This is a genomic window from Mycobacterium sp. 1274761.0 (assembly GCF_001668615.1).
Lineage (GTDB): Bacteria > Actinomycetota > Actinomycetes > Mycobacteriales > Mycobacteriaceae > Mycobacterium.
Window position 1 is genome coordinate 1 of sequence record NZ_LZMC01000101.1, and the last position, 48141, is coordinate 48141.

A 48141-nucleotide genomic window follows, 5' to 3' on the forward strand; every position below is an offset into this window, starting at 1 on the left:
ATGTCGCGGCGCACCGTGACGGTTTCGTCGGCCGGGCCGTTGTCCATCGAGGCGTGGAAGCGGCCGATGTAGCGGTAGCTCAGCAGCCCGCCCCACCGCCTGCGCAGCTCGGCCGCATACGCCTCCGGGTCACCGGTCAGTTCCCGGATGTCTCGCAGCATTCAGCCAGCACACCGTTCAAAACGAGATCGGTCAACACCCCGGCCGAATCGTCGTACGGTGTTTCGCGGGGAAAGAGGAGGCCGAGATGACCGCGCAGATAACCGAGCCGGTGGCGGCGACGGGCGAGGACGGCAGGCACCTCTACACCTGTCCGCTGTGTGAAGCCATGTGCGGCTTGGAGATTCACGTCGAAGACGGGCGGGTGGCCAGCATTCGCGGCAATCGCGACGACACCTGGAGCCGCGGACACATCTGCCCCAAGGGCGCGACACTTTCCGAGCTCCACGACGATCCCGACCGGATCCGGCAGCCGATGATAAAGATCGACGGGCAGTGGCGGGAGGTCAGCTGGGACGCCGCGTTCCGGCGCTGCACCGAACTGCTGGCGCCGGTCATCGAGCGCGACGGCATCGGCGCGGTGACCTGCTACACCGGCAACCCGCTGGCCCACTCGTTCTCCCTCGGCCGATACACCGGTGTGCTGCTGGGCATGTCGGGCATCCCGATCAGCTACTCGCCCGGCACCGTCGACCAGTGGCCCAAGAACCTGTCGTCGCATCTGATGTACGGCGGCTGGTGGACGTTCCCCGTGCCCGACATCGAGCGCACCGACCTGCTAGTCGTGATGGGCGCCAACCCCGCCGCGTCGCAGGGATCGCTGCTCGCCGCTCCCGATGTGATGGGCATCATCGGCCGAATCCGTAAGCGCGGCAAGGTCATTGTCATCGATCCGGTCCGTACAGCGACCGCCGCCCGGGCCGACGAATGGCTGCCGATCACCCCCGGCACCGACGCCGCGGTGCTGCTGGCCGTCGCCCACACGCTGTTCGCGGAGAACCTCATCGACGTGGGCCGGCTGGCGCCACATCTCGACGGGCTGGACCGGATGGCCGAGGTCGCTTCCGAGTGGCCGCCGGAACGGGTGGCATCCGTGGTGGGAATCGACGCCGACCGCATCCGCGAGCTGGCGCGCGAGCTCGCCGGCGCACCGCGCGCCGTGGTGTACGGCCGAATCGGCACATGCAACCAGGAATTCGGCAGCCTGGCCAGCTGGCTCGTCGATGTCGTCAACATCCTGTCCGGCCACTTCGATGTCGAGGGCGGCGCCATGTTCCCCCGCGCGGCGGCGTGGTCGGTTACCGTGCAGCCGATTCCCGGCCTCGAGGACGGCGCGCCGGAGTTCGGCCGGTTCCGCACCCGGGTGCGCGGCGCTAAGGAGGTGCTGGGGCAGGTGCCGGTGTCGTGTCTGGCCGAGGAGATCGCCACCCCGGGCGATGGGCAGATCAGGGCGCTGATCACCGTCGCGGGCAACCCGGTGCTGTCTACGCCTGCGGGCCACAAACTCGACGAGGTGCTGCCGAGTTTGGACGCGATGATCGCCGTCGACCTGTGGCTCAACGAGACCACGCGGCACGCCGACGTGATATTGCCCGGCTCGTCGCCGCTGGAGCAACCGCACCACGACGACCTGATCCTCAACTTCGCGGTCAACAGCATCGCCAACTACTCCGCGCCGGTGTTCGCCCGGCGCGACCCCGAGGCGCCGGAGGAGTGGGAGATCCTGATCCGACTGACCGGCCTGTGCACCGGCACGCCGGCCGAGGACGTCGATGTGGCCGCGATCGATGACGGCTTCTTCGACTACATGGCGTTTACAAAGGGGCTGGACGGCGCCGAGGTCCGGCAGCACTACACCCACGGCGGCCCGGAGCGAATTCTCGACTTCACCTTGCGCACGGGGCCGTTTGGTGACGGGTACGGCACCCATCCCGACGGTCTGACGCTGGACAAGCTGAAGGCGCAGCCGAATGGCATCAACTTCGGGCCGATGGTGCCGCAGGTGCCCGACGTGCTCGGCACCTCCGACCGCAAGATCCGGCTGGCGCCGCTGTACCTGCTCGACGACTTGCCGCGGCTGGCCGCGCGCCTGGATCGGCCCGCCGACGAGCTGGTGCTGGTCAGCAGGCGCCATCTGCGGTCGAACAACTCGTGGCTGCACAATGTCGCGCCGCTGATGAAGGGCAAGGATCGCTGCACCTTGCTGATGCACCACGACGATGCGAAAACCCGCGAGGTGCACACCGGCGATCTGGTGACGGTGACGTCGGCGGGCGGCAGCATCGAGGTGCCCGTCGAGGTGACCGACGCGATCCGGCCAGGCGTGGTGTCGATGCCGCACGGGTGGGGCCACGGCAAGGACGGCACCCGGCTGGCGATCGCCAACGGCTCGCCCGGCGTCAACACAAACGTGCTCTCACCGCCGACGTTCATCGACGAACCGTCGGGAAACGGCGCACTCAACGGCATCCCGGTGAGCGTGACCCCGGTGCGGACCTGAAAGTATCGACGCCGTGGGCAAAAACGAGCGGGCGAAGATCGTCATGTCCGACGAGGAGATCGCCGAATTCATCGAGCGCAGCCGCACGGCCACCATGGCCACTCTGCTGCCGGACGGGCGGCCTCACCTGGTCGCGATGTGGTACGCCGTCGTCGAGGGCGACATCTGGTTCGAGACCAAGGCCAAGTCGCAGAAGGCGGTGAACCTTCGTCGCAATCCGACCATCACCGTGATGGTCGAGGACGGGCAGAGCTACGACACCCTGCGCGGAGTATCGATCGACGGTCACGCCGAAATCGTCGACGACCCGGAAACGACTCTGCGCGTTGGGAAAAGCGTGTGGGAGCGCTACACCGGCCCCTACACCGACGAGATGCGGCCGTTCGTCGACGCGATGATGCGCAACCGGATCTGCGTTCGCGTGGTGCCCAGTCGGATGCGTAGTTGGGATCACCGCAAGCTCGGCATGGATCCGATGCCGATCGGCGGCAGCACCGCCCAGTACATAGGTTCATGACATGGACGCCAACAAGAAGCCCAAACAACTGAACGCGCCGTTCGTGAAGACCGCGATGAGGTACTCGAGTCGGGCAGCCGCATGGGTGTACCGGAAGTCGGGCGGCCGGATCGGTGGCAACTGGCGGGTCGGTGCGGCGTTCAAGAAGCCCGTCCCGACGCTGTTGCTCGAACACCGCGGCCGCAAGTCCGGCAAGTTGTTCGCCTCTCCGCTGGTCTACATGTCCGAGGGCGACAACGTGATCATCGTGGCGTCTATGGGCGGGCGCGACGAGAACCCGCAGTGGTACTACAACCTGATCGCAGACCCCGACGTGCACATCGAGATCGGCCGCGAGCGGCGGCCGGTGCGCGCGGTGCTGGCCAGCCCGGAAGAAAAGCAGCGGCTGTGGCCGAAGCTGGTCGACACCTACGCCGACTTCGACACGTACCAGGCCTGGACCGACCGGGAGATCCCGGTGTTCATTCTGCAGCCGCGCTAAATGCGTTTCGGCGGCCGAAAGCCGGGGTTCGCCAGCCCCGTCGCGATGCCGGTACCGATCGGCCCGAGGCGGTCGAACAACGCCGCGGTACCGGTGGCGACGCCGGCGTGGCTGTAGTGCGTCAGCGCGGCCAGCCCGATGTATTCACCCTCGGGTAGCCGGCTGAGCGTCAACGTGTAGTCGGCGTTGATGAAGTTCAAACCGCTTGCGCTGGAATGGGTTAGCGAGCTGGTGACATCGCCGGCCATCGCGGCTCGGACAAATGGCGTGACGGCTTCGCCCTCGACGAGCGGCTTGACGTCACGCACCCACGCGTACTTCTGGCCGCCGTGGCGCCACTCGCTCAGATCGTTGCTCGGCGCGGTCAGCTCGGAGTCCGCGCTGTAGGCCCACAGCTCCATCGTGAAGTCACCCGTCACGTCGGCCGGGGTCGTCGGCGCGGGCGGCATTTCGATGGGCAACGTCCACGCCGGGTCGGGCGGCTGTTCGGCGCGACGCAGATACAGCGTGCTGGCGCGGGCGACGACGGTGTCGTTCTGCTGCATGACCGCGTCGACCAAGGTGATCCGTCTGCCTTCGCGCTGGACGTCGGCGTCGACACGCACCGGGTCGGCGAGCGCCACCGGGCGCAGGAGGTCGACGGTCAGCCGTGCGGGCTGTAGCTCGGGGTCGATGCCGCCGCGCTCGATGGCCCGGGCCAGCACGCCGCCGACGTAGGTGCCGCTGATCGTGGACCCCCACGGCCCGCGCGCGATCGGATTGGGTACCAGCGCGTCCCGGTCAGCGATGAAGAACGCCTGGTCATGAATCGTCATCGAGTCAGACGATAGCCGCCCTAACTTTCGACGGCGTCCTTGAACTCGTCGTGCTTGGAGATGTAGTTGGCCACCATCGGACATTTGGCGACGATGGGGATGCCCGCATCGCGGGTCTGCTCCAGAGCCTCGCGGATGAGAATTGTCCCCAGCCCGCGGCCTTCATAGTCGTTGTCGACCTCGGTGTGGGTGAACACCCGTCGACCGTCACGGGTGAGGAACTCGGCCTTGCCGACCTCCTTGCCATCGACCGAGATCGTGAAGCGGCCGTCCTTCGCGGCGACCGTGGTCGGTGCACCGGTCTTGTCGGTCTGGCTCATGGGGTTCCTTTCGGGTTGGGCCGCGGTCGCAGCGTGGCGTTGGGCAGTGGCGGTGCCGGCAGGCGCGGCACGGCGCCCCGGTAGCCGTCGACGGCGCCGAAGCGTTCGTCGTGGTCCTGCCAGGCGCGACGGTAACCGACGATGTCGTCGTGGCTTCGGCCGACGAAGTTCCACCACATGACGAGCTCTTCGCCGAACGGCGGACCGCCGAGCAGCACCGCTCGGGCCGGCTGGTCGCCGGTGTTGTGCAGCGCCAGGACGTCGTGGCCGTCGCCTTGGTATGCCAGGTCGGCGACGTCTAGCGCGGTGCCTGCCGTTTCGAGGCTCCCCTGGTCCAGCAGGACGCCGTGCTCGAACGACGGATCGACGGCCAGCTGCACACGCGCGCCCGGCTCGAGGTCGACCTGCGCCCCCAACAGCGGCGTGAAGGTGTGCACGGGGGATCGGCTACCCGCAAGCTCACCGAGGAACACCCGAAGCACGGCACCGGCAACGGCGACCGGCTCGGGCGCGTAGTGCGCGAAGTCACGGCCGGTGTCGCGATCGACGTCGGGCAGCGCCACCCACAGCTGTATCCCGTGCAACACCGTGGTCGCCGAGGTGGACACCTCCGAATGGCAGATGCCCGCGCCTGCCGTCATCAGGTTCAGCTCGCCGGGCCGCACCATGGCGTGCACGCCGGCACTGTCTCGGTGCTCGACTTCGCCCTCGAACAGCCAGCTGACGGTCTGCAATCCGGTGTGGGGGTGGGGCGGAACGTCCATGCCGACGCCGTCGCGCACGTCGTGCGGCCCGTAGTGATCGGCGAAGCACCACGCACCGATCAGCGACCGCACCCGTTGGGGCAATGTGCGGCGCACGCGGATGGCCCGTGGGCCGCCAAGGGGTACGTCTCGTGGATGCAGCACGCCGATGAATGCCGATGCCGCACAAGCCACTTCGACCGGGGCGGCGTCGGTGTTGCTCACCTGGCCACAGTAGCCCCCGTCATCGCCGAGCGGATCACGTCGAGGTCATGATCCTCGATCCGGAAGAGCCCGAACCGGAACTTGTAACCCCAGTGCTTCTTGTCCTCGATGAAATTGAGCTGCTCAATCAGCGGTCGGATCGGCGTTTCGATACAGGACAGGAAGTCGACGTTGCGCCGCCACATCTCGACGTCCCCAGGCGTCGCGGGCTGGTACGGCTCGTCGTCGGCGACCCGCCCGATCGCGGTGAACGCCTGCAGCGGCTCGCCGTCGGGATGCTCGGTGCGCGGTGAATAAAACACGACCCAGTCACCTCGGGCCATCTTGCGCAGCAGGTTCGGCTTACCGTGATTCGCCTGTGTGAATCGGCCGCGGACGCCCCGTTCGACGTGGTCGCGGCTGGCGGTGTTTATCCAGTTCGTCATGGCCGCACGCTATGACCCTGCGCCGACATATTCGGCCGGCCGAGCACCTGCGGCGTGGATGACTAGGACCAGGCCGCCCTGGAAAGAAGGGCCAGCAGCGCGTCATTCACGTCATCAGGTCGCTCCTGCTGGATCCAGTGGCCCGCCCCGTCGATGAACACCTGCCGGTAAGGACCGGCGACCATGTCGGCGTGCCGATCCGTCGGGGCGAACAACAAGACGGGATCCTCGGTGCCCGCGATGAACAACGACGGCACCGTGATTGTGGTCGCCGGCGGGTCGGCCATCAGCTCCCAGTTGCGGTCGAAATTTCGGTACCAGTTCAGCGCCCCCGTGAATCCGGTCCGGGCGAACTCCGCAATGTAATGATCGAGTTCGTGTCGGCTGAGCCAGGTCGGTAACCCGTCCGGCTCGGGCAGCCGAGCGACGTAGCCTTCCGGGCCCGGCTGCAGCATGCGGCGCGCCTCGTCGTCGGTGGTCGGCATCCGTCCGGCCAGGGTGCGGTGCAGCGTGGTCGCGGGGTCGCGCGCCAGGTCGGCGTCGGCGACGCCGGGCTCTTGGAAGTAGAGGATGTAGAAGAAGTTGTCGCCGAATCTGCTCCGCCAGCCGGCGGTCGGTGGCCGACGCGGCCGGGGGACAGGAGGGCCTGAAAGTCCGGCCACCGCGGATACCCGATCGGGATGCAGCAACGGCATGGCCCACGCGATGATCGCGCCCCAGTCGTGACCGATGATCGCCGCCTTAGCAGCACCTGCATCGTCGAGCAGGCCCACCAGATCGGAGGTCAGCTCGACGATGCTGTATTCGTCGACGGCCTCCGGACGTGACGACCGCCCGTAGCCGCGCTGATCGGGCGCCAGCACGTGGTAGCCGGCCGCCGCCAATGCCGGGATCTGGTATCGCCACGAGTAGCCGAGCTCAGGGAAGCCGTGGGCGAGCACCACCAGCGGGTTACCGGGATCGCCTGCCTCGAGCGTATACAGCTGCACACCGTTGGTCTCGATCGTCCGCTCGGCGATGTGCATCGCTAGAACGGGCTGCTGTTGGACTGCCAGCGCGCCTCCTCGGGGCGCGGGCCGTACTTGGCGATGTACGCGTCGTGGATGTGCGCGTTCTTCTTGCGGTTGATTTCGTCGACAAGGTTCGGGTCGAGACCGTGCTGAGCCAGGCGGTGGCGGCGCCACACCTTGTTCAATGCCAGCGCCATCAACAGTGCCCAGACGTAGATGGGTGCCGTCATCTCGAGGTGCACGTACAACGATGCGGGCAGCAGCCAGAACGGCGCCAGCACCAGCAGCGGCGGGATGGCGTATCTGATCATGTGCCTGCGGACGGCACCGGGGCCGGCGAGGTCGTGGCGCACCCAGTCGCGGGAGTCGGCGGGCAGGATACGGCCGAAGACGTACCCCAGATAGGCGAAGGGCTTCGGACGGCTCATCAGCGTTCTCCTTCGAGTGCACCGCCGGCCAGCGCGGCGCGGTTGATCCGGGTCAGCACAGTGTGCAGGTGTTCGAGCTCGTCGAGCCCGACCCCCAGCCGCTCGACCACGGCGGGCGGGATCTTGAGGGCCTTGCGCCGTAGCTGGATACCCGATTTGGTGAGTTCGACGTCGGTGGCCCGTTCGTCGGAGGCCGAGCGCTTCCGGGTGATCAACCCCAGCGCCTCAAGTCGTTTGAGCATCGGCGACAGCGTGGCCGAATCCAGTTGCAGTGCAAGAGCGATCGCCTTGACCGACAACGGCGGCGCGTGCTTGTCGGCGCGGTAGTGGTCCCACAAGGCAAGCATCACGAGGTATTGCGGGTGGGTGAGGCCCAGCGGTTCGAGCAGCGGACGGTAGATCGTCAGCACGGCGCGGTTGGTGATGGCCAGCGCGAAACACACCTGGCGTTCGAGTGCCAGCGGATCGACGCGAGTGTCTGCGACCGTCACCGGTTCGATCGTACGCCAATAGTTTGCACCCTAACTAAATGGTGAGCGGCGTCTCACCGGTTAGGCTCAGCGCCATGACCGACGGGCCGATCCGCGACGACCACGCCGAGCTGCTGCGACGACGCGCGCTCACCGAAGACGCCGCGCGACCCGACGCCGTCGCGCGCAGGCATGCCGCAGGTGGGCGCACGGCGCGCGAGAACATCGACGACCTCGTCGACACGGGATCACTCATCGAATACGGCCGGTTCGCCATCGCGGCGCAGCGGTTCCGCCGTGAGCTCGATGATCTGATCGCGCGCACACCCGCCGATGGGCTGATAGCGGGCACCGCGCGCATCAACAGCGCGCTGTTCGGCGACGCACGCAGTGCGTGCGCGGTGCTGTCCTACGACTACACCGTCTTGGCGGGCACCCAGGGCTATCTCGGCCACCGGAAGAAAGACCGGCTGTTCGAGCTGATCGAGCGGATGCGGTTGCCGACGGTGTTCTTCGCCGAGGGCGGTGGCGGCAGGCCCGGCGACACCGACTTTCCGACGGTGTCGTCGCTGGAAACGCGGGCGTTCAAGCTGTGGGCTCAGTTGTCCGGTGTGGTGCCGCGCATTGCCATCGTCAAGGGCCGCTGTTTCGCGGGCAACGCGGTCATCGCGGGCGCGTCCGATTTGATCGTCGCAACGCGGGACGCCTCGCTCGGGATGGGTGGGCCGGCGATGATCGCCGGCGGCGGCCTGGGCGACGTTCATCCCGATGAGGTCGGGCCGATGTCGATGCAGGAGCCCAACGGTGTCGTCGACGTCGTCGTCGCCGATGAGGCGGAGGCCGTCGCTGTCACCAAGCGGCTGCTGGGTTACTTTCAAGGGGTTACGGAGCCGGGCGAGGCCGGCGACCAAACCGCCTTGCGCACAATGATTCCCGAGCGCGAAAGACGAGCCTATGATGTCGGGCCGGTGGTCACGACGCTGGCCGATAAAGGTTCGGTGACGTTCCTGCGGCCCCGCTGGGCACGCGAGATGGTGACGGCGTTTGCGCGCATCGAGGGCCGCGCGGTCGGAGTCATCGCCAACGACACGCGCTATATGGCCGGCGCGATCACCGCGGCCGCGGCCGACAAGGCGGCCCGTTTCCTGCAGCTGTGTGACTGCTTCGGGATCCCGGTTGTGTCGCTGATCGATTGCCCTGGCTACATGGTGGGTCCGGCCGCCGAAGCCGAGGCGCTGGTGCGGCGCGCGTCGCGGATGCTGGTGGCCGGTGCCGCGTTGCGGGTGCCGATGGTCGCGGTCGTGCTGCGCCGTGGGTATGGCCTTGGGGCACAGGCGATGACCGGCGGCAGTCTGCATGAGCCGGTGCTGACCGTTGCGTGGCCGGGCGCACATCTCGGGCCGATGGGGCTCGAGGGTGCGGTGCGGCTGGGCCTGCGCAAGGAGTTGGAGGCGATCGCCGACGAGGAGGAGCGCGAGCGGCGGGTGCGGAAGGCGACGGCGGCTGCGCAGGACAACGCCAAGGCGCTCAATGCCGCAGCGCTGTTCGAAATCGATGACGTCATCGATCCCGTCGACACCCGGCGGATCATCGCCGAAACACTCACGGCGGCAACGGCTCACGCGGAGCCCGGTCCGCCGCGTCGATTCGTCGACACCTGGTGAGGCAAGACTTCCGCGGCGAGCAAATGCGGAATCGTCGGACTCGCCCGCAACAACAGCGACTGCTCGTGCTCGTCGCAGAACGGCAGTGTCGCTGGGAGTTTCTCGGCGAGTGGTCACTCGAAGCGAAGGTTGCGACGTGAACATGGGATGTCCGGTACCGCCAACATTATCGAACAGCTATGGACTCAACCCGCGAGGATGCGCATTATTGCAGTGAATCCGCGATGTGCGAGCAGAGCTTGCGGGCAGTTATTCATTGCGCAGTAGGCCGCGACCGGACTCTTGTCACCGGCGTTCCCGCGGGCCTCCGGTCGTTAAGGCGAAGTGCTCGGCGATCGCGGAAGTGATCTCGATGAAGCGCCGCCGGGTCAACGGCGATATCTCCGACTGTACGTCGATGACGCCGCCGGGACGCAGGTGCGAGTCGAACGGCACCTCGATGACGACCTGACCTCGGCTGGCGAATTGTTGCATCAGGATCGACCGGGTGCGCTTGTCGGCGTGCCCGTCGGAGTCGTTGAGCACCACGACGGTGCGGTTCAGTAGACCAGTGAAGCCGCGGTTGGCCAGCCACTCCATCGTCTGCCCGGCGGCCGATGCGCCGTCCACCCACGGCGAGGAGACCACGATCAACGCGTCGAGATCGCGCAGCACCTCCTGCGCGATCGGCGAGTCCAGCGTCGACCCGCAGTCCACGATCGAGATGGTGAAGTGCTTGTCCAGCCGTGCGGTGGCCTCGCGATAGATCGCGGGGTCGAGCACGCGGCGGCGCGCCGTGCTGGATTCACCGGCGAGCACGAAGAGCCCCGCGGCATTGTTGCCCACCCGGCTACGGACGTCAGCGAAGGTATCGAGGTGTTCGTCGGCCGCCAACTCCCAGTACGAGCCCGCGGCGTTGGGATCGATGCGGCTGCCGAGCTTGCCGAACGCGGTGTCGGCGTCGATGGCCACCACGCGGTCGTCCTGACGCAGCTCGGCGAAAATGGAGCCGACACTGGCCGAGACGGTCGTCTTGCCGACGCCACCCTTCCCGAATACGCCGATCTTAAAGTGCCCGCGAAGCAGCGACCGGATCTTGTTCTCCAGCTCGGCCAACCGCTGCTCGTCGGGCGACGGGCCGAGGTTGATCAGCCCGAAGGTGCCGCGATAGACGGCACGCCGCCAACCTTTCCGCGGCCGGGTTTTCTTGGTGGGCACCAGCTCACTCGTGCGGAAGCTGTCGACATAGGAGTAGTTGACCGGCACTTGGGCGGCTGGGCCTGCGGACGAGTTGGGGGGCGAAGGTTGTGACGACCAACCTTGACCCGTCAGCCGCGCGGACCAGTGCTGCTCACGGGACGTCTCGCCTCGCCATGTTTGCGCAGTGGGCGGGCTGGCAACAGGCGGTACTCCACGTGTTGTTGTAGCGCCCGGCGGCCTAAGCGCTCTTTCCGACCCACTCGCGAAGCTGTCCCCGGCCCCGTGAAGCTCGCCTCCATGCAGCGGAACACCGGTTTCGGCGGACTGTTCCGACGAAGGCGCTTGCCGAAAGCCACCTGGTGGGATGCGCCGCGGTCCGGTGACGCTGAGATTGGGGTCTGTCGGGCCGTCGGGACCACCCGGGGTTCCCCGATTTTCCAGCGGCTGATTCCCGCCATCGTCAGATCGGTGGTGGCCGTAGGCGTTGGGCCCCCTTGGCGTCGGATCATCATCGACGCCGTTGCGTAAGCGCAGATCATCCGGCTCGCTTCCTGGTGAGACCGCCCGTGGCTGGACCTCGGGTCCATCGCCAGGAACTGCGGATGGTGAAAGACGTTCCCGCAGGAACTCATCGCGTTCGGTCACGGCGTCAATCCTCTCCAGCGGTGTCATGCCGGGCCACGGCACCGGCCAGGCTGACTAGCAGGCCCCATTCGAACATCTCGTTCGACGGCCACGGCGCCTGGCGCGAGATAGATAGTGAAGTAGCAGGGCGCCATCAAGCGATCCGTCACAGCAGCTTACCGATCGAGTACTCCTTAGGGGCCGGCCGATTCGGGAGCCCACCCGAAACTCCGGGCACCCGACGCGGTCCCCAAATGCGAAAGCGCCGTCAGCACGGTGCTGACCTGCCCGAGCAGCCATCCGTCCACGTCGGCCCCTTCCGTCGCAGCCAGCCTAACCCGCAGCCAGCAGGCCTTTCTGCGGCATTTTCACATCCCGGGACTAGGCGTCGAGGTCCTGCTCGACCAAGCCGGCGACCGTCGCGAGTGCCTGGTCGTCGTCGGACTGCACGGTCACCTGCGCGCCGTTGCCAGCACCGAGGGTCATGATCATCAGCGCAGAGCCGGCGTCGACGGGTTCGCCGCCGTCCAACGAGAGAGTGACGGGGACACCGGTGTTGACGACGGCCTCGGCGATGATCGCTGCGGGGCGGGCGTGCAGGCCGATCGCAGATCCGACGGTGACGGTCTTCTCGGGCATGAGCTCTCCTTGAGGCGGACGGACCTATCCGCCGCGCGTGCCGTCCATGTCCAGAGGGCCTTCGTAGGTCTCGAGGAACTGCTTGGCAGGCACGGGCCATTGTTCACCGTGGTGTCCTCGAACGATCCAGTCGCCGGGCCTGGCCAGCGCATCGCCTTCCTTGGTTGCGACGACTTCGTCCGCGGTGACCCTGCGTGCCTCCACCGTGCCCGTCCGGCGGTAACGGTGGCCCTCGACAAACTCGTGCGAACCCTCGAAAATCCCTGTCGCCACTGATCTTTCGCGCCCGCGCTCGTCGGTAACAGCCCAATCCCCGGCTTTGCCGTGCATGGTGTCTCCTGAGCCGGTGGTCCAGGTCCAATCGCGGTCGCGCCGCTGGGCGGACACCACGCCCCGTCTCCGATACCGGCGCCACTGTGGCTCACCGGCTGAATCGACGACGGGCCGCGGGTCGGGCTTGGGTATCGAGCGATAACCGAGATTGCGCAGGCTCACCAGCGTGCCGACCAGGCTGCGCTGAGCCCGAGTGAGATTCAGCCGAGGATCTGGATCGGTGACGCCCTGCTTCCTCAGCTCGGCATCCTGCTCCATGAGCTCCTCCCACGGCAGCAGTCGATCGTGTCGACGCTCGGCGTCGCAACGCTGCTCGGCGTGTTTCCAGCCTGCATCGAAATAGAAGCGGCACCAGTCCTCATGCTCTCGGCGAAGCAAGAGTTCGGCGGTATCAGAGTCGAAACCCAGTTCTTGTAGTTGCTGCAGTGGGGACATTTCGGCGAAGTCGGCCGCCAGCGGCGAAGCCGGCGGATACTCCAGGGTGTTCCATGTATGACCGACCGCCTCAACCAACCACAACGTATTGATGACCTGACGCCTGTTCGATTGCTTGACGAACGGGTCCAGGAGCTTCCATGGGCGTGCAGTCCATTGCGATCGGTCCTCGCCTGCGCTGTAGCGCTCGTGAATGAGCTCGGCAGCATGTTCCCAAACATCCTGCGGCGCATCGGGATCAAGCTCCATGCTGATCGGAAAACGATAGAGCTGCCCGACGATCGACGTTTCGGGCAGCGTGACCGCTGCTGCCGATGCCTGATAGATCCTCAACCGCGGAAAGCGCGCCGCCAGGCGGGTGCCATGAATCTCGATGGACGGATCGGACAATACGACAGCACACCGTTGTGAATCGAGACCGGCGAGGTGCTCGCTGATCACCTCAACCGTCGGCTCGACGTCGTAAGCGTCCACCGCGATCCCGGTCTGTCCCGGCGCGATGCGGCTCTGGCGCAGGTAATGGTCCTCGACGAATCCGGGGGCACCTCTCGCCAGGATCGCGACGCGCGACGGCGGGCGGTGGTCACCACTGGCATAGACTTCCTGCTCGCGGTGGGCTTGTGCCAGTTCCGAACTCAGTGCGTACGTCATCGGATACAGCCCGCACAGGACCACGGTGTCCGGCGGGATGAGGGCGTGGCCCTTGGCTGCCGTGGCGGTCAGATGCCGCACAACCTTCGTCGCGGTGATCTCGTATCGTCCGACTGCATCGGCAACCCAGCGTCGATGCCGTGACTGTGAGGCCGCCATTTCATCTTCGTCGAGAAAACTGCGGCGCCATACCTCGGCTTGCCACGGGTCGTCGATACGCACCGTCAAGGGCAGGCGCAGCCGGTCGTCGCCGAGATAGTCCATCGCAGAGCTGATCGCTGCGAGCCGCGCCTCGTTCTGTGCCGGATCCTCGGAGAGCAGATAGAGGCGATCCAGTTTCTTCCACAGTCGCAGGCTGCTCAGCGGGCTCGGATCGCCGAGGCTGACTTCGCGCACTCGCGCTCCAAGCGCGCGGACTTCGGCTACGCACGTCCGGTCCGCGGAGGCAGTGATCACCACCAGTGTCTCGTCGTCGTCCAAACTGGCCGCGATGGCGCGAAGCATGGAAATGGTCTCGTCATCCATGCCCACCACGACGGTCACCGACCGCGCCCGCCAGATGGCGATCCGATCGAGCTGCGAGCGACACAAGGTCAGGGCCGCAGCCAGCGCGGTGGTCAGCGTCGTACTGATCGCAAGAAGCCGCGCAAGCTCCAAGGCCAAGGGCATGGCATCGGTGCCGCAGACACCCCGTTCGGAACCGTAACGGCCTTCGACATTGCCCACGAAAAGCCCCAGTGTCCACGACAGCGGTGCAAAAAACGGAGATTGCTCGTCGTGACAGCGCCAGTACGCGCTCATCCCGAGAGCCACCGCCGAGGCCGCCATACCCGCCAGCATCAGGATGGGTGTGCCGCCGAAGGTCCGGTGACCGGTCAGCCGCGACAGCATGAACAAAGCCAACGGAAAGGCCAATACCGTCAGCACCGTGAGGACGGAACCTGGTGCACCGAACCAGCGAAGTCCGCTCCAAACATGTTCGGGCAGAGCAGGTCTCAGCGCAATCAAACACAAGTACCCGATGCACGCGGCGTAGCAGGCAACCACCACGTACCGGCTGGTGTGAACGGTGGTGTGCAGCAGGCGCCGGCGTCGTGGAACGACCTGCATACCACCCGCCGGCGGACCGGGGCCGCCCGCTTTGCTGGTCATTGGAAACAGCGTAGTGCCACGGTGTGCACGGGGGCGGCCTGCCGCGCGGGCTCGTGTTCGCTATCGTTTCGACGTGGTAGCAGAACAATCGGCGCGGCGGGCCGTCGTGCTCGGTTGGGACCCCATCCCCGCAAATATGTTGCGAGGCGGCTGATGGCGGGTTCGGTGCGGTCGCCCATGCGTGTGGTGGTCCTCGGCAGTTTGGTCTTCGACATGACGGTGAACGTCGAGCGTGTTCCGCGAACACATGAGACCGTGCTCGCGTCCGGCCTGACAATCAGCGGCGGGGGCAAGGGGCTGTGCCAAGCCGTTGCTGCCCGCCGACTCGGGGCCGACGTCGATTTGATCGGCCGTCTGGGCGCGGATGTTTTCGGCGATTTCCTGCTCGACATCATCGACGCCGAAGGCATCCAACGGCATGCCGTCCAGCTCGACCCCGTTGGGACCCACATCGGGATCCCGATCATCACCCTCGACGGAAACAACCGCATCATCGGCGTTCCCCGAGCGAGCGGCAATGTGAGCGCCGCTGACGTCGATGCGGCACGCTCGGCGCTGGCGCGCTGCGAAGTCCTGCTTCTGCAGGGGGAAACGCCGCTTGCCGCGTGTCACCGCGCGCTCGAATTGATCGCCGAAAACACCGTGGTCGTATGGAATCCGGCACCGGCTACGTTCGCGTTGAAGGACATGCTCGGCGGGGTGCTCGGCACAAAAGTCACCTGGTTGACGCCGAATGAGACCGAGGCGACCACGCTCACCGGACTGGAGGTGGTCGACCCCGACTCGGCGCTCGCCGCGGCAAGAATGATCCAGGACACCTACCGTCACGTGGGTGTCGTCGTGACGCTGGGTGATCGCGGTTCGGTCGCCGTCGAGAAAACCGGCACAGTCGTGGTGGAACCGCCGTTCGCGGTGGACGCCACGGACCCGACCGCCGCCGGCGACACCTTCTCGGCCGCGTTCGGGGTCGCCTTGGCGCGTTCCACGGACGTCGACGGTGCCCTCACTTTTGCCAGTGCGGCCGGCGCGCTGACCGCAACGCGCCTCGGCGCGGTGTTGAGCATTCCCCATATTGAAGAGGTGTCTTCCTTGATCGAAACGCGGAAACGATGATGGCCGGCCATCTTTTCCTGTCCTACTCGACCCAGGACCGCGATGTGGCCGAGCTCGTGCGCGCGACGCTGGAACGCCATGGTCGACGGGTCTGGATGGCGCCCAGAGATGTCCCACCGGGAATGAGCTACCCCGAGGCGATCATCGGGGCCATCCGGGACAGCGATAGCGCGGTCCTGATACTCAGTGCGAGTTCCAACCAGTCGCCGCACGTGCTCAGGGAAGTGGAGCGGCTGTCCAACGATACGAAGCGGATCTTCGTGATCCGCATCGAACCTGTCCAGCTGTCGGACGGTCTTGCTTATTTCGCGAGCATGATTCAGTGGGTCGAGGCGTCGCGGGAGCAACTGCAACGGGACCCGGTCGGCGCACTGCGGTCGATCCTGGAACCGGCGCACGGGGGCGGAGGCGGTCCGGCCGCACCACCACGGCCGGGCACGGTGTCCCCGTTCGGCGTGGCGGCGTCACTCACGGTGGACCCGCCGCCGACCAGCTTCTCGGCCCTGGCTGAGGCGCAGAGGCGAATGCTGACGACATTTGGTGTCGCCGTCCTCGACTTCATCTGTCAGCGCCCCGACCCCGCCGCTCCAATCCGGCGGCGTGACCTGCTGGCAGAGCTGGTCAGAGCTGCGCCCACTGTTTTCGAGGGCCTGACGAACCGCCAATTCGAATCGCTTCTGCACGATGCGAAGCTCAACGGGTGCGTGCCCGGATTGCTCGAAAACGAAGACGGCGTCTACGTAATCGAGGAGAACATCTCCGTCAAACTCGAGCGGAACACACTGGCCAAGAACTTGATCGCACGGCACGCGGCGCGACTGGTCAGGTCGGGAATGGTTGTTGCCGTGGACGGCGGGTCGACGACCCTGCCGATCGTGCAGAACCTTCTCGCCGCGGTGGAGGTCGGTGACCTGGACGAAATCGTCATCATCACCAACTCGTTGACCAATGCCCAGGCGGTCAGTGAATTCATGTCGGACCAGGGATGGACCGACGAAACGGCGCTGGTGAGCCTGTACCTCGCCGGTGGTTATGTACGTCCCAACACTCACGCAACGACGTGGGGCGAATGGGTGGAGCGCGAGACGAATGAACTACTCGAAGAGCTCGAACGCGAACAACGCACAGTGGATATTGCGTTCGTCGGAGGCAACGGTTTCGACTTGGCTTCGGGGGTCACCATGGGGACCAGCGCCGAGCTCGGGTTCAAACGCTTTGCACTGGAATACGCTACGGAGCCCTACATCGTCGCCGACAGCTCCAAAGCAGGTATCACCCTGCAGGTATCGATTGCGGGATGGGATGACCGCTTCACCCTTTTGACCAACGTGCTTCCCCATACAGTGGTACCGCGCCTCGAAGAGTTGGTGCTGGCGGGACGAATAATCGAGGTCCGGGAGTGACGGTGCGGACCCTCACGCTGAGTCCCGGCTTCGACCACGATGTGGTGGTCGATCGAATCGACCCGGGCTGTGTCGGTGCGGTACTTCAGTGGAAGACCCACGCCAGCGGAAAGGGTCTGAACGTCTCGCGCACCATCCGTGCCCTCGGCGGTGACACGGTCGCATACGCAGTGGTCGGTGACTCCGAGGCGGCGGCGTTCACTGCGCTCGCCGAACGCGACGGCTACGCAGTGAGCAGCGTCGTCATCGAGCAACCGATGCGCAACAATCTGACGCTGAGGGTAGGTGACCACGGCGCCACGGCGGGTCATGCCGCCGGTCGAAGGTTCAGCGACGTCCCCGAGCAGGCTGTACGTGATCTGTTCGACCGGCTGCTCGCCGACATTTCGCCCGGCGACGTGGTGTCGTTCAACGGGTCGCTGCCCGACAATTCTCGGCCGACGGTGTGGGCTGAACGAGCCGGCGAGATTCACGCCAGAGGCGCGCTTCTCTTCGCCGATGTGCAGGGAGAGGCAATGCTTCGCCTGCTCGAGACCCGACTCGTCGTTGCCGCCAAACCGAACCATGACGAATCGCGTGCGCTCTCCGAGCCCGGCGAAGGCCGACAGCCGCTCGATGATGCGCTGGCCGCGATTCGCCGCATGCACTCCCTTGGCGTCGCCGATCCCATCGTGACCCTCGGCGCGATGGGCGCCCTACACGTCGACGGCGATCTCATCGTCCGTTCGGAGTGCCCGTGCGATGCTTCGCGCATCGAGGTCGGAGCGGGTGACGCGTTCGTCGCCGGCTATTGCGCCGGGGTCGATGTAGTGGCGTGGCAGGGGTGTCGCCCCGTGGCACTGGGTCTGGCCACCGCGTCTGCACACGTCGACGGGTTCGACGGTGACGACCTGGCCTCGCGCGTCGAGGGGCGGCTGGCGCGGATTGTCACCGAAGTGCTTGAGCCGCTCTAGAGGTCTTCCGCGCAGGTAATTTGTAGCCTGCTTCGGTGACCTACGTTCCCCCCGACGGCACGCCCCCCACTGGCACCGTGCTGCACGGGGTGCCGGTCGTCGCCGGCGTCGCGTACGGTCCGGTGATCCGGCCCGGCCGCCTGCCGGTGCTCGACAATGTCGATGCAGCGCCGGAGGTAGAGGAGGAAGACCGGTCCGCCGAGGCCGCCCGCTTCGCCGCGGCCGTCACAGCGGTGGCCGCCCGCATGCGTGACCGTGCCGCCCACGCGACCGGTGCGGCGGCAGAGGTGTTGGCCGCCACGGCCGCGCTGGCGCAGGACCGGGCCTGGCTCGGCGCCGCCGAAACGCTCATCAACGCAGGCGCTCCCGCCCCGCGGGCCGTGGTCGCGGCTGTCGACCAGTTTGTCGATCTCTTCACCCAGCTCGGCGGCCTGATGGCCGAACGTGTGACCGATCTGCGCGACATCCGCGACCGGGTCATCGCCGAGCTCAGCGGACTGCCGGAACCCGGCGCGCCGCTGCCCGACGTCCCGTCCGTACTGCTGGCCGACGACCTCGCACCCGTCGAGACCGCGGGCCTGGACCCGGCCCGCATCGTTGCGCTGGCCACCACCGTGGGCGGGCCCACCAGCCACACCGCGATCATCGCCCGCCAGCTGGGCCTGCCCTGCGTGGTGGCCGTCGAGGGGCTCGACGCGGTCGGTGTCGGGGCGATGGTGCTTGTCGACGGCACCCAGGGCACTGTCACCGTCGCGCCCGACCCGGCCGTGGCGTCCGCGGCGATCGAATTGTCCCGGCGCGAGGCGGCACTGGCCACGCGGTGGACCGGTCCCGGCGCGACCGCCGACGGTCACCGCGTCGCGGTGCTCGCCAACGTCGCGGACGGCGCCGCCGCCCGACGCGCGCGCGAGACGCCGGCCGAGGGTGTCGGTCTGTTCCGCACCGAGCTCTGCTTCCTCAACCGCGACACCGAGCCCGGTGTCGAGGAGCAGGCGCAGATCTACGGCGAGGTGCTCGAGGTGTTCTCCGGGCACAGGGTCGTCATCAGGACGCTGGACGTCGGATCGGACAAGCCGCTGAAGTTCGCCGGCCCCTCGCCTGACCGGCACCAGGAGGCCAACCCGGCGCTGGGCGTGCGGGGCATCCGGATCGCGGAGGAAAATCCGGGGTTGCTGGAGCGTCAGCTCGACGCGATCGCCGCCGCGGCCGAGCGGGCCGGTACGGCGCCGTGGGTGATGGCGCCGATGATCGCCACCGCCGACGAAGCGGAAAGCTTTGCGGCACAGGTGCGTTCGCGAGGGCTGACGCCGGGCGTGATGGTCGAGGTGCCTGCCGCCGCGCTGCTGGCAGACCGGATCGGAGAACACGTCGACTTCCTGTCGATCGGCACCAACGACCTGGCCCAGTACACGATGGCCGCCGATCGCATGTCGGCCGATCTTGCGCCGCTCACCGACCCCTGGCAGCCCGCCGTGCTCACCCTCGTCGCGATGGTGGCTCGGGCGGGGGCCGCGGCAGGGAAACCGGTCGGCGTATGCGGCGAGGCCGCCGCCGACCCGCTGCTGGCGTGCGTGCTGGTCGGGCTCGGGGTGACGTCGCTGTCTGCGGCGGCCGTGGCGGTCACCGGCGTCGGCGCCAAGCTGGCGCAGGTGACGCTGCAACACTGCCGCGATGCGGCCGCCGCGGTGCTGGCCACCGCAAGCGCGGCCGAGGCCCGTGCCACCGCCATGACGGTGCTGGGCTGATTTCTTTCCGCGAGCAGACGCAAACGCACGCAAAACGCCGGTGAGTCGCATGCATACGCGTCTGCTCGCGGGAGGAAACACTCCCCCCGGAATTAATCGGACTACGGTCCGGTTCTACGTCGTATGCCTGCTATCACCGCCGACACATTGACATTGCCACGGCTTTCAGCGCCGACGGCAGCCGACACCGAGCGCCCCGTTCGCTCGATCACCACCGGCCCCCGTGGCTACGAGGGCGAGGGCTTCCCCGTCGTGCGCGCGTTCGCCGGCGTGAGCGCCGCGGATCTCGACCCGTTCGTCCACATGGACCAGATGGGCGAGGTGGAATACCAGCCCGGTGAACCGAGGGGCACGGACTGGCATCCGCACCGCGGCTTCGAAACCGTCACCTACATGATCGATGGCCGCTTCGCCCATCAGGACAGTCACGGTGGCGGCGGGCTGATCACCGACGGCGCCACGCAATGGATGACCGCCGGTTCGGGCATCCTGCACATTGAGACGCCGCCCGCCGAACTCGTTGAAAGCGGCGGCATGTTCCACGGCATCCAGCTGTGGGTGAACCTGCCGCGCAAGGACAAGTTCGCCACGCCGCGGTACCAGGCGATCGAGGGCGGCGAAGTAAAGCTGCTGTCGTCGGACGACGGTGGCGCGCTGGTACGCGTCATCGCCGGTGAGGTCGACGGGCAGGGCGGACCAGGATTGACGCATACACCGATAACCCTGTCGCACAGCACAATCGAGCCCGGCGCACAGTTGAGCCTGCCGTGGAACCGCGACTTCAACGCGCTGGTCTATGTGCTGTCGGGCCGAGGCGCCGTCGGACCCGTCGGACACCCGATCCACCAGGGCCAGCTCGCCGTGTTCGGCCCCGGTGACCGCATCACCATCGCCGCCGCGCCGACACAGGAGTCGCGCAGGCCCACACTTGATGTGTTGATTCTCGGTGGCAAGCCGATCCGCGAACCGGTCGTCGCCTACGGCCCGTTCGTGATGAACAACAAGGCCGAACTGATCCAGGCACTCGAGGACTACAACGCGGGCAAGTTCGGCGCCATCCCGCCGAATGCGTTGATGCCGCACCGGATTGGGTGATCGGTCAGTGGTGGGCCGCCAGGTCCACCGGGTGCGGGTACACCAGCTCCAGCTCGCCGATCGCGGCCGCCGCCGTCACCAACGGCATCGCGGCCGCGACGGCCATTGCGTCGCCGGTGGATTCGGCCCGCAAAGCGACCACGAACTCGTCGCCGATCGGCGTCCAATCCTCTCCTGTGCCAAGCTCGCCCGACAGCCGTTCGCGGATCGCGGCGGTGTGCGCCTCGATAACTTCCCGCAGCTGCGGATATGTGCCCAGCGGCGGCGGTGTCGGGATGTCGGTGATCAGGTCTGCGGCTGCGCGCACCCGGATCGCCCTGTTGAAGGCGCGCACGATCGGGCCGCGGAAGTCGGTGTTCCCCCCGCTCTCGGAAAGGTATTGGCGCACAGCGTCATCCGCGACCCGCGAAGCGCCGATCGCGTCGTGGCTCATGGCTGCCAGCGTGTCGGCCATGTGCTCGTCTTCGCCTCGGGTGATGCGCAGCACCGCCGCCTCGAGGTAGCGCGCGAAGACGTTGCGGGCCGACTCGACGGCGGCCTCGGCCGAGGCGGTGGCACCGCGCGGCCACAGCAGCAGCGACACCACCACGCCCACCAGCGCGCCGACCATAACGTCCTCGACGCGAACAAGGCCGACACTCCATCCGGTCGGCACGATCAGGTTGAAGAAGATCAGCACCATCATCGTGAACGCGGCCTGGCCCGCGGTGAACGAGGCAACCTCGGGCACGAACGCCGACCCGAACACCACCACGGGCATCAGGATCCACAACACCGCGGGGTCGACCCCGACGACGCTGATCAGCAGCGCACCGAGAGCGAACCCGATCGCGGTGCCCACCACGGCCCGCAGCGTCTTGGTACCGGTGGTGAGCGCGCTGCTGCGCAGCACCGACATGGCGCCGAGGACAACCCAGAATCCATGCTCGACCGGAAACAGATGGGTGACCGCGACCGCGACCGCGAGCCCCAGACCGGTGCGCAGCGCGTTGCGTACTGCGACCGCCCGGCCGGTCAGAAAGCCCGACGTCGTGACGGTCACCGCCGCCGTCGCCGGAATCAGCCGGTCCGTCGCTGTTGTCGCCGGCAGCCCCATACCGAGCGCCCTGGCCCACACCGGTCGGGCGTCGGCCGCCGCGGCCGCCGCGATCACGCGGCCCGTAGCCCCGATGGTCGCCGCGATGGTCCGACGGCTCAGCAGTTCGCGACCCACGGCGGCCGCGGAGGCGTCGTCGGGCGCGCCGAGGATCGCCTCGACGTCCTCGCGGTAGCGGCCGCGCGCCACCGACCGCAGCTGGATCAGCGCGGCTTCGAGGTCGCCGCGTTGTTCCGTGCGGTCGGCGACGCGGCTTTCCCGCAGCACGGCCGCCGAGCAGCGCAGCACCCGCACACCCGGCGCCTGCATGTCCCGCAACCCTGGGCTGGCCTCGTCGGTGACCCGCTCGGCCAGCCATTCCAGGTCTTCGACCACCCGCACCAGGGCCCGGCTGCCCGCCGAGAGCCCCACCGGACGGAAGTCCGCGCCAAGGAAGTTCTCGCGCAGTGCCAGCATCGCCGCGGCAACCTCCTCGCGGGTCGCGGTGCCCTCCAGCCGGTCGGCCAACGCAGTGACCGCGCTCGCGGCATGCCGGCGCAGCTCGCCGTGGTGGCGCGGGGGAAGGAAGAACAGAGCGGCGGGCACGCAGACGGCGAGTGCCACCGCCCAGCCCAGCAGCCGCTCTGAGATCGGACCGACCGGCGTGCAGGCCGGCAGCACGAACGTCAGCAATGTCGGGCGCTGGCCCGCCGCGATCGTCTCGCTGAGCACACCGGAGAACGTCACCGCCACACCCAGTACGAACATCGCGCCGACCGACAGCCAGGCGTGCGGGGCCACGAGCGTGCCAAGTGTGATGAGCACTGCGCCGTTGAGCCCAAGGCCCGCATACGCCGCCGCCCGCGTCTGGGTGTTGCCGGGGAAGTCGGCCAGCACCATCAGCGCAAACGAGCCGAAGATAGTGAACAACGGCGCCTGCGAACCGCCCGCCACCGCGAAGCACACCGCCGCCGCCAGCGGCACCACCACCGCGGCGCGCAGCGCCCGTCGGAAAGCATCGAGCTCGGGATCACGCTCCCGGATGCGTGCCCGCACGCGGCGCGCAAGTCCGGTGGGCCCGTCAGTCATCCGTAGGGACGGAGGCGAATCGGCCGCTGTCGAGTGCCTCGGTGAGCTGCCTGGCGATCCACGCCAGCGCGGCAGTATCCCGCGGCAGCGTGGCCTGCTCGTGCCCGATCAACAGGTACACGGCCCACCGCGCAAACATCTGCGCCTGGTGGTGGTTGTCCAGGATCTCCATCGCCGCGGAGAACATGACGTCGAAGCGTTGCTGGTCGACCCGCTGCTGGATGTCGTACACGTCGGGGTCGATCGAACTCCACGCCCGGATCGCGGCCTCGGCGCCGTGCGGGAGCTCCAGGCCCGCCTGGATCAGGCTGTCGATGCGGCGGCGCGGGTCGGTTTCGGATTTGAGGAATTCGATGATCAGAACCGTTCGCTCTTTCATCCAGTTCTCGACGAGTTCCCGGGTGTAGGCCTGCCAGCCGGAGAAGTAGTGATAAAAGGATCCGGTCGTGACGCCGAGGCGGTTGCATACCTCGGCCAGCTTAAGCCCGCCGTAGCCGAGGTCGGACAGCACGTCGAGGCCGGTTTCGAAATACGCCTCACGTGACACGACGCCCGCCATGGGACGGAACCCTAGCCGCTGCGGCCCTTTGCGGAGCGCGGTCTGAGGCATCTGACTTACCTATGCGTCGACCCCGCAGGGTTGCGGCGCGGATATTCGTAAGTTTGCTGACCCGACATTCGAGTTGGGTGTTCGACGAAGTCTGGCGATGACGTGTGGCAAGATATTGACTATGCCGCATACGGCGAGCCGGGGCCCGGGACGCCCGCCAGCAGCGAAGGCTGCCGAAACACGTGAGCGCATTCTGCGTGCCGCGCGGGAAGTGTTCAGCGAACTCGGCTACGACGCGGCCACTTTTCAGGCGATCGCGATCCGCGCCGATCTGACGCGCCCCGCCATTAACCACTATTTCGCCAGCAAACGGTTGCTGTACCGAGAAGTAGTGGAACAGACCAACGCGATGGTGTTCAGCGCGGGCATGGAGAAGGCGCAGTCGCAGCCCACCTTGCTCGGTCGGCTGTCAGCGTTCTTCTCCGCGGCCATGCAGGCCGACAGCGAGGACCGTTCGGCTGCAGCATTTCTCGTGACGTCGGTGCTGGAGGGGCAGCGGCATCCCGAGCTGCGCAGCGACGACCAGGACCCCATGCGCAATTCGCGGGCGTTCGTGTCGTGGGCGGTCAACGACGCCATCCAGAAAAGTGAGCTGACCACCGACACCGACGTCCCGCAATTGGTCGAGATGCTCGTAGCGGTGATCTGGGGCATGGGCTTCTATGCCGGCTATGTCGGTTCGCACCAAGAGCTCGAGACGATCGTGGACACGCTCGAGTTGCTGCTGGCCAACAAGCTTTGGAAGTTAGCCGAGTAACACTCCCTGGCAATTTGCTGTATGACCTGGGGTGATGTGTGCCACATATGCATATAGATTAGCTAAGTTATTCGGTACATTGCTCAGGACATGACTGATCTGCATGAAGCCCCCTCCGCCCGTACCAACGACGACACCTGGGACATCACCGAAAGTGTCGGCGCAACCGCGCTGGGAGTTGCCGCTGCACGCGCAGTCGAGACTGCCCGCGACGATGCCCTGATCCGCGACGAGTTCGCTTACCTCCTTGTCTCCGCCGCAGGCCCGCAGTGGGCCCAGATGGCCAGCGCCGATCCGCACTGGGTGGCCGAGGACGAGGAGTTCCGCCGGCTGCACGAGATGTCGCGCGACTACCAGGCCGTGCGCACCCACTACTTCGATGAGTTCTTCGCCACCGCGATGCGGGCAGGCATCCGCCAGGTCGTCATCCTGGCCGCGGGTTTGGACTCCCGCGCTTACCGATTGCAGTGGCCGGCCGGCACCACCGTCTTCGAGATCGACCAGCCCAAGGTTCTGGAGTACAAGACCAGGACGCTGAACGCACACGGCGCCCAGCCGCGGGCGCGGCGCGTTCCGGTCGCCGTCGATCTTCGCAACGACTGGCCCGCGGCGTTGACGGCCGCCGGATTCGACGCCGCCCAGCCGACGGCCTGGCTTGCCGAGGGACTTTTGCCATATCTGCCCGCCGATGCGCAGGACCGACTTTTCGAACTCGTCACCACTCACAGCGTCCCCGGCAGCCGGATCGCGGTCGAGGCGTTCAGCATGGACCTGACCGACCAGGCCGAGCAGGACCGCATGGCGCGCCGGGAACGCACCGCCCGGATGCGAGAGTTGTCGGGCATCGACATCGACGTGGACACTCTGACCTACACCGACGCCGACCGGGCCGACGCTGCACGCTGGCTGGCTGAGCACGGGTGGCGCGTCGACGCGGTCCCGAGCGAGGACGAAATGACGCGGCTGGGCAGGCCGGTGCCCGACTACGAAGCCGAAGAGATTGCATCCAGCACGCTGCTGCTTGCAGAACTAGCCGAGGAGACGCGATGAGCTCACTGCGCACCCACGACGACACTTGGGACATCGCCACCAGCGTCGGCACCACGGCCGTGATGGTCGCCGCGGCGCGGGCCGCCGAGACCGAGCAGGACAACCCGCTGATCACCGACCCCTACGCGCAGATGTTGGTGGCTGACTCGGGTACCGGGATGTGGACGACCATGCTCGACGAGGCCGTCGTCGAGAAGGCCGTGGCCATCGACCCAGAGGTCGGCGCGATCTTCCAACACATGCGTAACTACCAGGCGGTGCGCACGCACTTCTTCGACGCACACTTCGCGCGCGCAACCGGAGCGGGCATCCGGCAGATCGTGATCCTGGCCTCGGGGCTGGATTCACGGGCCTACCGCATCGATTGGCCGGAGAACACCACAGTCTTCGAGATCGACCAGCCCAAGGTGCTCGAGTACAAGGCCGCAACGCTGGCCGCCAACGGCGTGCAACCGCGGGCCGAGCTGCACCGGGTGCCGGTGGATCTGCGCAATGACTGGCCGGCAGCGTTGCGCGCCAATGGTTTTGATCCCAGCCAGCCCACCGCGTGGCTCGCCGAAGGGCTGCTGATGTATCTGCCCGCCGACGCTCAGGACCGGCTGTTTTCGTTGATCACCGAGCTGAGTGCCCCCGGCAGCCGCATCGCGGCCGAGGCCGTGGGCGTGCGCTCCGAGGAGCGGCGAGCGCAGATGCAGGCGCGGTTCGACAGGATCGCCGACGAGCTCGGCATCGTGCGCGAGTTCGACGTGCAGGAGTTGATGTACAACGACCCGGACCGGGCCAACGTCGCCGAGTGGCTGAATACGCACGGGTGGCGCGCCACCGCGATCACCTCACAGGACGAGATGTGCCGCCTCGGTCGCTACGTCGAGCTGGCCGACGCCGAGGACGACGCGTTCGCCACCTTCACCACCGCCGAGAGGCTGTGACGGGCCCTTCTAGCGAGCCCAGCTGATCTGGTTAGGATCGGGGCAAACGGGGAGCAGCGATCAACGCGCCTCGGGTCAGGAAGGACACCCGTCATGACCACCGATTCGATTCCTCAGCCCGCGCCCGCAGTGCCCGCCCCCACCGCGCCCGACATTCCGGCGACCGTCGCGCGGCTGCGCAGAACCTTCGCCTCCGGCCGCACCCGCAGCATCGATTGGCGTAAGCAGCAGTTGCTGGCCATCGAGAAGATGATGGTCGAGAACGAGCCGGCCATCGCCGCCGCGCTGGAACAGGATCTCGGCCGCAACAAGTTCGAGGCCTGGCTGGCCGATATCGCCAGCACCGCAGGGGAGGCGAAGGACGCCGCGAAGAACGTCAAGAAATGGACCCGCAGGCGCTACCGCCTGCTGGAGATGTCGCAGCTGCCCGGTCGCGGCTGGGTCGAATATGAGCCGTACGGCACCGTGCTGGTCATCGGGGCGTGGAACTTCCCGTTCGTCTTGACCCTGGGACCGGCGGTCGGCGCTATCGCCGCGGGCAACACCGTCGTCCTCAAGCCCTCCGAGGTCTGCCCGGCTTCGTCGGCGCTGATGGCCGAACTCGTGCCCCGCTACCTCGACAACGACGCGGTCGCCGTCATCGAAGGCGACGGCTCGGTGAGTCAGGAGCTCATCGCACAGGGCTTCGACCACATCTGCTTCACCGGAGGCACCGAGATCGGCCGGAAGGTCTACGAGGGCGCCGCGCCGCACCTCACCCCGGTGACGCTGGAGCTGGGCGGCAAGAGCCCGGTGATCGTGGCCGCCGACGCCGACGTCGACGTCGCCGCCAAGCGGATCGCCTGGACCAAGCTGATCAACTCCGGCCAGATCTGCATCGCACCGGATTATGTGCTGGCCGACGCCAAGATCCGTGACGAGTTGGTCGACAAGATCAAAGACGCCATCACGACATTCGAAGCGCAAAACCCAAGCGGTAAAAGGATAGTCAACGAGCGGCACTTCGAGCGGCTGACCTCGGCATTGGCCGCGACCAAGGGAACGATCGCCGTCGGCGGCGGCTCGGATGAGTCGTCGATCTCCATCCAGCCGACGGTGGTGGTCGACCCCGATCCCGCCGAGCCGCTGATGACCGACGAAATCTTCGGTCCGATCCTGCCGATCGTGACGGTGGAAAACATCGACGACGCAATCGGTTTCGTCAACTCGCGGCCGAAGCCGCTGGCGGCATACCTGTTCACCAAGGCCAAGAACATCCGTGAACGCGTTATCAAGGATGTCTCCGCGGGCGGCATGGTGATCAACCATCTGCTGTTCCATTTCGCGACCAACAAGCTGCCGTTCGGTGGTGTCGGACCGTCGGGAATGGGCGCCTACCACGGCAAGTTCGGGTTCGAGCAGTTCAGTCACAAAAAGACCGTGATGACCAAGCCGACCCGACCCGACGTCGGAGCGTTCATCTACCCCCCGTATACAGAGAAGGCTTTGAAGCTCGCCAAACGTCTGTTCTAGAAAGGAACGTCAGTGCCAGGAGTGCAGGATCGCGTCATCGTCGTCACCGGAGCGGGCGGCGGGCTCGGCCGCGAATACGCCCTGACCCTCGCCAGGGAGGGCGCCAGCGTCGTCGTCAACGACCTCGGTGGCGCACGTGACGGGACCGGCGCCGGCCACAACATGGCCGACGAGGTGGTCAAGGAGATCCGCGACGCCGGTGGCCGCGCGGTGGCCAACTATGACAGCGTCGCCGAGACAGAGGGCGCGGAGAACATCATCAAGACCGCGCTCGACGAGTTCGGCAAGGTCGACGGCGTGATCAGCAACGCGGGCATCCTGCGCGACGGCACGTTCCACAAGATGGAGTTCGCCAACTGGGACGCGGTGTTGAAGGTGCACCTGTACGGCGGCTACAACGTGATCCGCGCCGCCTGGCCGCACTTCCGCGAGCAAAGCTACGGCCGCGTCGTCGTCGCCACCTCGACCAGCGGGCTGTTCGGCAACTTCGGCCAGGCCAATTACGGTGCCGCCAAATTGGGTCTGGTCGGCCTGATCAACACGCTGGCGCAAGAGGGCGCGAAGTACAACATCAAGACCAACGCCGTGGCACCGATCGCCGCCACCCGGATGACGCAGGACATCCTGCCGCCCGAGGTGTTCGAAAAGCTCACGCCGGAGTACGTGGCACCGGTGGTGGCCTATCTCGTCAGCGAGGAAAACCAGGAGAGCGCAGCGGTTTTCATTGTCGGCGGCGGCAAAGTACAACGGGCAGCGCTGTTCCAGAACGAAGGCGTGACGTTCAAAGACGGGGTGCCGTCGGTCGACGACATCGCCGCCAAGTGGGGCGAGATCACCGATCTGTCCGCCGCGCAGCGGGCCACGTTCAGCCTGGGCTGATCACGCCTACATGAAAGCGCTTGTCGCGCGGGAGCTTTCCGGGCCGGCAGGGCTGGACTTCGCTGATGTCCCCGATGTCGGCGGCGACGACGCGATCGTCGTCGACGTCGGAGCAGCCGGTGTGAGCTTTCCAGACCTGCTGCTTCTGCGCGGTGAGTACCAAATGCGGCTGGAGCCGCCGTTCATCCCGGGCATGGAGGTCGCCGGGGTGGTGCGGTCGGCACCGTATGAGTCCGAATTCAAACCGGGCCAACGGGTGACGGCGTTGTCGATGCTGGGTGGGTGGGCCGAACGGGTTGTCGTGCCGGCATCGAACCTCACCGCGACACCGGACGAACTCGACGACGCCGAGGCCGTCGCGCTGCTCGGCAACTACCAGACCATGTATTTCGCGCTGGCCAAACGCGGCGCGCTGCGACCGGGTGAGACGGTGCTCGTGTTGGGGTCCGCCGGTGGGGTCGGTACCGCAGCGATCCAGATCGCAAAGGCGTTGGGCGCCAAGGTCATCGCAATGGTGCATCGTCGGCAGGCGCTCGAGTTCGTCGAGTCGCTGGGGCCAGACGTGGTGCTACCGCTGGCCGATGGCTGGTTGCAGACGGTGAAGGACCACACCGACGGCCGCGGCGTCGACCTGGTCGTCGACCCGATCGGCGGCGAGGCGTTCGACGATGCGGTCCGCGCGCTTGACACCGAAGGCCGGCTGCTGGTGATCGGCTTTGCAGCAGGCGGCATTCCGACCGTGAAGGTCAACCGGCTGCTGCTCCGCAATATCAGCGTGGTCGGTGTCGGCTACGGCGAATACGTCAACCGCAAGCCGGGATCGCAGTCGGTGTTCGAATTCGGTGTCGGCCAGCTGGTCAAGGCAGGGCTGCGGCCACCGCGGCCGCAGCGATATCCGCTCGCCGAGGGCGCCGCCGCGCTGCAGAGCCTCGCCGACGGCAGGGTTCTGGGCAAGGTGGTGCTGGTGCCGTGATGAGCGCTTGCGCGAAGAACCAACGACGATGAGCCTGAAAGCGTTGGCGTTCGACGTATTCGGAACGGTCGTCGATTGGCGTTCGAGCATCATTCGCGAGCTGACGGACTTCGGCCGCGCGCACGGTCTCGACGCGGACTGGGCGGCCATGGCCGACGAGTGGCGGCGCGGGTATGCCCCGGCGATGGAGCGGGTGCGGCGGGGTGATCTGCCGTGGACCCGCATCGACGACCTGCACCGGATGATCCTCGACGAGCTGCTCGCGAAAGCCGGGATCACCGGGCTGGCCGAGGCGGATGTCGAGCACCTCAACCGGGCCTGGCACCGGCTCGATCCGTGGCCGGACAGCGTCGCGGGCCTGACGCGGCTCAAGGAGCGATTCGTCATCACCACGCTGTCGAACGGCAACGTGTCGCTGCTGACCAACATGGCCAAACGTGCAAGGCTGCCGTGGGATTGCGTGCTCTCCGCCGAACTGTTTCACCACTACAAGCCCGACCGCGAGGCCTACCTCGGCTGCGCCGACCTCCTCGGCGTGCGGCCCGATGAGCTGATGCTGGTCGCCGCCCATCCCTTCGACCTGCGTGCCGCGGGCGGCGCCGGGCTCAAGACAGCCTACGTCGCACGGCCGCTGGAGTACGGCCCGAATCAGCGGCAGCACAGGTTCGATGACGACGAATTCGACGTCACGGCAACGGATTTGCTCGATCTCGCCGGGAAGTTGGGCTGCGCAGAACTCGGCGTAGCGTGGAGGGGTGACTGATCAAATGACCACCGACGTGCCGCCTGCACTGCGCCGGGCACTGGACCTGCTCGCTTATCCGCCAGCCGAACCAGACGTCAGCTCGGGCTACCTCGACCTGCTCGGTGCCTTGCCCGAGGCGGATGTCGCGCCCTCGAAGAACACGGGTCTGATCCAGGCGGCGTGGGCGTCGGAGCTGGGCTCGCTGTTTTATGACAACGCGCAGGCTTTCGCGCGCAAGGTCGTCAGCGCCTGGCAGTTGCCGATCGACTGGCTGAGCATTCCCTCCGGCGGCACCATCCTTGACGTGGGCAGCGGGCCCGGCAACATCACCGCATCGCTGGCCCGCGCGGCAGGCCCCGACGGTTTGGCACTCGGAGTGGACATCTCCGAGCCAATGCTGGCCCGCGCGGTGCGCGCCGCGGCAGCGCCCAACGTGGGCTTCCTCCGCGCGGACGCGCAGCAGCTGCCCTTCCGCGACAAGACGTTCGACGCGGCCGTCTCGCTGGCGGTGCTGCAGCTGATCCCGAACCCGACGACGACGGTGGCCGAGATCGCGCGGGTGCTCAAAGCCGGCGGCCGTGTGGCGGTCATGGTGCCGACCGCGGGCCGCGGTGGGGAGCTGCTGCGCTGGCTGCCCAACGGCGGCGCGCACTTCTTCGACGAGGACGAGCTAGGCGACGCGTTCGAGGAGGTCGGGTTCGTCAGCGTGCGGACCAAGACGCTGGGCAACATCCAGTGGGTGCGCGGCAAGAAGGCATGACCCCGATGAGCGCGCTGTGAACACGGGTGAAATCGTCCTCGTCGCGCTGGCCATCGCCGTCGGGATCATCGGCATCATCGTGCCGCTGCTGCCAGGAATTCTGCTGGTGTACGCGGCGATCGCGGTGTGGGCGGTGGCCGAGCACAACGTCGCCTCGTGGGTGACGCTCGGTGTGGTCACCGTGCTGATCGCCGCGACCACTCTGATCAAGTACACGTGGCCGATGAAGCGCATGCGTTCCGCCGACGTCGGTACCACCACCCTGCTGGCGGGGGCGGTGCTGGGCATCATCGGGTTTTTCGTGATCCCGGTGCTGGGGCTCGTCATCGGGTTCGTGCTCGGCGTGTATCTGGCCGAGCTGGCGCGCCGCCGCGATCAGCGGATCGCCTGGACGTCAACGAAGCATGCGGTGAAGGGAGTCGCGCTGTCGGTCGGCGTCGAGTTGGCCGGCGCGCTTCTGGCGACTATGGCATGGGCGTTCGGTGTGTACGTAACCCAATGAGCCAAGTTTGGCTCAGGATGATTTCGATTGAGCAAAGGTACGGCAGCTGAGCCGCGCTGCACGCCGTCGTTCTCGTCTCTGTGACCTTAATGTTGGCCACTGTGGCCGCATTGAGAAACTGCCTGAAGCACCGGCGCACAGTGCTTCACGTAATCGTGGCCGCATTGATGGTCGCCGTCCTCGGCCTCGCGATAACCCCCGTATCGTACGCGGCTGCGGCCACGGCGCGGTTGATGGTGACGTCAACGTGGCAGACCGGTTTCATCGCGCGCTTCGCCATCACCAACTCGAGCTTGGTGCCGCTGACCGATTGGCGGCTTGAATTCGACTTGCCCGTAGGAGAATCCGTCTCGCACACGTGGAGCAGCACGGTGACTCGGTTCGGTACACACTATGTTCTCTCCCCCGCGAATTGGAACCGCATCATCGCACCCGGTGGTTCGGCGACAGGCGGCATGAGAGGCGTGCTGTCCGGCTCCTACTCACCGCCGACGAACTGTGTGCTCAACGGGCAGTACCCGTGCTCGTAAGTCGGCGGGGATGCCTGCTGACGTCGCCGCATCATTGCGCGTGAGCCTCCACCCACCGCGGGGCGCGCTCCCGACAGGTCCGCAATTGATAGGGAAACACCCGATTTCTTTCACTCCATGTATCGCCCAGAGTTGCTGCATGGAACTGGAAAGGAACCGAACATGCGCAAACAGATAACGACGGCGTTTATGGCATCGGCCGCGGCCGTGGTGGTGCCCATGTCCCTGCTCAGCGCGGGGACCGCGCACGCCGACACCCGCATCAAAGACGTGGCGAAGGGCCCGGTCGGGGTCATTGTCACCATCCAGAATCTTTCCAAGGAGCCGGGTTGGTGCACCTACAGTGCGACGCCGGTGGATTCCGTGCTCCTGCCCTACCATTCGCTGCCCTTTCATCTCGGCGGTCTCGGGACGCCCGAAGGCAACTCATCGTTCAATCTGGTGATTCCCGGCCTGGCGACTGGGACCGGTTGGATCCCGGCCGTGGCGTGTGACAACGGCGTAAGCCAACAGACGCACTGGGAAGGCGAGCCCGCCCCGATCGTCTACTGATCGCCATCGATCGCACCGGAGTTCCCTGGCAGCCGACAGATGTCAGCTCGAAATCACTCGCGCAACTCCGGGTGCGCCCGGCATGTCGTTGAAAGTTCAGCGGCGGCCCAGCTTCTCACGCAGAGTGTCGAGAAGCGAACGACCGCTCGACACCGGCCGAAATGCGCGGGCGGCTTCGGTCAGCGCGTCGCGCGCGTCAGCTGAGAGCTCGATGTCGGCTGCGGCGACATTGAATTCGAGCTGTTCGACACTGGACGCTCCCGGAATGGCGACGACGCCGGGCAGGCTCAACAGCCAGGCGAGCGCCACCTGCGCCGGCTTGGCATCGACCGCTGAGGCGATGTCGCGCAACGTCTGCAGCAGCGGCTCGACACGACGTAGATTCTCGGTGCCGAACAGCGGGTTGACCGCGCGGACACCCCCAGGTCTATTGTCGGGCCCGTACTTACCGCCCAGAAGTCCTTGTGCCAGTGGGCTGTACGCGATCACGATGCGATTCTCGCGCTCGGCGAAGGGGACGAGGTCGTTGAGCGCCTGCGGGTGGGCCAGCGAGAAGTGCACCTGGTTGCTGATGACCGGTTGCCCCAGAGCGGCGTCGGCCTTCTGCCATCGCGCCAGCGAGTAGTTCGACACACCGACGGCTCCGATGACGCCGTCGTCGAGCAGGCTGCGCATGCCCGGCATGATCACCGAATCACCGAAGACGGGGTTGGCCTGGTGGATTTGGTAGAGCGGAATCCTGTTCAACCGCAGCCGCCGCGCGCTGGCGTGTGCGCGTTGCCTGATCACCGGCGGCAACGGCGCAACCGGGAAGACTTTGCTGGCGACCACCATCTCGTCGCGCTGGTCGCCGAGGGCGTCGGCGAGGATGCGCTCGCTTTTACCCAACCCGTAGATCTCGGCGGTATCGAACAGCGTCACGCCCAGCGCACAGGCCCGCTTCACGATGTCGCGCGCTGCCCCCGATGCGTAGCTGTTCCCGTAGCCCCATTCGCGCGAGCCGAACTGCCAGGTGCCCAGGCCGATCCGGCTGACTCGTCCGAGTCCGGCGACGTCGAGGTATCTCATGTCCGCTCCTTCGCGTTGCGAGGTCTACGTAACCAGTAACACGGCACCGCTGACGTGGCTAGGTTCTAGGGATGGCCAAGCTCCGCTTCGGATATTTCATCGCCCCGTTCCACCGCGCCGGCACCAACCCCACCCTGGCATTGCAGCGAGATCTGGAATTCGTCGAGCACCTCGACCGGGTCGGCTTCGACGAGGTGTGGATCGGTGAGCATCACTCGGCGGGCAGCGAGATCATCAGCTCGCCGGAGGTCTTCATCGCCGCCGCCGCCGAGCGGGCCAAGCGGATCCGCTTCGGCACCGGCGTCATCTCCCTGCCCTATCACAACCCGCTGTGGGTGGCCGATCGGTTGATGCTGCTCGACCACCTCACCCACGGGCGGATCATCGGCGGGGTCGGACCGGGCTCGCTGCCCACCGACTCGTCGATGATCGGCCTGACCCCGACCGACACCCGTGAACTGCTGGAGACCAACCTCGACATCCTCGTGCGGCTCCTGGCGGGCGAGACCGTCAGCGCCAAAACCGCGACCCACGAACTGCACGACGCGCAGCTGCAGCTCGCGCCGTACTCCGACGACGGCATCCCGCTGTCGGTCGCCGCTGTGGCCTCACCCACCGGCGCCCGGCTGGCGGGTAAACACGGCATCGGCCTGCTGTCGATCGGCGCCACGCTGATCGTCGAGGGCTTCGACGCGCTCGCGCACCACTGGGGCATCGCGCAGGAACGTGCGGCGGCCTTCGGCACCACCGTCGACCGCAAGAACTGGTCGCTGGTCTGTCCCATGCACATCGCCGAAACCGAGGAGCAGGCCCGCGCCGACGTCCGCTTCGGCATCGAGCCGTGGTTCCGGTACTTCCAGAAGGTCGCGGCCTTCCCACAGATGACCATGCCCGGCGACCAGATCGACGAGATGATCGGCATCATCAACGACGCGGGCGCCGGTGTGATCGGCACGCCGGACACCGCCAGGGCGCAGGTGCAACGGCTGTGGGACCAGTCCGGAGGGTTCGGCTGCATGCTGCAGATGGGTCACGAGTGGGCCAACCCGGCGGCGACGCGACGATCAGCCGAACTCTTTGCCGCAGAGGTCATTCCGCACTTTCAAGGACAGGCGCAACCGACACTCGCCGCGGCCGCCCGCGCCAGCGGGGTACGCGAAGACCTCGCCAAGAAAGCGATGAGCGCCATCGACCACATGACGAAGAAGTACGAGACGGAGAAGGCCGGCGGGTGACGATCTAGCGGCGTAGCCGCGTTGAGGAGGCCGCCCAAAAGGGTCCGGCGGGTGACGATCTAGCGGCGGACGTGGGGAGTCCTAGGCGGGTGACCAGCCGGTGCTCACCCGTTGGCGCGCGGTCTCCTCGGCGATGACGTCGGCGATCCTGTCCAGCGCAGCGGATCGAGCGATACTGCGCGCAAGACGACGCGCGGCGTGCCGATGGGCGCCGGCTGCGCGCACGCTCGCCCGGATGGCTTCCTCGGTCGGGTGCGCCGTTCCCAGATTGACGCCCACCCCGGCGTACTCGACCCGGGCGCCGACTTCGGCTTTGTCCGACGACTCACCAGCGACGACCAGCGGAACACCAAAGCGTAACGCGTGCTGCACGCCGCCGTAGCCGCCGTTGGTCACCATGACATCGACGTGAGGAAGCAGCGCTGAATACGGAATCCATTGCGCTACGTAGACATTCGACGGCGCTGCGATGAGTGTCTGCGGGGCGTCGCGAAGCCCGGTGGTCACGATTACCGAAACTCCGGCCATGTCGGCGAGAGCACGCACGGCCGGTCCGATCAACTGGCTGTGGTCGTTGTTGTGCAACGTGCCCTGCGTGACGTGGACGACGGTGTGCGCGGCGAGCGCATCGCTCCACCAGTCCGGCGGTTCGAAGTTCTCGGCAGGGTCGGGCAGCACCGGGCCGATGTATTCGACGTTGCCGGGCAGATCGCGGCGCGGGTACTCGAACTCAGGCACCGTGAGCTGAAGGACTCGGTCAGCGAGCCGCGGCCAATCCACAAGGGACAGCTCGACGCCGGGTGCACTCACGCTGTTCAAGGCGGCGTTCAGTTCTGCGTGCACCTTCCGGAAAAGGACTCGCCGCGCGACGAAGTGCATGCCGCCGTAGTTCCTGCCCGAGCGCGGAACCCAAGCCATTCCGAACGGTGGCGTGTCGGCGCTGGACAGGGTGAGCGGTCCGACACCGCAGACGATCACGCAGGGCCGCGGCCGGCCGGCGGCGACCAGCGGCAGCGCTCCGGTGAAAGCGAAGTCGACCAGGACGGCGTCGACATCGGTATCGACTAGCTGTGCCAGCGCCCGCTGCTGTCCGACAAGCGGCGCTATGAACGTCGACCGCACATCGGCCGCACCCGTCAGGTAGCGCCGAGCCAAGGCTGGAAGTAGTCGCAGCATCGACGACGGTGCGGAAGATTCGATCGGGTGCGCGTCGGAGCTCAGCGGCGCGAACGCGAGCCCCCGGACAGTGGCATACGCGCGATGCTCCTCTCCTGTGAGCAACACGACGTCGTGCCCGCATCCCCGTAGATGAGCTGCGATAGACGCCATCGGGATCACGTGTCCCGACAGCGGACTAGCCGCCACCACTATGCGAGCCAACAGTCATCCTCGGAAAGAATCGATGAGCAGCCAGCCGGTCGCCGCTGCGGTGTCTCGATACTTCACCGGTTCGCCGTTTCTCAAACGTGACGCCTTGCGAGGCCGGGCTGCCGCAACAGCGCATGATAGGGCAGCGCAAGGTCGATTCACGGCCAAGGATCTCTACAGCTAATCGGTGCATAACCCGAGGTTATGGGTCGGTATCACCGGTTGAATGAGCAATCCGACCATGAACATCGTTAGGGCACGGCGCGTCGTCGCCAGAACTGCAGACGCCACCACGGCGGCATCCAGGGAACGGCAGGGGGTCTGCGTAACGGGCTGTCCATGCCGGTGGCGCTTGTGCTCGGCGTCGGCCATGCCCTGATGCAGAACGAGCACAGCCGACGTGGCACAGGAACTCGGTGAAGCGCTCGAGGACGCCTAACCCAGCAGGACGGCGCGCAGCTTCGTGACGTCGTCGTGCGTCACACCCGCGGCGTCGAGATATCCGCTCAGCGAGCCGAAGTCCTCGACGATCGCCCGGCGGGCCGCGTCCAGATAGGCCTCCTGCACACCGAGCACCGCATCGGTCAGCCGCGCTTCGGCCACCTCCGCGGCCTCGGTCTCCGGCATCCGGCTGCGGATCGTCTCGAGGATATGGATGCGCAGCTCCGGCACGGCGGCATTGCTTGCGAGGTAGTCGGCCGTCACGGCATCACGGTCGACTCCTGCGGCCTCCAACACCACCGCGACCGTGAACCCGGTGCGGTCCTTGCCGGCGAAGCAGTGCGCCAACACCCGGCCCTCGTCCCCGAGCATGGTCACCACCTTGCGGACCGCGCGTTGCGCCAGCGGCGAACGGGCGATCCGCGCGTATTCCTCGGTCATGTAGCGGGCCGCGGCGCTGCCGACCGACTCACCGTCAGGCTTCTCGGTCAGCATCTTCTGGAACGCATGCTCGTGCGGCGCATCGGCGTCGGAGGCAAGGGTTTCCACGAACGGCAGGTGGTGAATCGTCACGCTGTCGGGCACCAGATCCTTGCCGTGGCGCTCCAACTCCGGCGCCGACCGCAGGTCGGCCACATCGGTGACGTTGAGCCGGGCAAGGGTCTCCCGGCCCGCATCGTCGAGACTGCTCAACTCGCCGGACCGGAACAGCCTGCCCGGGGCAATGCCCGTTTCTTCCGAGACGTCACGAAAGTTCCACGAGCCCGACAGCGGCGGCACTAGCTGGTCACCGCCGATACGAAAGCTGTTTTCTCCCTACCCAATTCCGCACGCGCGATCGTGCGCATGTGCACCTCGTCGGGGCCGTCGAACAATCGCATCGCGCGGTGCCACGCATACAGTCGCGCCAGCGGCACGTCGTCACAGATGCCCATCGCGCCGTGCACCTGGATGGCGCGGTCGATCACGTTGCATGCCATCTGCGGGGCCACCGCCTTGATCTGCGCGACGAGCACCTGGGCTTCCTTGCTCTTGTTTCCATGCTGGTCGATGGTCCAGGCCGCCTTGTGACACAAGAGTCGGGCTTGATCTATAGCGTTGCGGGACTTGGCAATCGATTCGCGGACCACACCCTGCTCGGACAGCGGCTTGCCGAACGCGACGCGCTTTTGCACACGGTCGACCATCAGCGCCAGCGCGCGTTCGGCCGCGCCGATGGCACGCATGCAGTGATGGATGCGGCCAGGGCCCAGCCGCGCTTGGGCGATCGCGAACCCGCTGCCCTCCTCGGCGAGAAGGTTCGCCACCGGCACGCGCACGCCGTCGAAGGTGATCTCGCAGTGCCCGTGCTGGTCCTGCCAGCCGAACACCGGCAGCGATCGCTCGATCGAGACGCCGGGGGTGTCGACCGGCACCAGGATCATGGACTGCTGCTGATGGCTGGCCGCATCGGGATTGGTGCGGCCCATCACGATCAGGATCTTGCAGCGCGGATCGGCCGCGCCGGTGATCCACCACTTGCGGCCGTTGATGACGTAGTCCCCGGATCCTGACGCGTCGCGCTCAAGGGTCGTTTCGATATTGCGGGCATCGCTGGAGGCGACGGCGGGCTCCGTCATAGCGAACGCGCTGCGGATCTCGCCGGCGAGCAGCGGTTCAAGCCACTGCTTGCGCTGCTCGGGGGTGGCGAACAGGTGCAGGGTCTCCATGTTGCCGGTGTCTGGGGCCGCGCAGTTGATCACCTCGGGCGCGATCTCCATGCTCCACCCGGTCAGCTCCGCCAACTGTGCGTACTCCAAGTTGCTCAAACCGGAGATCGATGGCAGGAACAGGTTCCACAGCCCGCGCTCCTTGGCCAGCACCTTGAGCTCCTCGATGACGGGCGGAACCGTGTGGTCGTCGGGGCCCGCGGCGCGGCGGTATTCCTCGTAGGAGCTCTCTGCGGGAAACACGAACTCGGTCATGAAGGCCGTCAGCCGTTTGTGGAAATCCTGCGCCTTTGCCGACATCGCGAAGTCCATGTCGCCACACTAAACGGTGACCAGAATGGGCTGGTGACCGAGAGCCGTCCTCCGTTTCCGCCGTTCACCCGCGAGACCGCGCAGCAGAAGGTGCAGGCCGCCGAAGACGCCTGGAACACCCGCGATCCCGAGCGGGTCAGTCTCGCCTACACCGTCGACTCGCATTGGCGAAATCGCGACCAGCACATCGTCGGGCGCAAGCAGATCGTCGCGTTCCTCACCCAGAAGTGGCAGCGTGAACACGACTACGTGCTGCGCAAGAACCTGTGGGATTTCCACGACAACCGCATCGCCGTGCGGTTCCAATACGAATGCCGTGACGCCGCAGGGCAGTGGTACCGCAGCTACGGCAACGAGCTGTGGGAATTCAGTCCCGACGGCCTCATGGCGCGGCGCGAGGCCAGCATCAACGACGTCAGGATCGACGCGTCGGAGCGGCGCTACTTCGGCCCGCGGCCGCAGTCAGAACACGGCGTGGACATTCCGCTGTGGTGACGGGCTATGCGGGCGTCTCGGGATTGTGCGGCGTCGGGCTCTCCTCGGATTCCCACTTGGACTCCATCGCGTGGTTCACCACCGTGCCCGCGGGAACCTCGCGCTGGAACGTCTCGCCGTCGTCGTCTTCGAAAGTGACGGTGTAAACCGACGTCTGCTCGTCCAGATCCTTGAACACCACCTTCGACGGTTGCGTCTGCCCGTTGTCCCGGTCGACGGCGATGATGTCGCCGGGCGCCACGTCGTCGATCCGGTCGCTCGAGATGTTCGACATTGCGCCGACGGTAGTCGCCGGCGCGGCAGAGCGACCAACGAGGCCCTCCCCGGGGCCGCCACCCGGGGAGGGTCTCTGTGGAGGAGGGTCTATTCGCTTACGGGTTGATCAGGTACGCGTGGCCGATGCCGTGGTGGTACCACCAGCCGGGCATCGCGCTGGGGGCCGGCGAGGCGTACGTGTCCGGGGTGGCCACGATCGAGACGCTGGGCCCGTTCTGGGTGGTCGTCACCTCGGCGTTGGCGATGCCGGCGAGACCGAGGGCGGCGGCACCGAGGATGCCTGCCGAGACGACGGGGAGTCCGATATAGCGGGCGATTCTGTTGGACATGTGAGTTCCTTTGTCTGCGTTAGCTTTTGGAGTTCGCCGCCGTGGTGTTTCGGCGATGACTCAAGAATGCCGGGCTGGGACGTCCGTGTATGTCGGCGGATCGGCCGGTGAGACGGGGGAATCCGGTGTCCCCCAATCGGGGGAACCCGGCAGGCCGCTGTGTCAAGCTGAACCGCGTGGCAGCGGAAAAGGTGCGGGTCGTGGTCGGCGACGACCACCCGATGTTCCGCGAGGGCGTGGTGCGCGCGCTGGTATCCAGCGGTGAAATCGACGTGGTGGCCGAGGCCGAAGACGGCCGCGAATCCCTTGAGCTGATCCGCGAACACCTGCCGCAGGTGGCGCTGCTCGACTACCGGATGCCCGGCATGGACGGCGCGGAGGTGGCCGCCGCGGTGCGCCGCGACGAGCTGCCTACCCGGGTGCTGTTGGTGTCGGCGCACGACGAGTCGGCCATCGTGTACAAGGCGCTGCAGGAGGGCGCGGCGGGTTTCCTGCCGAAGGAATCGACCCGCAGCGAGCTGGTCAGCGCGGTCCTGAAATGCGCGAAGGGCAAGGATGTCATCGCACCCGAACTGGCCGCCGGGCTGGCGTCGGAGATCCGGCGCCGCAACGAGCCCGACGTGCCTGCGCTCAGCCCACGCGAACGTGAGGTGCTGAAGATGATCGCCTCAGGTAGCAGCATCCCGGCAATGGCCAAGGAGATGTTCCTCGCGCCGTCGACAGTCAAGACCCACGTACAGCGGCTGTACGAAAAGCTCGGGGTCAGCGACCGCGCCGCCGCGGTGGCCGAAGCGATGCGCCGCAAATTGCTGGACTAGCGCCGACGCTAACCCTTGGCGGTCACGTGCACGCGGGCTCCGCGTGCCGGAACCAGCGTGATGTGGTGCATGCGCATCGCCTCGTCCTGCGGTCGGTCAGCACGTAAATCCGTGCGCCGCAACACTGTCCGCAACACGGCATCCATCTCGGTCAGCGCGAAGGTCGCGCCGAGGCAGCGACGGGAACCGCCACCGAACGGGATCCACGCATAATTCGGTACGTCGCCGGCCAGCCAGCGCTCGGGACGGAAATCGCCCGCGTCCGGCCCCCAGATCTCCGGATCGGTCTGGATGCCGATGATCGACGGCAGCAGCAGCGTGCCTGCCGGCATCGTGTGACCGGCCAACTCGACCGGCTGGGTGACGCGGCGAGCGACATTCATGATCACCGGACGCAGCCGCAGCACTTCCTTCGCGACAGCGGCCCGGTAGGGATCGCGGGGATCATCGAGACCCGCCTGCACCTTATCCATTGCGCCGGAATGGCGCAGTAACCGTTCGAATGTCCACGACAGCGCGACCGCTGTGGTTTCGTGCCCCGCCACCAGCAGGGTGACGAGCTCATCCCGCACCAGCCCCGGCTCGGGATCATCGTCGAGCAGCATCGACAACACGTCGGGTCGTTCGGCCCGCCCGGGATCGCGTCGACGGCGCTCGATCTCCGCGTAGATCAGCTCATCTGCCCGGTCGAGGTCGCGGACCACGCCACTCCACGGCGGCACACGCAGCAGCGCGGGCCATATCCAGACCAGCATGTCGCTCACGTTGAACGCCAGCACCCGGCGCAGCGCCGCGCCGACGGCCGCGGCCCTGTCGTCCTCATCGACGCCGAGCACGACGCGCACGATGATGCGCAAGGTCAATTCCTGCATCCGCGGCAACAACTCGAAATCCCGGCCGACCGGCCAGTGTGCGATCTCGCGCTCGGTCTCCTCCTCCATCAGCGCGGCCACCCGGGCGATCCGTTCGCCGTGGAACGGCGGCAGCATGCGGCGACGTTCGGCCACATGCTGGGGCGCATCCATGGTCAGCACCGATCGGCTGCCCACCACCGGTGCCAGCAGCGAGTTGGCTTCGCCGGCGTGAAAGACCTCGGGGGCGCCGCGGAAGATCGTCCGCAAGTCGTCGGGGTTGCGCAGCACTACGCCGTAACCCGTCGGTTCGGCGTTGACGGTGAACGTGTCGCCGTACCGGCGGTGCATCGCCGGGATGAACCGCTGCCGCTGCGTCCAGATCAGCAGCGACTGCAGCACGCTGGGCAGTCTCGGGCCTGGCGGCAGACCCGCGGCCGACGTCACCCTCGACGCGGTCGAGGTGCGGTGCCACGACGACAGCCGGGTACTCGTCGTCTCGATCGTCATGATCCTGGTTCTACGCCCACGTACTGGCGTCGTCTACCGCCCAGGGTAGGAATTACGTGGTCAAACCGCGCGCGATGACCAGGCGCTGAATCTGGTTCGTGCCCTCGAAGATCTGCATGATCTTCGCCTCGCGCATGTACCGCTCGACGCGGTAGTCGCGGGTATAGCCGGCGCCGCCGAACACCTGGACGGCGTCGGTGGTGACCTTCATCGCGGCGTCGGTCGCCGTCAACTTGGCCACGCTCGCCTGCGCCGAATACGGCTTACCGGCGTCGCGCCTGCGCGCCGCATCGAGATATGTCGCCCGTGCGCTCGCGACCGCCGCGGCCATATCGGCCAGCAGGAACCCGAGCCCCTGATGGTCGATGATCTTGCGGCCGAACGTCGTTCGCTCATTGGCGTACCGGACGGCCTCGTCCAGCGCGGCCTGCGCGAGGCCGACCGCCACGGCGGCGATACCCAGCCGCCCGGAATCGAGTGCGCTGAAGGCGATCTGCAGGCCCTGGCCCTCGGCGCCGATCAACCGGTCGGCATCCAGCCGCGCGTTGTCGTAGAACGCTGACGTGGTCGGCACCGCATGCAGGCCCATCTTCTCCTCGGGCTTGCCGAAGCTGAGCCCGTCGAGATCGCCCGGCACCAGAAAACACGAAATCCCGCGCGAGCCCTCACCCGTACGCGCGAACAGCGTGTAGAAGTCGGCGCGCCCGCCGTGGGTGATCCAGGACTTGGACCCGTTGATGACATAGCCGTCGTCGGCTTTGGTCGCCTTGCATTGCAGCGCCGCTGCGTCCGAGCCGGCCTGCGGCTCCGACAGGCTGTAGGCGCCGATCTGCTCGCCGGAGAGCATGCCGGGCAGCCAGCGCCTCTTCTGCTTGTCGGCGCCGAACGCCAGCAGCGGGTGTGACGACAGGCTGTGCACGCTGACCGCGACCGCGACGGCCGCCCAGCGCGCTGCGATCTCCTCGAGCACCTGCAGGTAGATCTCGTACGGCTGACCACCGCCGCCCCACTCCTCGGGCTGCGGTAGGCTCAGCAGCCCAGCCGCGCCGAGCGCAGGGAACACCCCTTCCGGGTAGGTCTCGGCTTTCTCATGGGCGTCGACGACCGGGTCGAGCACCTTGTCGGCGATGTCGCGGGTGAGCGCGATCAGGTCTTCGGCGTCCCGGTCGGGTAACAGCCGATCGACAGCCATCCGATGCCTCCCATGTTTGCGCGCGTTTTGTCGTGCGCCTCGCAGTAACCATAGGCATGGGTGTCAGTGCGTCAGTCGCTGCGGCGGAACCAGGCCACGAAATACAGGACCATCGCCAGGGTCAACGCGAGCAGCACCCATAACACGAGGATCTGGTCGATCCACGCGCCGGGTGGTGGCGCGCCCGGCATGAAGTTCCGGATCGGAATGATCGCGAACAACGATGCGGCGTACCACGTCCCGAACGGCGGAAGGAAGTTCCTCCGCCCGCGGAGCATCTCGATGGATATGAAGAGGGCCACTGCGGGCAAAGTGATCAACACCAGGCAGAGGCCGACATCGAAGGCCAGCGGCCCGCGCGCCCGCTTCAGGGTGATCGTCTGGTAGTCACCGTCGGGGGCGGACTGGGTGGCCGGGCCGCTGCGTGTGCTGGAGATGTCCCAGCTGTTGAGGCTGCCTGTCACGACCACTCGGGCGGGCTCGAACTCGCGGTCGTCACCGGAACCGACGAGCATGTCCGCCCCCAGCGCGCCGACGGAGTAGGTATCGAAGGGCCACCTGTCGGGGTCGCCGGTGGCGGCGATGGTGGTCTTGATCTCGCTGGGCAGCTGACCCTTAGGCGTTTCCAGGTCGCCGCCGATGTTGGTGTCGTTGACGAAGAGACGCACGGCGACGTCGGTGTTGACCACATTGAGGTCGGCGTTCATGTGCGCGTCGGCGGGGAAAACCATGACGCTTACGTCGACCTTGTTGTCAACCGGGTGGATCGCGTCGAGTGTCACCTGTACGACGGTGTCGCTGTCATCGCCGAGATCGGCAGGGCCAAGCGCCTTTTCCGGGCCGGCGACCCAGTGGTAGCCGGCCAGCGCCGCGGCGTAGATGATGAGGATGATCAGCACGGTGCCGATACCGGCCAGCCGTGCACGCATCGTTCCGCGCGACGTCGACCGTTCGTCTTCTTGCACGCACGGGATGCTAGTTCGATGGCACCGCGGAACAGGCGCGGCGTGCCGACGGCAAATCCGCCGAAATGCCGCCCTTAGTGTCCGGCGCCGACGGTTTCAGAGAGTGCAGCGTTGATCGCGTCGACCCGGTCTTTGGCGTCGCCGAACAGCATCTGGGTGTTCTCACGGAAGAACAGCGGGTTCTGCACGCCGGCGTAACCGGAGGCCATGGACCGCTTGAACACGATGACGTGCGCGGCGTTCCACACGGTCAGCACCGGCATGCCGGCGATCGGGCTGCCCGGGTCCTCGGATGCCGCCGGGTTGACGGTGTCGTTGGCGCCGATGACGAGAACGACGTCGGTGCTGTCGAAGTCGTCGTTGATCTCGTCCATCTCCAGCACGATGTCGTAGGGCACCTTGGCCTCGGCCAGCAGGACGTTCATGTGGCCCGGCAGGCGTCCCGCGACGGGGTGGATGCCGAACCGGACCTCGACGCCGCGGTCGCGCAGCTTGCGGGTCAGATCGGCGACGCCGTACTGGGCCTGGGCGACGGCCATCCCGTAGCCCGGCGTGATGATCACCGACTTGGCGGATTCGAGCAGTTCGGCGGCACCCTCGGCATTGATCTCGCGATGCTCGCCGTAGTCCTTGTCGTCCGCCGGGCCAGCCTCGATCCCGAAGCCGCCGGCGATCACCGAGATGAACGACCGGTTCATCGCCTTGCACATGATGTAGGACAGGTAGGCACCGGAGGATCCGACCAGCGCGCCCGTGATGATCAGCAGGTCGTTGCCGAGCAGGAACCCCGAAGCCGCTGCGGCCCAACCGGAATAGCTGTTGAGCATCGACACCACCACCGGCATGTCGCCGCCGCCGATCGAGGCGACCAGGTGCCAGCCGAGCAGCAGCGCAAGCACGGTGACCGCCACCAGCACCCACAGCTGAGGGTCGATGACGAACCACACGGTCAGCGCGGCGAAGACGACGAGCGCGCCGACGTTGAGGAAGTTTTTGCCGGGCAACATCATCGGAGCGGACTTGATGCGGGCCGAGAGCTTGAGGTTGGCGACGATCGAACCCGTGAACGTCACGGCGCCGATGAAGACGCCGATGACGACTTCGGCCGAGTGGATGCCGAACATGCCCTCGTGCTGCAGCAGCGCGGCCTCGGATCCGGCGAGGTCGGCTTCGACGTGCAGATAGCCGTTCCAACCGACCAGCACGGCGGCCAGGCCGACGAAGCTGTGCAGCAGCGCGATCAGTTCCGGCATGCCGGTCATCTCGACGACCTTGGCGCGCCACAGACCGATCGCGGCGCCGATGGCCATGGCCCCGAAGAGCAGGCCGACGCCAACGGATTCGATGTGGCGCGCGAATGCCAGTGCGATCGTCGCGATCAGGGCGACGGCCATTCCGGCGATGCCGAAAGTATTTCCGGCCCTGGATGTTTCATGCTTGGACAACCCGGCCAGCGCGAGGATGAACAGGATCGCGGCGACGACGTACGCCGCGGATGCGATGGTTTCCAGTCTCAACATTGCTCTAGCTCCTCGTGAACATGGCCAGCATGCGGCGGGTCACGGCGAAGCCGCCGAAGACGTTGATGCTGGCGAGCAGGATCGCCAGGGTTGCCACCGCGGTGACGACGACATTTCCCGATTCCAGGCCGGGGCCGACCTGCAATAGCGCGCCGACGACGATGATTCCGGAGATCGCGTTGGTCACCGACATCAGCGGGGTGTGCAGCGCATGGTGCACGTTGCCGATCACGTAGTAGCCGATCACGATCGCCAGCGCGAACACGGTCAGGTGCACCTGCAGCGCGGCCGGCGACAGCGCGATGAGCACGAACAGCAGCGCCGCGGCGGTGAAGGTCACCGCCAGCCGACGCCCGATGGTCATCGGCTTTTTCTCCGGCTTCGTCTCTACCGGAGCGGCCACGGCAGCCGCAGGCGCGGCCGACACCTGTACCGGCGGAGGGGGCCAGGTGATCTCGCCGTCGCGCACCACCGTCACCGAGCGCTGCACGACGTCGTCCCAGTCCAGCCGGAGCTGACCGTCTTTTTCCGGAGTGAGCAGCTTGAGCAGGTTGACCAGGTTGGTGCCGTACAGCTGCGACGCGGTGGCGGGCAGCCGGCCGGCGAGATCGGTGTAGCCGATGATCGTCACACCGTTGTCGGTGACGATTGCCTTGTCCTTGACGGTGCCCTCGACGTTGCCACCGTTGGCCGCTGCCATGTCGACGATGACGCTGCCGGGCTTCATCGAGGCCACCATGTCGGCGGTGATGATGCGCGGTGCCGGCTTACCGGGGATCAGCGCGGTGGTGATGATGATGTCGACGTCACCTGCCTGCTCGGCGTAGAGCTGCGCCTCGCGGGCCTTGTAGTCGTCGTCCATCTCCTTGGCGTACCCGGTGGCGGAAACCTCACTTTCGCTGGCATCCGGTCCTGCGATCGAAAGGTATTCGCCACCAAGGGATTTCACCTGATCTGCGACCTCGGGCCGGGGGTCGGTGGCGCGCACGATCGCGCCGAGGCTGCCCGCCGCGCCGATGGCTGCCAGACCGGCCACACCGGCGCCGACGACCAGCACCTTGGCCGGGGGCACCTTGCCCGCCGCTGTCACCTGCCCGGTGAAGAACCTGCCGAACTCATGCGCCGCCTCGACGACGGCGCGGTAGCCCGCGATGTTGGCCATCGACGACAGCACGTCCAGGGACTGGGCCCGCGAGATTCGAGGGACGGCGTCCATGGCAAGCACGGTGATGGGCCGGGTGGCCAGCTGCTCGAGCAGCTCGGGCTTGAGGGCGGGGGAGATCAGGCTGATCAGGGTCGCGCCGCCGCGCATGGCGGCGATCTCCGCCTCGTTCGGCGCGTTCACCTTGAGTACCACGTCGGCGGCCCAGACCTGCTGAGCGGACCCGACTCCGGCGCCGGCGTCGGTGAAAGCCTCATCGGAGAAGCTCGCGGCGGCACCCGCGCCCGACTCGACGACTACTTCATAGCCGAGCTTGATGAGTTGGCCGACGGTCTGCGGCGTCGCCGCGACGCGTGTTTCTCCAGGCAGCGACTCTCTCGGAATCCCGATGATCATCGATTTCGATCCGATCTAGGTTTCGGTCACGGTCCGGCCGCAGCGCGAGAAGGCGCTCCGACTTGGGCTCGTCGTGGAACGAGTGAATACGTCAGTGTAAGAGGCGGTCCAAATCGGCCTTGCGACCCGTGCGGCGTCTGGAGAGTTTCGGCGATGCCCCCGCAGGGAACCCGAAATTGGCGGGCACGTCAGCGACAGCCCGGAACCCGCAATCAAAGGAACCGTCATGGATAACAGCGCCGTCATCTGGATCGTCGTTGCCGTAGTAGCCGTCATTGTGATCGCGGCATTGCTGCTCGCGGCGCGCAAGAGGCGCAATGAGCGCAGGCATGTGCAGGCTCAGCGCATTCGTGAAGACATCACCACCCACACAGCCAAGGTCGAGAAACGCGAGGCGTTGGCCGACGAGACCGCCGCCCGTGCCCGCGCGGCCGAAGCCGAGGCCGAGGCCAAGGCGGCCGAAGCGGCCAGGCTCAAGGAGCAGGCGGACAACCACCGGCAAGCCGTCACCGAAACCCGTGAAGACCTTGACAAGCGCCGCGAGCACGCCGACCGGCTGGACCCCAAGACGCGCCCGCAGCAGGAAACCGCGTCGCGCGACCAAGTGTCAC

The 48141-nt window shown here is 66.8% G+C and carries 46 protein-coding genes and 1 pseudogene; 24 read left to right on the top strand and 23 right to left on the bottom strand.

Going from position 1 to position 48141, the window contains the following annotated elements; genetic code table 11:
• Positions 1-247: 247 nt before the first annotated feature.
• The 3 genes from A5651_RS20295 to A5651_RS20305 are packed head-to-tail and all read left to right on the top strand — an operon-like array spanning position 248 to position 3498.
• Positions 248-2500, top strand: a complete 2253-nt coding sequence (locus tag A5651_RS20295) for a molybdopterin-dependent oxidoreductase (protein ID WP_066985086.1) — start codon at positions 248-250, stop codon at positions 2498-2500.
• A gap of 13 nt (positions 2501-2513) precedes the next feature.
• Positions 2514-3017 (top strand): pyridoxamine 5'-phosphate oxidase family protein, encoded by a 504-nt coding sequence (locus A5651_RS20300; protein ID WP_066985089.1) that lies wholly within the window; start codon positions 2514-2516, stop codon positions 3015-3017.
• 1 nt (position 3018) lies between these two features.
• Positions 3019-3498 carry a nitroreductase family deazaflavin-dependent oxidoreductase gene (locus A5651_RS20305; protein WP_066985092.1) on the top strand — a complete coding sequence of 160 codons (480 nt, stop codon included), beginning with the start codon at positions 3019-3021 and terminating at the stop codon, positions 3496-3498.
• Here A5651_RS20305 and A5651_RS20310 read toward each other — a convergent pair.
• From A5651_RS20310 to A5651_RS20340, 7 genes are all read right to left on the bottom strand, one after another.
• Complete coding sequence (locus tag A5651_RS20310) at positions 3495-4313, bottom strand: thioesterase family protein (RefSeq protein ID WP_066985095.1); 819 nt, start codon at positions 4311-4313, stop codon at positions 3495-3497. The two genes, A5651_RS20305 and A5651_RS20310, sit on opposite strands and share 4 nt — an antisense overlap.
• A 20-nt stretch (positions 4314-4333) precedes the next feature.
• A complete protein-coding gene (locus A5651_RS20315) occupies positions 4334-4633 on the bottom strand; it encodes a GNAT family N-acetyltransferase (protein ID WP_066985097.1) in 300 nt (99 codons plus the stop codon).
• Entirely contained in the window at positions 4630-5601 is a 972-nt protein-coding gene (locus A5651_RS20320; protein WP_066985100.1) for a pirin family protein, read from the bottom strand. Before A5651_RS20320 ends, A5651_RS20315 begins: the two co-directional genes overlap by 4 nt.
• Positions 5598-6026: an EVE domain-containing protein gene (locus tag A5651_RS20325; RefSeq protein ID WP_066985103.1), complete on the bottom strand. Its 429-nt coding sequence runs from the start codon at positions 6024-6026 to the stop codon at positions 5598-5600. The genes A5651_RS20320 and A5651_RS20325 overlap by 4 nt, the downstream gene beginning before the upstream one ends.
• Positions 6027-6088: 62 nt before the next feature.
• The gene (locus A5651_RS20330) at positions 6089-7051 is read right to left on the bottom strand and encodes an alpha/beta fold hydrolase (RefSeq protein WP_066985106.1); all 963 of its coding nucleotides are present in this window, start codon (positions 7049-7051) and stop codon (positions 6089-6091) included.
• Positions 7052-7053: 2 nt separating this feature from the next.
• Positions 7054-7464: a DUF5313 domain-containing protein gene (locus A5651_RS20335; RefSeq protein WP_066985110.1), complete on the bottom strand. Its 411-nt coding sequence runs from the start codon at positions 7462-7464 to the stop codon at positions 7054-7056.
• Complete coding sequence (locus tag A5651_RS20340) at positions 7464-7955, bottom strand: MarR family winged helix-turn-helix transcriptional regulator (RefSeq protein WP_066985113.1); 492 nt, start codon at positions 7953-7955, stop codon at positions 7464-7466. Before A5651_RS20340 ends, A5651_RS20335 begins: the two co-directional genes overlap by 1 nt.
• A gap of 74 nt (positions 7956-8029) precedes the next feature.
• Between A5651_RS20340 and A5651_RS20345 the strand changes: the two genes are divergently transcribed.
• A complete protein-coding gene (locus tag A5651_RS20345) occupies positions 8030-9598 on the top strand; it encodes an acyl-CoA carboxylase subunit beta (RefSeq protein ID WP_066985211.1) in 1569 nt (522 codons plus the stop codon).
• 285 nt (positions 9599-9883) lie between these two features.
• On the opposite strand, the gene A5651_RS25035 is transcribed toward A5651_RS20345, so the two are convergent.
• The 3 genes from A5651_RS25035 to A5651_RS20365 form a co-directional block, all read right to left on the bottom strand.
• The gene (locus tag A5651_RS25035; protein WP_369803980.1) at positions 9884-11218 is read right to left on the bottom strand and encodes a MinD/ParA family protein; all 1335 of its coding nucleotides are present in this window, start codon (positions 11216-11218) and stop codon (positions 9884-9886) included.
• A 564-nt stretch (positions 11219-11782) separates the two neighbouring features.
• Entirely contained in the window at positions 11783-12040 is a 258-nt protein-coding gene (locus A5651_RS20360; RefSeq protein WP_066985121.1) for an HPr family phosphocarrier protein, read from the bottom strand.
• Positions 12041-12064: 24 nt separating this feature from the next.
• Entirely contained in the window at positions 12065-14611 is a 2547-nt protein-coding gene (locus A5651_RS20365; RefSeq protein ID WP_066985124.1) for a RyR domain-containing protein, read from the bottom strand.
• A 165-nt stretch (positions 14612-14776) separates the two neighbouring features.
• On the opposite strand from A5651_RS20365, the gene A5651_RS20370 reads away from it, so the two are divergent.
• The 5 genes from A5651_RS20370 (at position 14777) to A5651_RS20390 (ending at position 20920) form a co-directional block, all read left to right on the top strand.
• The gene (locus A5651_RS20370) at positions 14777-15724 is read left to right on the top strand and encodes a ribokinase (protein ID WP_231988761.1); all 948 of its coding nucleotides are present in this window, start codon (positions 14777-14779) and stop codon (positions 15722-15724) included.
• The gene (locus tag A5651_RS20375; RefSeq protein ID WP_066985131.1) at positions 15724-17127 is read left to right on the top strand and encodes a TIR domain-containing protein; all 1404 of its coding nucleotides are present in this window, start codon (positions 15724-15726) and stop codon (positions 17125-17127) included. The genes A5651_RS20370 and A5651_RS20375 overlap by 1 nt, the downstream gene beginning before the upstream one ends.
• Positions 17124-18080 (top strand): 1-phosphofructokinase family hexose kinase, encoded by a 957-nt coding sequence (locus tag A5651_RS20380; RefSeq protein ID WP_066985134.1) that lies wholly within the window; start codon positions 17124-17126, stop codon positions 18078-18080. The genes A5651_RS20375 and A5651_RS20380 overlap by 4 nt, the downstream gene beginning before the upstream one ends.
• A gap of 35 nt (positions 18081-18115) precedes the next feature.
• Positions 18116-19825, top strand: coding sequence for a putative PEP-binding protein (locus A5651_RS20385; RefSeq protein WP_066985137.1), 1710 nt, complete (start codon positions 18116-18118; stop codon positions 19823-19825).
• Between the two features lie 123 nt (positions 19826-19948).
• Positions 19949-20920, top strand: coding sequence for a pirin family protein (locus A5651_RS20390; protein ID WP_066985139.1), 972 nt, complete (start codon positions 19949-19951; stop codon positions 20918-20920).
• 4 nt (positions 20921-20924) lie between these two features.
• Here A5651_RS20390 and A5651_RS20395 read toward each other — a convergent pair whose 3' ends face one another.
• Both A5651_RS20395 and A5651_RS20400 read right to left on the bottom strand, forming a co-directional pair.
• Positions 20925-23084 carry an FUSC family protein gene (locus A5651_RS20395; RefSeq protein WP_066985142.1) on the bottom strand — a complete coding sequence of 720 codons (2160 nt, stop codon included), beginning with the start codon at positions 23082-23084 and terminating at the stop codon, positions 20925-20927.
• Positions 23077-23643 (bottom strand): TetR/AcrR family transcriptional regulator, encoded by a 567-nt coding sequence (locus tag A5651_RS20400; RefSeq protein WP_066985145.1) that lies wholly within the window; start codon positions 23641-23643, stop codon positions 23077-23079. Before A5651_RS20400 ends, A5651_RS20395 begins: the two co-directional genes overlap by 8 nt.
• A gap of 172 nt (positions 23644-23815) precedes the next feature.
• On the opposite strand from A5651_RS20400, the gene A5651_RS20405 reads away from it, so the two are divergent.
• The 11 genes from A5651_RS20405 to A5651_RS20455 all read left to right on the top strand — a co-directional run bounded on the left by A5651_RS20405 (position 23816) and on the right by A5651_RS20455 (position 32883).
• Complete coding sequence (locus A5651_RS20405; protein ID WP_066985148.1) at positions 23816-24451, top strand: TetR/AcrR family transcriptional regulator; 636 nt, start codon at positions 23816-23818, stop codon at positions 24449-24451.
• A 90-nt stretch (positions 24452-24541) separates the two neighbouring features.
• Positions 24542-25501, top strand: coding sequence for a class I SAM-dependent methyltransferase (locus A5651_RS20410; protein WP_066985150.1), 960 nt, complete (start codon positions 24542-24544; stop codon positions 25499-25501).
• The gene (locus A5651_RS20415; protein WP_066985153.1) at positions 25498-26430 is read left to right on the top strand and encodes a class I SAM-dependent methyltransferase; all 933 of its coding nucleotides are present in this window, start codon (positions 25498-25500) and stop codon (positions 26428-26430) included. The genes A5651_RS20410 and A5651_RS20415 overlap by 4 nt, the downstream gene beginning before the upstream one ends.
• A gap of 93 nt (positions 26431-26523) precedes the next feature.
• Positions 26524-27942: an aldehyde dehydrogenase family protein gene (locus A5651_RS20420; RefSeq protein WP_066985155.1), complete on the top strand. Its 1419-nt coding sequence runs from the start codon at positions 26524-26526 to the stop codon at positions 27940-27942.
• A gap of 12 nt (positions 27943-27954) precedes the next feature.
• Positions 27955-28821 carry an SDR family oxidoreductase gene (locus A5651_RS20425; RefSeq protein WP_066985158.1) on the top strand — a complete coding sequence of 289 codons (867 nt, stop codon included), beginning with the start codon at positions 27955-27957 and terminating at the stop codon, positions 28819-28821.
• 10 nt (positions 28822-28831) lie between these two features.
• Positions 28832-29794, top strand: coding sequence for an NADPH:quinone oxidoreductase family protein (locus A5651_RS20430; RefSeq protein ID WP_066985161.1), 963 nt, complete (start codon positions 28832-28834; stop codon positions 29792-29794).
• A gap of 28 nt (positions 29795-29822) precedes the next feature.
• Entirely contained in the window at positions 29823-30557 is a 735-nt protein-coding gene (locus tag A5651_RS20435) for a haloacid dehalogenase type II (RefSeq protein ID WP_066985164.1), read from the top strand.
• A complete protein-coding gene (locus A5651_RS20440) occupies positions 30550-31299 on the top strand; it encodes a methyltransferase domain-containing protein (RefSeq protein ID WP_156663086.1) in 750 nt (249 codons plus the stop codon). Before A5651_RS20435 ends, A5651_RS20440 begins: the two co-directional genes overlap by 8 nt.
• A 16-nt stretch (positions 31300-31315) precedes the next feature.
• On the top strand, positions 31316-31801 hold the full coding sequence (locus tag A5651_RS20445) for a DUF456 domain-containing protein (RefSeq protein WP_066985169.1): 486 nt from the start codon (positions 31316-31318) through the stop codon (positions 31799-31801).
• A gap of 89 nt (positions 31802-31890) precedes the next feature.
• Positions 31891-32331, top strand: coding sequence for a cellulose-binding domain-containing protein (locus tag A5651_RS20450; protein ID WP_066985172.1), 441 nt, complete (start codon positions 31891-31893; stop codon positions 32329-32331).
• Positions 32332-32493: 162 nt separating this feature from the next.
• Positions 32494-32883 carry a hypothetical protein gene (locus A5651_RS20455; RefSeq protein ID WP_156663087.1) on the top strand — a complete coding sequence of 130 codons (390 nt, stop codon included), beginning with the start codon at positions 32494-32496 and terminating at the stop codon, positions 32881-32883.
• 96 nt (positions 32884-32979) lie between these two features.
• On the opposite strand, the gene A5651_RS20460 is transcribed toward A5651_RS20455, so the two are convergent.
• Entirely contained in the window at positions 32980-33951 is a 972-nt protein-coding gene (locus tag A5651_RS20460; RefSeq protein WP_066985178.1) for an aldo/keto reductase, read from the bottom strand.
• Positions 33952-34022: 71 nt separating this feature from the next.
• Here A5651_RS20460 and A5651_RS20465 point away from each other — a divergent pair, with 71 nt between their 5' ends.
• Positions 34023-35186, top strand: a complete 1164-nt coding sequence (locus A5651_RS20465) for an LLM class flavin-dependent oxidoreductase (RefSeq protein ID WP_066985180.1) — start codon at positions 34023-34025, stop codon at positions 35184-35186.
• Between the two features lie 81 nt (positions 35187-35267).
• Here the strand turns inward: A5651_RS20465 and A5651_RS20470 are convergent, their stop codons facing one another.
• The 3 genes from A5651_RS20470 to A5651_RS20485 form a co-directional block, all read right to left on the bottom strand.
• Positions 35268-36566, bottom strand: coding sequence for a nucleotide disphospho-sugar-binding domain-containing protein (locus A5651_RS20470; RefSeq protein ID WP_231988762.1), 1299 nt, complete (start codon positions 36564-36566; stop codon positions 35268-35270).
• Positions 36567-36989: 423 nt separating this feature from the next.
• Positions 36990-37775: a tyrosine-protein phosphatase gene (locus tag A5651_RS20480; protein WP_156663088.1), complete on the bottom strand. Its 786-nt coding sequence runs from the start codon at positions 37773-37775 to the stop codon at positions 36990-36992.
• Positions 37775-39004: an acyl-CoA dehydrogenase family protein gene (locus A5651_RS20485; protein WP_082943880.1), complete on the bottom strand. Its 1230-nt coding sequence runs from the start codon at positions 39002-39004 to the stop codon at positions 37775-37777. Before A5651_RS20485 ends, A5651_RS20480 begins: the two co-directional genes overlap by 1 nt.
• Positions 39005-39049: 45 nt before the next feature.
• Here A5651_RS20485 and A5651_RS20490 point away from each other — a divergent pair, with 45 nt between their 5' ends.
• Positions 39050-39511: a nuclear transport factor 2 family protein gene (locus tag A5651_RS20490; protein WP_066985192.1), complete on the top strand. Its 462-nt coding sequence runs from the start codon at positions 39050-39052 to the stop codon at positions 39509-39511.
• A 4-nt stretch (positions 39512-39515) separates the two neighbouring features.
• Here the strand turns inward: A5651_RS20490 and A5651_RS20495 are convergent, their stop codons facing one another.
• Positions 39516-39785 carry a hypothetical protein gene (locus tag A5651_RS20495; protein ID WP_066985195.1) on the bottom strand — a complete coding sequence of 90 codons (270 nt, stop codon included), beginning with the start codon at positions 39783-39785 and terminating at the stop codon, positions 39516-39518.
• A gap of 97 nt (positions 39786-39882) precedes the next feature.
• Positions 39883-40116, bottom strand: coding sequence for a hypothetical protein (locus A5651_RS20500; protein WP_066985198.1), 234 nt, complete (start codon positions 40114-40116; stop codon positions 39883-39885).
• 167 nt (positions 40117-40283) lie between these two features.
• On the opposite strand from A5651_RS20500, the gene A5651_RS20505 reads away from it, so the two are divergent.
• Positions 40284-40934 (top strand): response regulator transcription factor, encoded by a 651-nt coding sequence (locus tag A5651_RS20505; protein WP_255361835.1) that lies wholly within the window; start codon positions 40284-40286, stop codon positions 40932-40934.
• Between the two features lie 8 nt (positions 40935-40942).
• Here the strand turns inward: A5651_RS20505 and A5651_RS20510 are convergent, their stop codons facing one another.
• The 5 genes from A5651_RS20510 to A5651_RS20530 form a co-directional block, all read right to left on the bottom strand.
• Positions 40943-42295: a cytochrome P450 gene (locus A5651_RS20510; RefSeq protein ID WP_082943878.1), complete on the bottom strand. Its 1353-nt coding sequence runs from the start codon at positions 42293-42295 to the stop codon at positions 40943-40945.
• Positions 42296-42347: 52 nt separating this feature from the next.
• The gene (locus A5651_RS20515; RefSeq protein WP_066985201.1) at positions 42348-43487 is read right to left on the bottom strand and encodes an acyl-CoA dehydrogenase family protein; all 1140 of its coding nucleotides are present in this window, start codon (positions 43485-43487) and stop codon (positions 42348-42350) included.
• 71 nt (positions 43488-43558) lie between these two features.
• The gene (locus A5651_RS20520) at positions 43559-44452 is read right to left on the bottom strand and encodes a DUF4436 domain-containing protein (RefSeq protein WP_231988763.1); all 894 of its coding nucleotides are present in this window, start codon (positions 44450-44452) and stop codon (positions 43559-43561) included.
• 74 nt (positions 44453-44526) lie between these two features.
• Positions 44527-45972 carry a Re/Si-specific NAD(P)(+) transhydrogenase subunit beta gene (gene pntB / locus A5651_RS20525; RefSeq protein WP_066985204.1) on the bottom strand — a complete coding sequence of 482 codons (1446 nt, stop codon included), beginning with the start codon at positions 45970-45972 and terminating at the stop codon, positions 44527-44529.
• A 4-nt stretch (positions 45973-45976) separates the two neighbouring features.
• Positions 45977-47530, bottom strand: a complete 1554-nt coding sequence (locus tag A5651_RS20530; protein ID WP_066985208.1) for a Re/Si-specific NAD(P)(+) transhydrogenase subunit alpha — start codon at positions 47528-47530, stop codon at positions 45977-45979.
• A gap of 226 nt (positions 47531-47756) precedes the next feature.
• Between A5651_RS20530 and A5651_RS20535 the strand changes: the two are divergent.
• A pseudogene (locus tag A5651_RS20535) lies at positions 47757-48141 on the top strand (hypothetical protein); the annotation flags it as partial.

Bases quoted from the DNA above. Each gene is read 5' to 3' on its own strand.
- A5651_RS20295 (WP_066985086.1), top strand. From the start codon at position 248: ATGACCGCGCAGATAACCGAGCCGGTGGCGGCGACGGGCGAGGACGGC.
- A5651_RS20305 (WP_066985092.1), top strand. From the start codon at position 3,019: ATGGACGCCAACAAGAAGCCCAAACAACTGAACGCGCCGTTCGTGAAG.
- A5651_RS20310 (WP_066985095.1), bottom strand. From the start codon at position 4,313: ATGACGATTCATGACCAGGCGTTCTTCATCGCTGACCGGGACGCGCTG.
- A5651_RS20315 (WP_066985097.1), bottom strand. From the start codon at position 4,633: ATGAGCCAGACCGACAAGACCGGTGCACCGACCACGGTCGCCGCGAAG.
- A5651_RS20325 (WP_066985103.1), bottom strand. From the start codon at position 6,026: ATGACGAACTGGATAAACACCGCCAGCCGCGACCACGTCGAACGGGGC.
- A5651_RS20330 (WP_066985106.1), bottom strand. From the start codon at position 7,051: ATGCACATCGCCGAGCGGACGATCGAGACCAACGGTGTGCAGCTGTAT.
- A5651_RS20335 (WP_066985110.1), bottom strand. From the start codon at position 7,464: ATGAGCCGTCCGAAGCCCTTCGCCTATCTGGGGTACGTCTTCGGCCGT.
- A5651_RS20345 (WP_066985211.1), top strand. From the start codon at position 8,030: ATGACCGACGGGCCGATCCGCGACGACCACGCCGAGCTGCTGCGACGA.
- A5651_RS20360 (WP_066985121.1), bottom strand. From the start codon at position 12,040: ATGCCCGAGAAGACCGTCACCGTCGGATCTGCGATCGGCCTGCACGCC.
- A5651_RS20365 (WP_066985124.1), bottom strand. From the start codon at position 14,611: ATGACCAGCAAAGCGGGCGGCCCCGGTCCGCCGGCGGGTGGTATGCAG.
- A5651_RS20375 (WP_066985131.1), top strand. From the start codon at position 15,724: ATGGCCGGCCATCTTTTCCTGTCCTACTCGACCCAGGACCGCGATGTG.
- A5651_RS20390 (WP_066985139.1), top strand. From the start codon at position 19,949: ATGCCTGCTATCACCGCCGACACATTGACATTGCCACGGCTTTCAGCG.
- A5651_RS20395 (WP_066985142.1), bottom strand. From the start codon at position 23,084: ATGACTGACGGGCCCACCGGACTTGCGCGCCGCGTGCGGGCACGCATC.
- A5651_RS20400 (WP_066985145.1), bottom strand. From the start codon at position 23,643: ATGGCGGGCGTCGTGTCACGTGAGGCGTATTTCGAAACCGGCCTCGAC.
- A5651_RS20405 (WP_066985148.1), top strand. From the start codon at position 23,816: ATGCCGCATACGGCGAGCCGGGGCCCGGGACGCCCGCCAGCAGCGAAG.
- A5651_RS20410 (WP_066985150.1), top strand. From the start codon at position 24,542: ATGACTGATCTGCATGAAGCCCCCTCCGCCCGTACCAACGACGACACC.
- A5651_RS20415 (WP_066985153.1), top strand. From the start codon at position 25,498: ATGAGCTCACTGCGCACCCACGACGACACTTGGGACATCGCCACCAGC.
- A5651_RS20420 (WP_066985155.1), top strand. From the start codon at position 26,524: ATGACCACCGATTCGATTCCTCAGCCCGCGCCCGCAGTGCCCGCCCCC.
- A5651_RS20430 (WP_066985161.1), top strand. From the start codon at position 28,832: ATGAAAGCGCTTGTCGCGCGGGAGCTTTCCGGGCCGGCAGGGCTGGAC.
- A5651_RS20435 (WP_066985164.1), top strand. From the start codon at position 29,823: ATGAGCCTGAAAGCGTTGGCGTTCGACGTATTCGGAACGGTCGTCGAT.
- A5651_RS20450 (WP_066985172.1), top strand. From the start codon at position 31,891: ATGTTGGCCACTGTGGCCGCATTGAGAAACTGCCTGAAGCACCGGCGC.
- A5651_RS20455 (WP_156663087.1), top strand. From the start codon at position 32,494: ATGCGCAAACAGATAACGACGGCGTTTATGGCATCGGCCGCGGCCGTG.
- A5651_RS20460 (WP_066985178.1), bottom strand. From the start codon at position 33,951: ATGAGATACCTCGACGTCGCCGGACTCGGACGAGTCAGCCGGATCGGC.
- A5651_RS20465 (WP_066985180.1), top strand. From the start codon at position 34,023: ATGGCCAAGCTCCGCTTCGGATATTTCATCGCCCCGTTCCACCGCGCC.
- A5651_RS20485 (WP_082943880.1), bottom strand. From the start codon at position 39,004: ATGTCGGCAAAGGCGCAGGATTTCCACAAACGGCTGACGGCCTTCATG.
- A5651_RS20495 (WP_066985195.1), bottom strand. From the start codon at position 39,785: ATGTCGAACATCTCGAGCGACCGGATCGACGACGTGGCGCCCGGCGAC.
- A5651_RS20500 (WP_066985198.1), bottom strand. From the start codon at position 40,116: ATGTCCAACAGAATCGCCCGCTATATCGGACTCCCCGTCGTCTCGGCA.
- A5651_RS20510 (WP_082943878.1), bottom strand. From the start codon at position 42,295: ATGACGATCGAGACGACGAGTACCCGGCTGTCGTCGTGGCACCGCACC.
- A5651_RS20515 (WP_066985201.1), bottom strand. From the start codon at position 43,487: ATGGCTGTCGATCGGCTGTTACCCGACCGGGACGCCGAAGACCTGATC.
- pntB (WP_066985204.1), bottom strand. From the start codon at position 45,972: ATGTTGAGACTGGAAACCATCGCATCCGCGGCGTACGTCGTCGCCGCG.
- A5651_RS20530 (WP_066985208.1), bottom strand. From the start codon at position 47,530: ATGATCATCGGGATTCCGAGAGAGTCGCTGCCTGGAGAAACACGCGTC.